Raw genomic sequence first — 57,671 nt, 5'->3', positions numbered from 1 at the left:
GTTAATATCGATGGTGGCGCCAGAGACGAAGCCGTCATATTCCGAGGCGAGGAATTTAATCACCCGAGCGACGTCCTCCGGGCTCCCCGCGCGGCCAAGGGGGATGCCGTGGATGGTTTCATCGGCAGATTCCTTGCTGGTATGCAGGTTATGGAAGCGAGTGCCAAGAATAAGCCCCGGCGCTACTGCATTGACCCTGATGCCATGTTCACCCAGTTCCGCCGCCAGGGAACGGGTCCAGGTTAATACCGCCCCTTTGGCCATGGAGTAAACCAGTGAACCAGAATGCCCGCCGGAACGGCCAGCCAGTGAGGCCAGATTGACAATGCTGGCTCCGTCCTTGGCGCTTTTTAAGTAAGGTAACGCGCTTTGCGTGACGTTCAGCATGGTCGTCATATTGACATCAATCACCGTCTGCCAGAATTGACGGTCGATCTCACCTAGCCATTTACGGGCGATAATGCCGCCCACGTTATTGATCAGTATGTCTATTCCCCCCAAAAACTCGGCGGCAGCAGCGACGCATCGCTGGGTATCTGCAGTATCGGTTAAATCTGCATAACCATAGGCGGCACGTTGACCGCGTAAATGGGCTAACTCAACCAGTTCCTTTGGCCCCTCTTCGCCGCTGAAATAGTGGATGTAGATGTCACACCCGGCATTAATCAACTGCTCTGCGGTAGCTTTGCCAATCCCCTGCTCCGCCCCGGTAATAAACACTTTCTTACCCGTTAGATTTCCCATTTTATTGCCTCTCGATTATTTGTAGATAAAGCCAGTTATGAGCGAATAACGCCTTCACGCTGTTTGGCGCAGTAAAAAATGCAGATCAATCCGGTAACCAATAAACACAGCGACAGGAAAACCAGCCCCGGAGTATTACTGTTAGTGACGTCCTTTAATAATCCAACCACGTAAGGTGCGACAAAACCTCCGATATTGCCGATACAGCTCACCACCGCCAGTCCGGCCGCTGCTGCCGCCCCGGTAGAAATATTGGCGGGCATGGAAAGGAATGAAGGAACCGAGGTATAGATACCTATCGCAGCAACGCTCAGGAACATCAGCGCGACAAATACGTTGTAGTTAAAGAACACTACGGCACCTATCAGGCCAAAGGCGGCGACAATCATGCTGATGCCGGCAAATACGCCGATTTTTTTGCTTTTACTGGCCCACAGGCTCCACGGATAAACCAGCAAGGCGGCCAACCCATAGGGAATAAAAGCAATCAGGCTCACGCGGAAAATATCATCTCCGGAGATAGCTGTAATGATGGAGGGCAGCCACATCCCGAAGCCGTAGATCCCACACACCATGCCAAAATTCAACATGGCGTATAACAGATACTTTTTATTTTTTATGCCCTGTACAAAATCAGACAGCTTTACCTTGGAACCCGATTTGCTGCGGGTGGTGTTGCCCATTAGCCAGGCTTTCTCTTCCACATCGAGATAGCCCACATCCTTCGGTGAGTTCTTGATAATAAAAGGAATAAACAGGCCAATAATCACCGGTGGAATACCTTCGAGGATAAACAGCCACTGCCAGGGTTCCAGGCCAAACCAGCCATGTTCAACGTTAAGGATCAGCCCGGAAATCGGTGAGCCAATAGCGTTCGACAACGGCTGTACGATGATAAACATACCGAGGATTTTGGTACGGTACTTCTCCGGGAAAAATACCGTGAAGTAATAGACGACCGAGGGGAAAAATCCCGCCTCACAAACTCCCAGCATAAACCTACAGATATACAACTCCATCGGCGTGCGGACAAAACCCATCAACACGGCAAATATCCCCCAGGTGATGAGGATCCTGGCAAACCAGATACGTGGGCCAAATTTGATGGTTCCCGCATTACTGGGAATTTCAAACATAAAATAGCCGATAAAGAATATCCCAGAGGCAAAGCCAAAGGCCGAGGCGGTTAACCCCAGGCTATCTTCCAGAGCAATTGCCGCATAGGCCATATTATTACGATCCAAAAAAGCCAGAAAGTATAATAAGAACATTAACGGGACAATATTCAGCGTCATTTTCCTAATGGCACTGCGTTCAATTTCCTGAGGCGTTCTTTTTTGCATAATAGAATACTTCCAATGTTGTTAATCGGAATAATAATTTGCTACAGGCATGCCTGATGGATACAGGTATATTTACCTGATAATAAATAATGCTATTTAATCGTTCTCGTTACGCTATTCGCGTTATGGCGTAATGGTTATTACCGACTGGCGGCTGACTAAGGTCGGCGGGAAAATAAACTCTTCAGGGACTAATGTAGGATCCCCTATACGTTGCAATAAGCGCACCACCATCACCTGGGCCATCTCGGCAAGCGGTGGCATGACGGAAGTCAGCGCTGGCCACACCAGCCCCGAGAGCGGAATATTGTCGATACCCACCACCGATATCTCGCCGGGCACTGCCACGCCAGCCTCCCGCAGCCCCGCCAGTAGGCCGATGCCCAGAGCATCGTTGATAGCCACCACGCCATCTGGGCGCGGAGAAAGAGCAAGTACCTGAGCGGCGAGGGTAAAGCCTAGTTCGGCCATCTCGGTATCGCCATACTCTCCGCTGGCTTTGCCTTCTATTACCCGCTGCTGAGCGGGCAGCCGATGATTACGCACCACGGTGAGAAACCCTTCAATCTTATGGCTGCGGCTCATGGTCAGGCTGGCCTCGGTGGCAAAGACGATATTGCGGCAACCGCGTTCGATCAGGTGTTGAGCCGCCAGCCGCCCGGCCTCTACGTTGTCCATTGAGACGCTGTCGAATAACCGGGCATCAGCGGTGAAGCTCCCCGCCATGCGGTTATCGTAGTTGACGATCATCATTCCCATTTCGGCAGCCTGTGCGAAATGGGTCTTACGGATATCACTCGCCGCAACGATAATGCCGCGCACCCCATGGGCAAACATATCTTCGATAAAGGTGCGCTCTTCATCTTCTTGCCGATAGGTATTGCCCAACAACACCCGGTAGCGGTGTGCTTTAGCCGCCAGGTCAACCTCGCGAGCCAGGGCAGAAAAGCTGGGGTTGACGATCGAGGGAACCAGCAGACCGATCATCTGGGCATGCCCGGTTTTCAACTGCTGCGCCACTCTGTTGGGCTGATAGTTCAATTCGCGCATCACCTGTTCGATACGCAGCCGGGTTTCCGGGCGCATTTGATTGCTGCGCCCATTTAACACGTTGGAAACGCTGCTCACGGAAACACCGGCAAGATGCGCGACATCACGAATATTGGCCATGTTTTCGCTCCTCCTCCGGTGCTGCCGTTAATCGGTTAACTTATGCACGACATGCCATTAATTAGCAGAATAATCAATATATTAAACATACGACCTGGCATTATCTGTATCGTTTTAGTGAAACGATGCAGATCAATTTATAGCGGAGATATGACTCAATCAAGCGACTTTACCGGCCGCGCCGCGGTTGCGTGATGCTTTTGTGAAAGCTATCAAGCCCAGCGCCATGGCATTACTAAACACGAGTAAAATCCCCGGCTGTTTAGTCAGTGTTTAGTGGTGGGGGTTAAAGGCTGGAACGGGATTTGGATGGGTACTGCATGCAGCGCCTCACATATAGTGGTCGATTGAAGTAGGCTACTAACCCATCATATATCGTTTATCAGTTCGTCAAATACCAACTCCCCATCATGTAACCGTCCTAGTTTGGCTTGATTAATAGAATGCTCAAGCTTGGCGCACAGGTTTTGTAGCTTAAACTCTGCAAACGCATTGTAGTCCTCAACAGGCATGACCACTACGGAGGGTTTACCGTTTTGGGTGATACAAACTGGTTCACGCTGGGCTGTAGCCATCATTTGTTTAAACTGGGTTTTGGCCTGACTGGCCGTAAAGTTAATCATTGTTATCTCCTAAGGACGTTTTCCTAGTGGTATTCAACAAAAAAACCACCTCGCCGCGATAAAAAGGCGATGTGGCCAACCGCCGTTGCCACTCGGAGTTCCAGTCGCCCTGCTGCACCAGACCGATTTTGAAGGGGATTCGTAGCTTAAGCAGCGCGGGGAGATAGCGTTCATACTCCGTGACCGTGCGCCGCCCCTGATAGGTTTGGATCACCAACTCATCGATTGGCAACGCATTCAATTGGCTGACGTTGCCGGTCTTTGCCCAATCGAGCAGGCCAGTCACTCCCAAAGCATATTCTTTGGGTAACCGACCGCGCAGCTTGTCGAGAAACTCCGCGTACTTGTCCAGTTGATAGGTTGCCGCGTCAAAGTCGATCTGTAGCCCTACCACCCGATTGCCTGCCGCAGCCCAACGGGCAGGCATGCGCACCGCCGAGGCCAATACTTCCTCGGACATGTCCAGGGTTGCGACACGTACGGTGATCCAAACGGCAGGCGCCTGCAGCTTGCTCAACGGCATTCCCAACTTCAGAAAACGAGCGCCCTGGCGGCCATTCACGATTTCACCCTGATGGAGATAGAGCAGATCGGCCTGCTGCAACGCAGGCTGCGGCCAAACGCCGGACCAAAGCCAGAATGCGCGGTAATCATGCGCGTTCACGGCCGGTGGCGCTGCGGCGGTTGCAGAGCTCGGCAACCACAGCAGCAGCAATAACCGCATCACCAATAGTATTTGAGCTTTTGTTCCCATTGGTTACCTTTATACTGGCTCTTCAACAGGTTAAACCAACGTTGGCGAGTTTTTTGCGAGATCTCCTGCCGGTCGCAGCTGTTGTAGCCGGAAGGTGAGAAACACATCACCGCCCGGTACAGCGCATAGGTTTTATCTTCCGGTTCGGCCTTGGGATCGGCGATCACTTGCTGATAATATTTTAATCTACCGTGCGCTTTATCTTTATTCAGCTCGGCCCCAGCCAGGTCATCCAGCTGTTCATTGCCCCCCATTTCCGCTTCGGTGCTGATATCGGCAAAGGTGGTACGCAAGAACTCTGCCACGCAGTTCATGGCGTGTGGATCGTTCTTGTTGTTCGCCAAGACGGCAACGTTAGCGTCTAAAGAAGCACAGAAATAGCCAGGTTCGGTCCGGCTGCCATCCCAATCGAAAACGCTGAGTGCGACATCACCAAATACCTGCGGATCAGGCGTCTGTTTGATGTGTTTTTTCAGCTGGCTGTCGGCAATAAACCCTTGATAGTCGCCCACCATTAAATCCTTGAACAGCAGCGTATGCAAAGCGATGGTCTTTTCTTCATCATTGGGTGCGCCCGCGGCCTGCTGTTGCAGCAACGCTTTATTGGCCAGGCTTTTGAGCACCACTGAGCGGTAACGCAGGTTATTGATTGGGCTGTCTGGGGCAAAAATAGCCGCGGTTTTATTTTCCTGCACCAAGGCGGTGGCCAGCATCAACTGCAGATACTGTTGCTGATAAGGGGCAAGTTTCATGCCGAGCAGATGACGCCAATGGGCTTCGGCACCCGGCCAATTTTCCTGCATCACCAGGGCATCGCCGTAGAGGATCTGCTGGCTGAACGCGATGAGATCGTTCGCTGCCAATTGTGCCGCAGGCTGGATCGCCTTGGTGACCGCGGCATAATCCTTTTGCTGATAGAACAGCCAGGCATTATGCATATATTCCCAGAGCGGTAACTGATTGGCGGCAACAAACATCGGTTTGTACCCCTGCAGCAGCTCATCGGTCACTTTCGGCATCGATGGGTTATCGAGATTGTAGTTGCGCAGCCACTTCATGGTTTGGGTGAAGGTCAACAACGGGGCATAGGCACTGCTGATAAAAGGTGGCTCTGCGCTGTCGTAAGGAATGTTGCGGCTCAGCAGAATTTGATCCCCTTCATCAATCATCGCGCCAAGCGTATTGATATCGGTGGCGGCGGTTATCTCGCTTTCATACAGCTGCGCCAAACGCGGCCAGTCGGACAGATACCAATTCACCCGGCGCTGCAATCCCTGCACGGAATCCACATATTCGCCTTTGGGATAAGCGGCCAGATAGGCCTGCGCACGTTGCAATGCCAGGGCACCCGCCTCTTTATCAGCCCGCTGCGGATCGAACATGCCGTACTGATCCGTGGCATTTTCAGTGATCTGGTTCAAGGCCACGCGGAACAGCATATAAGCGGCGGTTTCGGCTACCCAGGGTTGATCCGACTCTTTAAGCCGTTGGAACCCGGTATCCGCATCGGCAAACTGCCCCTGATAAAATTGTTCCGCACTGGTGAGGTAATCTCTGAACGCCGCCGCATGGGAACCTGCGGCATAGTTTGCCATCAGCGGTAAAAATTGCTCCGGCTGCGCTTCACCCCGGTAAATTTTGGCCCGGCGCAGCGCCAGTAAATCGCGTTCGGCCTGATCTAGCTGTGGGTCTGCCAGCAGGGTCTGGAAAAATTGGCTGAGTGACAGCGGATTATTAGAGATCCAGCGGCCTTCATATTCGGCTGAAAAACCGGTTAACCCCGACGGTTTAATGCCTAGGCTTAATGCTAGCGCATCAAGAGGATCTTCCTGTGGCACAGCCATTTGGCCTGGTGCGGTGGCCTGATCGGTTGCAGGCGCAGCTTCCCCAGGGAACACGCCAAACGTGTATCCTCTGCTGCGGCTAATATCCTGCGGCAACGACGACAGTGCCACGGGTAGATTGCGCATTCCAGCTGCCAGCATCAGCAGATTGACGCGGGTATCATTATCGGCGGCCAGGTAGGGCACCCCGCTCATTGCGCAATAGTCGCTCCAGCGGCAGCCAGTTTCATCGGAAGAGGCCATGGCTAATGGGCTAGTAACCGCGATGGCAGCAACCACTATGGCTAATATGCTTTTTTTCATCGATGTCCCTACTTATCTCCAGTTATCACTTTCATCCCGAGTGAAATTAGCCTGAGATAGTCTCGTAAGCATGCAGAAAAAACAAGGTGGCACAAACAGACCGCTTGGTTGCTGGGGGAGAATGTCAACGAGTGCTCTTTCCCTACCACAGGCCACCTTGCCGCAGCCAGTAATATAATTCGCTATTACGCCTGAACCCCAGCTTGCGCATCGCCGTGAGTTTATGGGTACTGACGGTCTTGACGCTCAGCGAAAGTTTGCTGGCGATCTTGTCGGGGGTTAACTCCCATGAGATCCCTTGCAGAACCTCGCGCTCACGCGGGGTCAGTTGCAAATGGCGCCATGTACTTTCCGTATTGGCGGTCAAAGACGCCTGACTTGCCTGCTCAAACATCTCCTCAACCAAACGCACCACAGCATCAGGCCGTGCCTTGCGATTTAATAGCGCGGGTTCATTCTGGCGAATGACATTCTCCGCTACCGTATCACTTATGATAATCGTCCCGAGCCGCCGGCTCTCTGGATTTGCCCGGCGAGAATTGAACCGCGACGACCCGCCAAATGGGTTGACACATACCAACAGGTCGATCGCTATCCCGGGCGCAACCGGCACAAAACTCCATGTACAGCCTTTAGTCAGCAAATAGTCCTGCAAAATATGTTGAATGCCCAGAGAAAAATAACGGTTGCTATCCTGAATAGTGATAACAATATGTGGTGTCATTTTAGTTCCTCATGAATCGGCAAGAAAATAGGGCAATAATGTGGGTTACATTCATATGGCAAATCATCCTTGATGCTATCGCCCCAAAAAAGGGATACGGTTACCCTCGCAAGCCCAATATAGGTGTGCCTATAACGAGGTGGCCGATTACTGGTCAGCTAAAGTGAAGCTGGTAACCGCCTTGAAATTTGCCTTTGGTAACGGTGGCAGACGCACCATCCCCGTGCAGATAGGCACAGAAGTTCAGGGTAATATGCCATTTTGCAGCTTTTGGATGGAGGTTGGCTTAGTCAGCTTAATAGGGCCGCTAGCATCTTCAATGACGAGGCTAGCCCCCAATATACAAGGGCCTATGACGGCACCGACGCTACTATTGGAGAACACGGTAACTTTGTTCTTGGCATTTGGCTTGTTACCAATTTCACCGTTACGTACACTCTCTAAACGCTTTCGCCAGCGGTTTTAGCGTTGCGACAAATCTTAATGATCAGACAATAGACAAGCAAAATAACCTATTTAATATGCAAAAATTAGAATTAACAACTTTAAATTATTATTTTTAATATATTTAATGCTGTTTTGAGCATAAAAAAACCAGCAAGCGAGTAGGTAATACTGTCTTAAATTCAACTAGTTATTATTGCTGAAAAAATAGTTCAAATCAGGGTTGACTACGGTAGTCGGTTACAACTAAATTCCTACGCACAGTCAAGCCGTTAAGACTATTCTTATCACTGGACGCAGTTCAACACTAACACCAAGGATGCTCGGTTATCGCCATGAAATATATAATAAACCTTAATATTATTTTTGATCCTGACAATAGAATATTGACGGTTAAAAACGACATTCAGCAGTCTGTAGAATTATCAAAGCCAGCAACCCGGTTACTCAGTGAGTTGATTAACAACAATAGGGTCAACCTTGCTCGCGATGACCTGCTAAAAAACGTCTGGGCGGACTATGGTTTTTCACCGTCTAATGCCAGCCTGAATAACCATATTAGTGAGCTACGTAAAGCCTTCACTAATCTCGGCGTGAGCAAGGATATTATTTCCACCGTTCCCCGCGTCGGCTTTAGAATGGATGCGGAAATCCATCCGATACAAAAATCTGAGCAGGGAATAACAGAAGAGGCACCGGTCTCCAGGATTCCTGCCACTGAAGAAGCTCACACCTCATCAGAAACCCTACCGCCGACAATGACCGAGCAAGGAGAACATCAATCTATCTATTTGTCGTTAAAAAAACACAAAATGATAATCTACATACTGGCTCTTTTACTGTTACTGACCACGGTAACGGGCACGACCATGCTGAGACACAACCAAAAAGAGAGCGTGAACTTCGTGGTGACTCATGGAAAATGCAGTATCTATAACTTAAATGACGACAAGCCAAATAAAGAGTTTACGGCTAAAATCGTCAAGGAGATAGCAGCGGAAGGCATAGACTGTTCGCGGGAAGATCTGGATGTTTTTTATGCAGAGGCACACCCTAATAACGACCGTTTCAGAGTCCGTCTGCTCGCCGCCTGCAGTAAAATTGATGCCACCAGCTATAAAAGTTGCTTAAATTACAAAACGGTAGAGTAATAACATGAAAAAGATCGTCGTCGCCCTGCTGTTGATTGTTAGCTTAGGCTCCCTTCTTTTTTATTGGTATCAGTCACAGTCCCTCAAACCGTTCCATTGTGATGCCCAGGTGTTCGCCCACCTCAAAATCGATGAAACGGAGGCCGTTGAGGTCAACTCCTATGTCGACGTCATATTTAAGTCGGCACATGATGGGGTCCTGAAATTTTCAGGCTCAATCAAGAATAAGGGCCATGACTATATCCTGAGAAGGACCGTCTACTTTACCGTCGCCCCGTCGGAGCTGGAAAACGTCAACAAAATTGTCTTTACCCGTACAGAGAGCCACCCTACGGATAACACGCCAGCAGACCTTTGGCAGAACAGAGTGTTACCGCAAACGCCGGGTATTGAATTTTACTCAAAAATCAGGTGGTTAGAAAGAGACGCTATCATTATTAAAGGGTTTACTAATCCTCTGATCGTCTGTATTCGCCGCTAACGGCACTCGGAGAGCTCACTATCGGCAATGCTGCCTGAACAGGCGTGCCAGGTAGGCCCCCATCGGCGTGAGCGTCGTATCCTTGCGTTGGATCAGGTAGAAGGTGGCTTGTGGTAAGGCTTCGTCCAATTCCAACGCCACCAGATGGCGGCCCAGGATAGGATCGGAAATCACATCAACCGACAGAATGCTGACAAAGTCACTCTGCGCCACCAGGCTGGTACAGGCCATAAAGGTTTCGCAGGTAACGCTGATCGCCGGTGCCATCCCCATATCACCAAACAGTTCATGCAGCAGGCGGTAGTAGCTGCCATTGGGGGTTGGCATAGTCCAATCGCAATGTTGCAGCTCCTTGAGCGTGCGGGCGTTCTCACACGGATGCCCTTTGCGTACCACCACCTTGTATTCTCTTTCCATCAGCCGCTCAAAGCTCAGCTCATTGTCCATACTGCTGGGGTAGTAGGTATTAATGGTGAAATCCAACTCCCCCTGGCGTAGCTCCGGGATCATCGAGACCAGTTGCCCCTCCACGATGCGTACCTTCACATTGGGATATTCGCGATGAAACTGGGTGATCACTTTCGGCATTACCGTGCGGGCAACGCTGCCACCGACGCCGATATTGACCGAGCCGCCCGCTAACCCCAGCCGCTGCTGAATATCTTCCTGCGCTACCCGCAGCTCTTCGAGGATCAGGCTGGCATGCTGAAAAAAGTTATCGCCGCAGTCGGTTAATACCACTCCTTTGCTGCGGCGGACAAACAGCTTGGCGCCGAGCACCTCTTCCAACTCCTGAATCGACTTGGTCAACGCAGGCTGGGAAAGGTTACAGGTCCGGCTGGCGGCGCGGATACTGCCCTGGCGGCTGACTTCCACAAAGGCGCGTAACTGGTGCAATTTTATCGAGGCTGGCATAGGCGATTTGCGATAACCGTTGTTTATCAGTAGCAAGATATTGGCATCTTATTTAACCCGATACCATTGTGTACATTCGAAAAAAACATAATAAATAACCCAATCATCATTTCGCTTAATTAAACGCAGTATCGCGCTCAATAAGCGCCTTTCACGGCTTTTTAGCAACTAATTACATAAATATTCAATTTTAATTTAATTGCCTGATCTTCGTCAGCGCACCACATCTGCCTGAATTTTATTCAAGGCGTGATAACTAATGGAAAACTGCTATGAACACTCCGCTTTCAACGTTGGTGACCGAACTGTATCCGCAGCTGCAAGCCTGGCGCCGTGACTTCCACCACCATGCCGAATCTGGCTGGCTTGAATTTCGTACCGCTTCGCTGGTGGCGGAAGAGTTGGATCGATTAGGTTATCAGTTGCAACTCGGCCGCGAGGTGATCAACGCCGAAGCCCGCATGGGGCTACCTTCTGCACAAATCCTGGCGGCACAAGAACAACGAGCCATCGAACAAGGTGCCCTGGCGAAGTGGCTCCCCTTCTTTTCCGGCGGTTTTACCGGCATTGTCGCCACGCTGGATACCGGCCGCCCTGGCCCCACCATCGCCTTTCGCGTCGATATGGACGCACTCGATCTCAACGAACTACTGCATCCCGACCATCTGCCATTCCGTGAAGGTTTCGCCTCCTGCAATAGCGGCATGATGCACGCCTGCGGGCATGATGGGCATACCACCATCGGCCTGGGGTTGGCGCGAGTATTCAAGAGCCTGGAGCCACAGCTGCATGGCCGCATCAAGCTGATATTCCAACCGGCCGAGGAAGGTACCCGCGGGGCCAAATCGATGGTGGAAGCTGGCGTGGTAGATGACGTCGATTTCTTTACCGCCGTGCATATCGGCACCGGCGTACCGGCCGGGGAACTGGTGTGCGGCAGCGACAGCTTTATGGCTACCACCAAGCTGGACGTCACTTTCCGTGGCGTGGCATCCCATGCCGGTGCCAAACCGGAGGATGGCCGTAATGCCCTGCTGGCGGCGGCTCAAGCCAGCATTGGGTTGTATGCCATCCCTCGTCACAGCGAAGGCAGCTCACGTATAAACGTTGGCGTGTTGCAAGCGGGCACCGGTCGTAACGTGATCGCAGACTGCGCCTTTATGAAGGTAGAGACTCGCGGAGCCACCAATGAGATCAACGAGTTTGTCTACCAACAGGCGCTCAACGTCATCCAAGGAGCCGCCACCATGCAGGGGGTGGAATACGACATCGCCCTGATGGGCGCGGCGCAAAGCAGCCAGCCGACGCAACCTTGGGTGGATTACATCCATCGCCAGGCACTCAGCATCAGCGAGCTTGGTTCAGTTGTCGATCGCCGTGAGCAGGCGGCGGGCTCTGAGGATGCCACCTACATGATGGAACGGGTGAAATCTCACGGTGGGCAAGCATCCTATGTGATTTTCGGTTGCGAACTCAGCGCCGGGCATCACAACGAGAAATTCGACTTTGAAGAGCAGGTACTCACCGTGGCGGTAAAAACGCTGGCTACCCTGGCACTGAACCTACCGACTTTTGGGAGCGCAATATGAAACAACCGGAACTGGTCTCTTTTATCCACCATTACATCGATAGCCACCAGGCCCGTTTCAGTGCCTTAAGCGATGAGATCTGGGATCACCCAGAAACTCGCTTTACCGAAACCCACTCCGCCGAGCTACTGGCAAACGCCTTGGAACAAGAGGGTTTTGAGGTTGAACGCGGCGTTGGCGGTATTGAAACGGCGTTTATCGCCAGCTTTGGTAGCGGCCATCCGGTGATCGCCTTATTGGGTGAATACGATGCATTGGCCGGTCTGAGCCAGCAGGCGGGCTGTGCCACCCCGTCTCCGCTGGTGGAAAACGGCAATGGTCACGGCTGTGGGCATAACCTGCTCGGCACCGCTGCACTGGCCGGAGCCTTTGCGGTTAAAGCCTGGATGGAACAACAACAGTTAACCGGCACGATACGCTTTTACGGCTGCCCAGGGGAAGAAGGCGGCTCTGGTAAAACCTTTATGGTGCGTGAGGGGCTGTTCGCCGATGTGGATGCCGCCCTCACCTGGCATCCGGAAGGCTTTAGCGGCATGTTCAATACCAGCAGCCTGGCCAATATTCAGGCCGCGTTCCGCTTCAAGGGCGTCGCCGCTCACGCGGCCAACTCGCCACATCTCGGCCGCAGCGCGCTGGATGCCGTGACGCTGATGAACACCGGAGCCAACTTCTTGCGTGAACATATCGTGCAGGAAGCCCGGCTGCATTATGCGGTCACCAATACCGGCGGTAGCTCCCCCAATGTGGTGCAGGCTGACGCCGAAGTGCTTTACCTGGTGCGAGCTCCACAACTCGATCAGGTGCAGGATATTTACCAGCGCCTGGTCAACGTTGCCAAAGGTGCAGCGCTGATGACCGACACCCAGATGACCGTGCACTTTGAAAAAGCCTGCTCCAACTACGTCCCCAATCGCCGCCTGGAAAAGGCGATGTATCAGTACGTGTGCGATTTCGGCTTGCCGGATTACAGCGACGAAGAGCGGCGTTTTGCCACGGAGATCCGCCAAACGCTCAGCAAGGACGACCTGCGCAATGCCAAGCTGAACATTTCACGTACCGGTGGAGTCGCTGGGCAGGAATGGGTAAGGCAGTTGGGCGATAAGGTGTTGATGGACGAGGTCGCCCCCTACGTGGAGTCACAAGAAATCCTGTACGGCTCTACCGACGTCGGCGACGTCAGTTGGGTCACGCCAACGGCCCAGTGCTTCAGCCCCTGCTTTGCTCTGGGGACGCCGTTGCATACCTGGCAGTTGGTCGCCCAGGGGCGCACCTCAATAGCCCACAAGGGCATGTGCCTGGCAGGTAAAGTGATGGCCGCTACCGCCGTCGCCCTACTGAGCGATAACGCCTTGCTGAACGCCTGCCGCGAGGAATTCCGCCAGCAACGTGCCGAACAGCCTTATCAATGCCCCATCCCTGCGGGGGTGAAACCTTCCCCACTGAAGTAAATTCCGACCGTTCTGGCTCCCGTTCCGAGCCAGACCACCATAGCGACCCATAAAACTATAAAAATCTGATTACGGACAAGAGGGTAATATCATGAGTGAGATAGCATCATCCGCCAATAAAAGCCCCGGGCGTATTTTTTACTGGGTAGAACGTATCGGTAATAAAATCCCCAACCCCTTCCTGTTATTCGTTTATTTAATCGTGGTGTTAATGCTCGCCACCGCGCTCATTTCCTGGTTGGGCCTGGTGGTGAAAAACCCGGCTACCGGGGAAATGATCCAGGTAAAAAATCTGCTGAGCGTGGAGGGAATACAATGGATCCTCCCCAATATCATCCACAACTTCAGCGGATTTGCGCCATTGGGGGCGATCCTGGCGCTGGTGATCGGTGCCGGTCTGGCGGAAAAGGTCGGCCTGTTGCAGGCGCTGATGTACAAAATGGCCTCACACGTCAGCGCCGGCTACGCCAGCTATATGGTGCTGTTTATCGCCTTCTTCAGCCATATTTCCTCCGATGCCGCACTGGTGGTCATGCCGCCGCTGGGGGCGTTGATCTTCCTGGCCGTCGGGCGTAACCCCATTGCCGGGCTACTGGCGGCGATCGCCGGTGTCGGCTCGGGGTTTACCGCCAACCTGCTGATTGTCACCACCGATGTGCTGCTTTCCGGCATCAGTACCGAAGCGGCCAAAGCGGTTGACGGCGCAATCCACGTCAGCGTGATCGATAACTGGTACTTTATGGCCACCTCGGTGATCGTCCTGACCATTACCGGCGCGTTGCTAACGGATAAATTTATCGAGCCACGGCTACCAAAATGGCAAGGCACCGCCGAAGACAAGCTAGAGGTGCTCACCCCATTACAAAACCGTGGCCTGATGATGAGCGGGATCGCCGCGCTGGTGTTTATCGCCGTGATGGCCGCGCTGGTGGTGCCAGAGGGTGCCCCACTGCGCGATCCGCAAACCGGCTCGGTGATCCCTTCCCCCTTTATCAAAGGCATTGTGCCGATCATCATCCTGTTCTTCTTCACCGTCGCCATCACTTACGGCGTCGTCACCAAGACGATCCGCCGCCCGGACGATATCCCCAACCAGCTGGTCGAGCCGATGAAGAACATGGCGGGCTTTATCGTCATGGTGTTCCCGCTGTCGCAGTTTGTGGCGTTCTTCAACTGGAGCAACATGGGCAAGTTTATGGCCATCGGCCTGACGGATCTGCTGGAGGCGGCCGGAATGAGCGGCGCACCGGCGTTCCTCGGCCTGATGTTCCTGTCCGCCTTCCTGTGCATGTTTATTGCCAGCGGTTCCGCCATCTGGTCGATCCTGGCCCCAATCTTCGTACCGATGTTTATGCTGTTGGGCTTTCACCCGGCCTTCGCCCAGATGATTTTCCGCATCGCGGATTCATCCGTGCTGCCGCTGGCACCGATGTCGCCATTCCTGCCGCTATTCCTTGGCTTTCTGCAGCGCTACCTGAAAGACGCCAAGCTCGGCACCTACTACGTGCTGATCATGCCCTATCCGCTGGTGTTCTTCGCCGTCTGGACCCTTCTGCTGGTAGTGTGGTACATGCTGGGGCTGCCTATCGGGCCTGGGGTCTACCCGAAAATGGGGTAAACCAATGCCGAAAAAATTGTGCTCAATACCCCGTCTTTTGGCGTAAGCTGAACCGATTATCCCCGCCGGATGCTTGCCAGCCGGTGGGGACACTTATGTCAATGCGTTAAGGGCCTGCTATGAGTCGTGAAATCAACAAAGATACGCAGCTGTGTATGTCACTGGCCGGTCGGCCAGGCAATTTCGGTACCCGTTTCCACAACTATCTGTATCAGGAACTGGATCTGAACTTCATCTACAAGGCGTTCACCACCAAAGATATTCAGGCAGCGGTCGGCGGCGTGCGCGCTTTGGGTATTCGCGGCTGTGCGGTTTCCATGCCGTTCAAGGAGAGCTGTATTCCGTTCCTTGATGAGCTGGATGCGTCGGCCACGGCTATTGAGTCAGTCAATACCATCGTCAACGACGACGGCTTCCTGCGGGCGTATAACACCGACTATATCGCCATCGCCAAACTGCTGGCGAAATACCAGATCCCCCCGGCCACCTCGTTTGCCCTGCGTGGCAGCGGCGGTATGGCCAAAGCGGTGACCGCCGCCCTGCGCGATGCAGGGTTCAAGAATGGCCATATCATTGCGCGCAACCCACAGGCGGGCCAGGCACTGGCTGCACAGTATGGTTATCAGTGGCAGCCAGAAGTAGGCGATTTGCAGGTTGAGATGGTGATTAACGTCACGCCAATCGGCATGGCGGGCGGTAGCGAAGCCGAGCAGTTGGCCTTTGAACCGGCCACCATCAAGGCTGCCAAGATCGCTTTCGACGTGGTTGCACTGCCAGCAGAAACCCCGCTGATCCGCTATGCCCGTGAGCAGGGTTTGCAGGTGGTGACCGGTGCCGAAGTGATCGCTTTACAGGCTCTGGAGCAGTTTGTGTTGTACACCGGCGTGCGCCCTTCCGATGAGCAAATCACCCGCGCTGCGGCACATGCGCGTGGCTAATGGTATCCCCTCGCCAGAGGGGATACGTCATACCAGCCGCGATTAGAACGACAGGGTCAGGCCCGCGTAATAGGCCCGGCCCGGTTCGTTGTAGGTCGAAGCCCCTTCGTTTTCACGGTAGATCTGTTTGTCGAACAGGTTGGTGACGCCGGTTTTCAGGCTCAGATCCTTCATCAAATCGTAATTGACGCCAATGCCCACCACCGAATAAGCCCCAACTTCCTGAGTGGAAAGCGTGCCGGCTTCGTTACGGATCTCCGCATATTCACGCGGCTTTTGCCGACCATACATCGTCCAATTCAGGTTGGTGGAGAGCTTATCGGTGACCTGATAATCCAGCAGGGTATTCACCGTATACTTGGGGATCACCGACAGAGGATTACCGGTATCCTTGTTTTCGGAGGTGATCATATAGGTCGCGTTGGTGCGCCAGGTAAGCATGTCCTCAACCAACGGCACCACCAGATTGCCCTCCAACCCTTCGACCAGCGCCTTACCGCCGTTTTCCCAACGCAAGATGTTGTAACCGTTGGAGGCATAGCCAACAATCTCGGTGCCCGCTACGATCTTGTTTTTATAGTCGTTACGGAAATAGGTGATGCCTGCATCGTAACCTGCCCAGGTAAATTCCAGGCCGATCTCTTTGTTAACGCTGGTTTCCGGATCCAGATCGTTATTCCCCAGCAGATAGCAGCTGCCTGAAACTATGTCCTTCGGGCACCCGTTACCACGGGTGGATAACAGATAGCCTTCGCTGGACTGGTACAGGTTTGGCGCTTTAAAGGCTCGGGCGATACCGGCCTTCAGTTTGAAATACTCGCCAAGCTCCTGCGAAATGTTCAGGCTAGGGCTCCAGTTAGCGCCATATTTATTGTGATAGTCGAAGCGCAGGCCGGGGATCACGAAGGTGCCCTCTATCGGCTCAATATTGTCCTCAAAATAGAGTGAGCTGATATCGGCGCTGTTTTTAGCGCTGCGCTCAGAAGGATCGCCAGAGACGCCATTAATGACAACACCGCTTTGATCGGTCATCTGCATGGATGCCGGATCGTTAAGCTTTTCACGGTTCCACTCTGCACCCAGCGTGACGTTCTGCTCAAACAGCAGATCCAGCGGGATATTCAGCTCACCACCGGTACGGTAATTCTCCAGACGGCTAGTGTTATAGGTGTCGTCGTTGATCATGCCTTCGACACGGCCGGTCGTCCCCTCCGCCAGACGGGTATTGTTGGTTTTCTCATAGTTAAAGTTCAGCCGGGATTGGCCCCAGTCCCAGATGCCATTATGGGTAATACCGTAGCTCTGGCGATACAGGCGGTTAGTTTCCTGGCCATACAGCGAAGCCACCAGATCGCCTGGGCTGAGATTGCCATTGCTGTATTGGGTATCGCCAGCGTAGATATTGCCCTGGCGGCTGTAGGCATAGTCAAAATCGAGGATCTGCTGCGGGTCTATTTTCCAGGAGAGTGAGGCATTGATATCTTTGTTTCTGACGCCTTCACGCCCTGCGGCATAGGAACCGTTCTGCTGGGTGTTGATGTCATAGGCATCGGCATCGGTTTTATTGATGTTACCGAACAGGCGCATGGTCAGCACGTCACTGACCAGCGGGCCGCTTAAACTGAAGTTGGCGCGGTTGGTCGCCCCTTCCTTGTTGTTTTCGGGCTGGTTGGTAAACAGCGAAAGCGTGCCATGCCAATCTTTGGTTGGGCGTTTGGTAATAATATTAACCACCCCGCCAGCTGCACCCGAGCCATAGCGGGCTGCCGCCGGGCCACGTAACACCTCAATGCGTTCAACCATTTCTGCGGGCACCCAGTTGGTATCGCCACGGGTATCCCTTTCGCCACGCCAGCTATAACGCACTGAATCACGAGAGGTTGCCGGGACACCGTCGATCAGGATCAGGGTGTTTTCCGGCCCCATTCCCCTTATATCAATCTGCCGATTGTTACCTCGGCTACCGCTAGCGCTGTTGCCGGTAAGGTTGACACCTGGCATTCTGCGAATGATGTCGGACAGGTCGTTGACCGGTGGCGTTTTGCGTATATCCTCGGCGGTGATAATCGAAACCCCAGGCTGTTGTTTCAGTTCTTCCGCCGCGGTGGCACGCACCACCATGGTCTCGCTGTCTTCTACTGGCACCTCCTCTGCCGCCATCCCACCGCTACTGAAAAGCCCCGCCAGCAGGATCGCACCAGGTTGCAGTCTGTTTTTTTTAGGTATAACCATCGAAATAATCCCTTTTATTTAAAGTAGATAATAATATTTGTAACTATTCTTGTAATTGAGAATTGTAATGATAAGCATTCATATTTAAACGCAGGAAAGCGTAAATTCACAATTTCTCCATAGTTCTGGGGAAACCGCAGGCAATAAAGAGAACTGATAATTATTATTAAAATACAATAAGTTATAATTATGATGCTGTGGATCGGGCGCGGCAGATAGCGCCCCACATGTAAGATTTGTGGGATTGGGGAGGAAGATTAAGCTGTGGTGCAGATTTCGTGGTGGTAGCAGGGTAATAGCACCCTCTTCTTCGAGTTAGGCAACCCGAAGAAGAGGAAATGGCTGAGCTTCAGATTACTTGGCCACGCCTTCCATTCCCACCAGCCCCACTTTCAGGTAGCCGGCTTTGCGTAGCGTATCCATCACGCTCATCAGCGTTTCATAATCTACGGTCTTGTCCGCCTGGAAGAAGATGGTGGTTTCTTTATTTGCCTGCGTGCGTTGATCCAGCACCGCCGTCAGCTGTTCCGCCGTCACTGGCTCATCGCCCACGTACAGCTGCTTGTCTGCCTTCACCGACAGGAACACCGGTTTTTCCGGACGCGGCTGCGGTTTAGCGGAAGAAGCAGGCAGATCGACACGAATATCTACCGTTGCCAGCGGCGCAGCCACCATAAAGATGATCAACAGCACCAGCATGACGTCGATAAACGGCGTCACGTTGATTTCATGCAGTTCGCCGCTGTCGTCCAGATCTTCATTTAAGCGCATCGCCATAACTCACCCCACCCGCAGTTGGTGCGCATGCTGCGAACGTTTGGCATCGGCCGAGGCCGCCAGATCCAGATCGCGGCCCAACAGCAGCAGCACCTGCGCCGCCACATCGCCCACCTGAGCACGGTGGCCGCCGATGACGCGAGCAAAGATGTTGTAGATCACTACCGCAGGGATAGCTGCAACCAGACCGAGCGCGGTGGCCAGCAAGGCTTCTGCAATCCCCGGGGCAACGACCGCCAGGTTAGTGGTTTGCGAATGGGCAATGCCGATAAAGCTGTTCATGATGCCCCATACGGTACCGAACAGGCCGACAAACGGTGAAATGGCGCCGATGGTGGCCAGGAAGCCATTGCCGCGCCCCAGCTGACGCCCGTAGGCCGCTACGCGGCGTTCCAGACGGAAACCGGTACGCTCTTTAATACCGTTGTTGTCGTTAGAGGCCGCCGACAGTTCCAGTTCGTTCTGCGCGTCTTGCAGCAGCACCGCACTGATGCTCTCTTGCGAGAAGCTTTGCGCCAGTTCGGAGGCATCGTCCAGCGAACGCACGTCGGCCAGCGCCAACTGCTCACGGCGCAGACGGCGCTTGGAACGAAACAGCTCGCTGCCTTTGGCAAACAGAATGGTCCAGGTGACAATAGACGCCAGCACCAGGCCAATCATCACGATTTTCACCACGATGTCGGCGTGCTGATACATGCCCCAGACGGAAAGGTCCATGCCGCGCGTTTCAGGCGGTTGGATGGTCGGTTCAGGACTAACCGGGGTGATATTTTCCGGGGTACCCGCCACTGGGGTTACCGCTGTTGGTGTGGCCGGTGTCGTTGCCGCGGCAACGCTTTCAGCGACTGCTGGTGCAGTGGCCGGTGCCGCCTGAGCGTTGCCCGCCAACCCCACCACCAACACCAGTGAGGCGATCACACTGCGCCCCAATGCGCCCCATTGCCCACGGCCTGCGCCCTGAGCACTTTGATTTGTCATTTTGCCAGCCGTTTTCACGCTGTGCCTCCACCCATTTCAACATTGAAGGAAGAATTCAGCGTGCGATCATATCAAACCAATCAGGGATTGATAGTAGTTATCATTATTATTTGAAGAATTACGCATCGACGAGCAAAAAATGATACAACCCCAGTCACTATCAGGGTTTGCGCGTCGTTTGGCATAACATTGCCCACCCATAATGCTAACAAAATCATCACTCAAACTGCTGATTTTTACCCCAACAGGCCACAAACGGTGTGAATAGCTCAGCCATCACTGCGGGAAAACGTCTGCGAGCGAGGCATGCATCCCCCTACGTAAGGGCTAGATAAAATCACACAGCAAGGTACAAGGTTTTACGGCGTTTTTACTTGGCCATACCGACGGTCGCCTGTACTTTTTCCGAGTTTTACGGCCTTTGCCACATTTTCTATGCTCTGTTTAATGTCCGCTTAAGCTAATAGCGGTACACTATATGGTGCTCAAGGGCCTCACCGCCGTGTGTGGCCTATATTTACCGGTGAGCATGGCTATAACAGCACGGTAGCCTATAGAAAGTCAGCCCAGGCACCCCAGGATAAAGAATGGATGTATTAAGAGAAATTGTTCACGCACTGTGGACGCAAGACTTTACTGCACTTGCCGATCCCAGCGTGATTTGGGTGGTTTATGCCGTCCTTTTTACCACCTTGTTTTTAGAAAACGGTTTGTTGCCCGCTTCCTTCCTGCCCGGAGATAGCTTACTGCTGTTGGCCGGTGCCTTGATCGCCAAAGGCGTGATGAACTTTATCCCCACGCTGATTATTCTGACGGTCGCCGCCAGCCTTGGCTGTTGGCTCAGCTATCTGCAAGGGCGATGGCTTGGCCATACCTCGGTGGTGAAAGGCTGGTTGCTACAGCTACCAGCGCAATACCACCAGCGCGCGCACATGCTGTTTAACCGCCACGGCCTGGTCGCTTTGCTGATTGGCAGGTTCCTGGCGTTTGTACGCACCCTGTTGCCTACCATGGCCGGTATCTCGGGCCTCAATAGCGCCCGTTTTCAAATCTTTAACTGGCTCAGCGGCTTGCTGTGGGTAGGCTCGGTAGTCACGCTAGGCTATGCCTTTAGCCAAATCCCGCTGGTGAAACGCCACGAAGATCAGGTGATGGCCGGGCTGATGATCCTGCCGATGGTGCTGTTGGTCGTTGGGCTGCTGGGCGTGATGCTGGTCGTTTGGCGTAAAAAACGCGCCTCCTGAATCGGGTGGCGCGGCTATAGCGCCATCCTCGCGGGCAGGTGGCTGACCAGCGCATCCACCGCCAGCCGCACTTTCAAGGGTAAATGCGGCGTAAGCGGCCAGACGGCATGCACCTCAAAGTCTTTCCCCGGTACCTCCCCCAATACCTGCTGCAATCGGCCTTCCAGCAAGGCATCACGGATTAGCCAGCATGGCAGCCAGGCAATACCAAACCCGGCCACCGCCGCGTCGGCAATCGCCTGCAGATCGTCCATCAACAAACGGGGTTTCGGCATCACTTCTCGCATTGTTCCGTCTGCCTGCGGGATCAACCAGCTACGTATCATTGCGGCGTAGCGATAAGCGATGGCATCGTGCCGGGGCAGTTCCTCAATGCTGCCTGGGGCACCACAGCGAGCCAGATAATCCGGCGAGGCGCATAGGGTCATGCGGTTATCCCCTAACCTTCTAGCCACCAGCCCGGCACTGTCTGGCAATGCGCCGTTACGCACCGCCAGATCGAATCCTTCCTCGGCCACATCCACCACCCGATCGCTGAATGACAGATCGAGTTCCAATCCTGGATGCTCACGCGCCAACGCAGTAAGCACCGGCGCGATACACAGGCGGCCAATCAGCACTGGCATCGAGACCCGCAACCGACCACTGACCTGCCGCTTACCGCTTTCCAGCAGGTTCTCTGCGACACGGATCTCCTCCAACGCCCGTAAACAACGCTCATAGAACAGCGCGCCATCGTCAGTCAGATTCAGACTGCGAGTGGTGCGGTGAAACAATCGCACGCCCAGCCGTTGTTCCAGCCGGGCGATAGTTTTACCCACCGCCGAACGGGAAAGATGCAGCCTGTTGGCCGCCAGCGCAAAGCTGCCCGCCTCCACCACGCTGACCAATACCGAGATGCCGCTTAATCGGTCGCTCATTTTTTGTAGCCTTTTAGGAAACAATAATGGGAAAAATTATCGCCACTGGTGATTTTAAATCAACGTTATTATCTGTGAATATCTTCAACCCATCAGGAGCACCACATGGCCGATACCATGCAACGTTGGACGATGAACGCCGTAGGGCGTGAGCATCTGCAATTAACCGAGAGCACCATTCCAGAACCCGGCCCACATCAGGTACGGGTGAAAGTGAACGCTGTAGCGCTGAACTACCGCGATAAGATGGTGATAGAAGGCACCATGCCGTTGGATCTGCCGCTGCCGTTTACCCCTGCCTCGGATATGGCTGGCGTGGTAGACGCGGTGGGAATCGGCAGCACGCGTTTTCGCCCTGGCGATCGGGTGATCTCTACCTTTAGCCCAGACTGGATCGACGGAAAACCTGACGGTGATGCCCGCACTCCGCCTTATCGTGCATCAGGCGGTACTTATCAAGGGATGCTGGCGGAATACGTGGTGGTTGATGAGAGCTGGCTGAGCGCGTCACCTACCACATTAGACGATGCCCAAGCCAGTACCCTGCCCTGCGCCGGGCTGACGGCCTGGTTCGCCTTGGCAGAACGCGGCCATTTGCGTGCCGGTAAATCGGTATTGGTGCAAGGCACCGGCGGTGTTGCCCTGTTCGCGCTACAGATTGCCAAAGCCCACGGAGCGCAGGTCTTTATCACCTCCGGCAGCGAAGAGAAACTGCTACGTGCCAAGGCGTTAGGGGCCGATCACGGCATTCATCGCCTGCAAGAGGATTGGGTGGAGTCTATCTATCAACTGACGCAGGATCGCGGTATCGATCATATTGTCGAAACCGTGGGTGGCAGCAATCTGCTCAACTCACTACGCGCCGTGGCGATACATGGCCGTATCTCGGTCATTGGCGTGCTGGAGGGTTTTGATATTGCCATTCCAGCTAGCCTATTGCTGCTGAAATCGCCGCAGATCCAGGGAATCGGTGTAGGCCATCGCCGCGCATTGGAAGATCTGGTTCGCGCCGTCGACGTCAACGGCATCAAGCCCGTCATCGACCAGCGTTACCGTTTCGATCAGCTACCCGCGGCGCTCGATCACCTCGATCGCGGCCCGTTCGGCAAAATCGTCCTGACGCGCTAACCCTGCATGATGGCGCTGTTGTCCCGCAGCCGGGCGATTTCATCGCTCGGCGTAATGCCAAACAGCCGCTTAAACTCGCGGCTGAACTGCGAAGCACTCTCGTAGCCCACGCGGATCGCCGCCGTGCTGGCCTTAAGACCGTCATGCAGCATCAGCAAACGCGCCTTGTGAAGACGATACGACTTCACATATTGCAGCGGCGAGGTGTTGGTCACCGCCTTAAAGTTATGATGAAACGCCGACACGCTCATGTTCACTTCATATGCCAACTGTTCGACGTTGAGGTTCTCGGCATACTGGTTCTCAATCCGCCGTAACGCCTTGGCGATCTGGCTGAAATGGGTATGCCGGTTAACCAGTTCCTGCAACGAAGCACCACAGCTGCCACGCAGCACGTAATAAAGCAGCTCACGCACGATCTGTGGCCCCAGCACCCGCGCATCCAACGGTTTCTCCATCACGTCCAACAGACGTTCGGTGGCGCACAGCATTTCATCGCTAAGCACTGAGAGGTTAACGCCGCAGCTTTCACCCCTAGGCTGCATCAGGTAATCGTCATCACCGATATCGATCAGCAGATCCTGAAGCATCTGGGTGTCGATATTGACCGCCAGCCCCACCAGCGGCTGTTCCGGGCTGGCAAAGGTTTCACACTCAAACGGCAGCGATACCGTCATCAGCAGGTAATTGCGCGGATCGTACTGAAACACCTTGCTGCCACAGTAGCCCACCTTGTGGCCCTGAAAGATGATGACAATACCAGGCTCATACATCACCGGCTGACGCGGATAATACTCATCGCTATACAACACCTTCACCATAGGCACTGGCGTTGAGCTATAGCCTTTGGCGGTGGCAAAGCGCATCGCCTGGCGCGCCATACGGCTACGTAGTTCAACGTTCTCCATCAGCAAGCCCCTCTAGTCGCCTGAATAATTCGACACGGATAATAACCATAAACATGCATTTTCTACAGTGTAGTGTAGGAATAGGCAAGACACCGACAGGAATGTGCATTGTGCGATCGCGCCAGGTTGCCGACAATAGACTCCAGTTATTTTGCGCCGCTGGCGCTTCCCTGACGCGAAAAGAGAATACGATAATGCAAAATTTCATCCTCCACACCCCAACCAAAATCCTGTTCGGTAAAAACCAGATTGCCGAATTAGGCAAACAAATCCCGGCAGATGCCCGCATCCTGATCACCTACGGCGGTGGCAGCGTGAAGAACAACGGCGTGCTGGATCAGGTCTATGCCGCGCTGGCTGGCCGCAACGTGCAGGAGTTCTCCGGTATCGAGCCTAACCCAACCTATGAAACCCTGATGAAAGCGGTGGAAGTCGTGCGGGCAGAAAAGATCGACTTCCTGCTGGCGGTCGGCGGCGGTTCAGTGGTTGATGGCACCAAATTCATCGCGGCAGCGGCCGACTACCAGGCTGATCGCGATCCTTGGCATATCCTGAAAACCGTGGGCAGCGAGATCGTCAGCGCAGTACCGATGGGTTGCGTGCTGACCTTGCCAGCGACCGGCTCCGAGTCCAACAGCGGTGCGGTGATCACCCGTAAGAGCAGCGGCGACAAACAGCACTTCTTCTCCCCGCTGGTGCAGCCTCTGTTCGCCGTGCTCGATCCGGTGGTGACTTATTCACTGCCACCGCGCCAGATCGCCAACGGCGTAGTGGATGCCTTTGTCCACACCATTGAGCAATACCTGACTTACCCGGTCGATGCCAAAGTGCAGGATCGCTTTGCCGAAAGCCTGCTGTTAACGCTGCTGGAAGATGGCCCACGTGCGCTGGCCGAACCAGAAAACTATGCGGTACGTGCCAACGTGATGTGGAGTGCCACCATGGCGCTGAACGGCCTGATCGGTGCCGGTGTGCCGCAAGACTGGGCAACGCATATGCTCGGCCATGAGCTGACCGCCATGCACGGTCTGGATCATGCGCAAACCCTGGCCGTCGTCCTGCCTGCCTTGCTGGTAGAGAAAAAAGCCCAGAAGCGCGAAAAACTGCTGCAGTACGCCGATCGCGTCTGGGGTCTGCGTGAGGGTTCCGAAGAAAGCCGTATCGACGGCGCGATTGCCGCCACCCGTGCCTTCTTTGAGCAAATGGGCGTGCCAACCCGCCTGTCTGATTATCAACTCGACGGTAGCTCCATCCCTGCGCTGCTCGACAAATTGCATCAACACGATATGACCGCTCTGGGCGAGCATGGGGACATTACGCTGGAAGTCAGCCAACGCATTTATCAAGCGGCACGCTAATTGCTGGCGCACGATTTCATCGCAACATCACAGTTTCCTGCTAGGCTTTAGTTTCTACTTACCGTGCCCGACCGATCATCGGGCACGGTTGTGCGCCTTGTCCGCGCTTTCGATCGCGTCGCATAACATCGTCTCGTTAACTCATGGGAGAATTTTATGGCGAACCAATCCAGCTCCGTATCTGACAATAGCATTCGTGCCTGGGCCGCGCCCGGCCAGGGACAGCCGCTTGAACCCTTTACCTTCGACGCCGGTGCATTAGGCGACGATGAAATTGAAGTTGCTATCGATTACTGTGGCGTCTGCCACTCCGACCTCTCCATGCTCAATAATGAATGGGGCATGACCCACTATCCGTTCGTGCCCGGCCATGAGGTGGTGGGCAAAGTCACCAAGCTGGGTGCCCATGCGCAGAACAAAGGGCTGAAGATTGGCCAGGTGGTGGGCGTTGGCTGGAACCGCGGCAGCTGTATGCACTGCCACCCCTGTATGTCTGGCGATCAGCATCTGTGCAACGAGGTACAACCTACCATCATTGGTCGCCACGGCGGTTTTGCCGATCGCATCCGCAGTCACTGGGCCTGGGCGATCCCACTGCCAGAAGGCGTTGACGTGACCAGCGCCGGGCCGCTGTTCTGCGGCGGGATCACGGTGTTCAACCCACTATTGCAGTACGATGTCCGCCCGACACAGCGCGTTGGCGTGGTCGGTATCGGCGGCCTGGGCCACATGGCGATCCGCTTTATGCATGCCTGGGGCTGTGAAGTCACCGCCTTCACCTCGTCCAACAGCAAACGTGACGAAGCGCTTTCGTTGGGTGCACACCGCGTGGTGGCCAGCAATGACAGCGCCGCATTACAGGCCATCGCCAATCAGCTCGACTTTATTCTGGTCACCGCCAGTGCCTCTTTAGATTGGGACGCCTTTATCGGCACCTTGGCCCCGAAAGGCCGCCTGCACTTCGTTGGGGCGATACCCGACCCAGTGCCGGTTCAGGTATTCTCGTTTATCAGCAAACAGGCTGAACTTTCCGCTTCACCTACCGGTGCTCCTTCACGCCTTGCTGACATGTTGGCGTTCTGCGCCCGGCATGGCATTGAGCCGCAGGTGGAGCATTTCCCGCTGAGCAAGGTAAACGATGCCATCGCGCATCTGGAGGCGGGCAAAGCCCGTTACCGTATCGTACTGGATATGCACGCTTGAGGTCGCAAACTCGGCAAGCGCTGAGGTGGCGAACTAAAATTCATGTAAGCAGGCTTTGGCCTGAAAGCAGTCATAAGGAGATAGCGCATGCAACCCATCATCAAACTCCACGATGGTAATCTGATGCCGCAGTTGGGACTCGGCGTATGGCAAGCCAGCATTGAAGAAACTACGCAGGCCGTCACCAAGGCGCTGGAAGTCGGCTATCGCTCCATCGATACCGCCGCGATTTACAAAAACGAGGAAGGGGTAGGTGCCGCGCTGCAAGCCACCGCGATCCCACGTGAAGAGCTGTTTATCACCACCAAGCTGTGGAACGACGATCAGGGCGATCCGCAGGCAGCGCTGGAAACCAGCCTGAAAAAGCTGAAGCTGGATTACGTCGATCTCTACCTGATCCACTGGCCGAAACCGGCACAGGATCAGTATGTCGAAGCCTGGCGCGGCTTGATCAAACTGCGTGAGCAAGGGCTGGTGAAAAGCATCGGCGTCTGTAACTTCCACACGCCACATCTGCAACGCCTGCTGGATGAAACCAGCGTCGCACCAGTGATCAACCAGATCGAACTGCATCCGCTGCTGCAACAGCGCCAGCTGCGCGCCTGGAACGCGACTCATCACATCGCCACCGAGTCCTGGAGCCCATTGGCGCAAGGGGGTGAAGGCGTCTTTGATCAACCTCTCATCAAGAAGCTGGCGGAGAAGTACAACAAGACGCCAGCACAGATCGTCGTGCGCTGGCATCTGGACAGCGGCCTGATCGTGATCCCGAAATCGGTTACGCCCGCGCGTATTCGTGAAAACTTTGAGGTGTTTGATTTCAAACTGGATAAGGACGAACTGGGCGAAATCACCAAGCTGGATATAGGCAACCGCCTGGGGCCGGATCCAGACTCTCTGTAAACATAACGGGGTCGCACTGTCGGCCCCGTTGCTTTATTGTTGGCAACCTCTCGCGTTAATTGGCTTTTAACCCAAGATCTTATCGGTCACTGGCGCTATGATATGGCGCAGCAATCCGATCACAGCAGCTTGGAGTTTCATGACCTTCTCTTTCTCATCTTTGCCGCGCCTGACCATGGTGTTAATACTGTTGGTGCTGGCGGGCTGTTCCAGTAAGCACCAGCGTACCAGCCACGATCCTCACGCCTATGACGATGAAATCGAAGACGCGGCCGACGAGTATGATGTCGATGAAAAGCTGATCGCCGCCATTATTCAGGTAGAGTCCGGCTTTAACCCCAAGGCTGTCAGCCCTTCCAACGCCATCGGCCTGATGCAGCTCAAGGCGAATACCGCCGGTTGCGATGCCTACCGTTTTAAAGGTAAACGCGGCTGCCCGGATGATGACGATCTGTTGGATCCAGAAACTAATATCGATCTGGGGGCAGCCTATATAGGTGCGTTGCAACAGCAGCAACTGAAGTGGATTGACGATCCGGTGACCCGCCGCTATGCCACTGAAGTGGCCTATGCCAACGGCGCAGGAGCCTTGCTACGTACCTTCTCCAGCGATCGCAAAAAAGCCATCAGAATGATCAACAACCTGTCACCCGAGGCCTTTCACTGGCATGTGCGCCAGTACCATCCCTCACCGCAGGCACCGCGTTATATGCTGAAGGTCGAGGCGGCGTATAACAGTTTGTAGTGGCCCCTCACCCCAACCCTCTCCCACAGGGAGAGGGAGCTGTCTGGAGCCCGTGGTTAGCCCGTGCGCCTTCGGAAAGTGATGTAAGAAGAAGAAAGGCTGGGTATTACGCAAAGTAATCAACGAACTCGATCGGTTCCCTCTCCCTGTGGGTCTTAGCCCGTACTGCTTCGGAAAGTGATGTAAGAAGAAGAAAGGCTGGGTATTACGCAAAGTAATCAACGAACTCGATCGGTTCCCTCTCCCTGTGGGAGAGGGTTAGGGTGAGGGGCCAAATGGCGGAAAAACAGCCCCTTTCCTATCAGGCCTTACCGTTGCGGATAGGCTTGCGCGGTGGCTTGTTGGACGGAGTTCGCTGGCGGGTAATGTCCGTGTGCTTGGTCAACGCCGGGCGGGTATGCCGCTGTAGGCGCTTAGCCTCGCGCTGCTCGTCAATGCTCGGTGCTGGCACCAGGCATTCGCGACGGCCACCAATCAGGTGCTTCATCCCCATCTCTTCCAACGCCGTACGGATCAGCGGCCAGTTGAGCGGATCGTGATAGCGCAACAATGCCTTATGCAGGCGGCGCTGGCGATCGCCCTTCGGAATAAACACGTCTTCGCTCTTATACCCCACCTTACCCAACGGGTTCTTGCCGCTGTAATACATGGTGGTGGAGTTCGCCATCGGCGACGGGTAGAAGTTCTGTACCTGATCGAGACGGAAACGGTTTTTCTTCAGCCACAGGGCCAGATTCACCATGTCCTCATCGCGGGTGCCCGGATGCGAGGAGATGAAATAAGGGATCAGATACTGCTCTTTACCTGCCTGTTTGGAATACTGATCGAACAGCTGCTTGAAGCGATCGTAGCTGCCCATCCCCGGCTTCATCATCTTGGACAATGGCCCGGTTTCGGTATGCTCCGGTGCGATCTTCAGATAGCCGCCCACGTGATGGGTCGCCAGTTCCTTGATATAGCGCGGATCTTCAACCGCCAGATCGTAACGCACCCCGGAGGCGATCAGGATCTTCTTGATCCCTTCCAGCTCACGGGCACGGCGGTAAAGTTTGATGGTCGGCTCATGGTTGGTATCCATATAGGTACAGATTTCCGGATACACACAGGAGGCGCGGCGGCAGGTTTGCTCGGCACGCGGGTTGGTACAGCGCAACATATACATGTTGGCCGTTGGACCACCCAGATCGGAGATCACCCCGGTAAAGCCCGGTACCTTGTCGCGGATCTCTTCGATTTCACGCACGATCGAGTCTTCCGAACGGCTCTGGATAATGCGCCCTTCATGCTCGGTGATTGAACAGAACGAACAGCCACCGTAGCAGCCACGCATAATGTTCACCGAGAAGCGGATCATATCGTAGGCCGGGATACGCTCTTCGCCATAGGATGGGTGCGGCACACGCTGGTACGGCAGGGCAAACACGCTGTCCATTTCCGGCGTGGTGAGCGGGATCGCCGGTGGGTTGATCCACACGTAGCGGTCACCATGTTTTTGCATCAACGCACGGGCGCAGCCAGGGTTGGTTTCATGGTGCAGGATGCGCGAAGTATGGGCATACAGCACCTTGTCCGCCTTTACCTTCTCGAAGGAAGGCAGCAGCACGTAGGTTTTTTCCCACGGCTTGGGCTTGGCGGCACGTACGGTAACGGGCTTGGCCTCTGGCTCTGGCGTGCTGCCATCGGCACAGGGCAAATCTTCACCGTAAGGATTAGGGATTGGCTCGATGCGGCCCGGCTTGTCCAGGCGAGTGGAATCCACCCCGCTCCAGCCCGGCATGGCCCCTTTACGCATCACTGCGGTGTTACGGATATCGTGGATATCCTGAATTTTTTCACCCGCCGCCAGGCGATGCGCCAACTCCACCAGCGGGCGTTCGCCGTTGCCGTAGATCAGCATATCGGCCTTGGAATCCACCAGCACCGAACGGCGCACGGTATCCGACCAGTAATCATAATGGGCAATGCGGCGCAGGCTGGCTTCGATACCGCCCAGGATGACGGGCACATCTTTATAGGCTTCTCTACAGCGTTGGCTATAGACCAGGGTGGCGCGATCCGGGCGTTTGCCGCCCACGTTACCGGCGGTGTAGGCATCGTCATGACGCAGCTTACGATCGGCGGTATAGCGGTTGATCATCGAGTCCATATTGCCGGCGGTCACGCCGAAGAACAGGTTCGGTTTACCCAAACGCATAAAGTCTTCTTTGTTACTCCAGTCCGGCTGGGCAATGATCCCCACGCGGAAGCCCTGAGCCTCCAGCATGCGGCCCACAATCGCCATGCCAAAGCTTGGGTGATCGACGTAAGCGTCCCCGCTGATGACAATCACATCGCAGCTATCCCAGCCTAATTGGTCCATCTCCTCACGCGACATCGGTAAAAACGGCGCGGGGCCAAAACATTCGGCCCAATAAGGCTCGTAGGAGAACAATTCACGTTCGGGTTGGATCAGGCTGGTAGTGCTCATTCGGGTGCTCTTGTGCAGGTTAATTTATCGCCGGGCGGCGATTATACGCACTCACCGCCAAAAGAGCATGGTTATTTCTCAGATTACTCAGCTTTTGACCTCAAACTCGTACACATCGCTGCGGCACAGCGTTTCGCTGAACTCCAGCACTTCGCCCTGGGCATTGCGGCTGGTCTGGACAATGCGTAACAGCGGCGTGCCGCTTTGCACATTGAGCAAGCTGGCATTTTCGTCACTGCTGGCAACCGCCTTCAATAAAAAATGCCTGCCCTCTGGCACAATCCCTCGCGACTTCCATAGGGCATACAGCGAATGTTCCAGCTCTTCGGGATCGGGCAGAAAACGGGTCGGGATATAGGTGGTTTCCAACGACACCGGATTGCCATCCATCAACCGCAGGCGGCGTAGCTTGACCACGATACTGTCGCTTGCCAACTCCAGCGCCTTGGCTACCTCGCTGGGTGCCTTTATGCAAGAACGCAACAGCCATTGGTTGCTGACGCTGCTGCCACTGCGCAAAACCTGCGCGGTAAAGCCGTTATCCTGATTGAGGGAATAACCGATGTGCATGGCCACTCGAGTACCAATGCCCTGTTGGCGTGAGACCAGCGCTTGCTCTTCCAGCAATCTCATCGCCTTACTGACCGTCACGCGTGACAAATCCAATGCTTCAGCCAACACGCGTTCCGGCGGTAAAAAGTCGCCAACGCCCAGCACACGCTGCTTGATGGCAATTTCCAGGGAATTCGCCAGTTGGATGTAACGTGGTGCCGCCGCTGCCTGTGAAAACTGCTGACGCAGCCAGGCAATAAAATCATTCATCGGACCCACCTCTGATTTGTTCGCATTCCTCAACCGCCTCGTTTTTACCATATTTGTCACATTCAGGGTAATTACACCATGCGCACTTGCATTGGACTTAGATTGGAGTCACATTTTTCGACTATTGGACTTTAATTGGATCCATTTTACGACTAACATTAGCAACACTGATGTTTTACATCGGTTAGCACCAACACCAGGGAACACCCATATAAATGAAAAATATAAAAAATCCTCACCACGCCATACTCGGGGCGCTCTATGGGCAAGCCGTAGGCGATGCGATGGGGATGCCGTCAGAACTGTGGCCATTACAACAGGTTAGTGATTATTTTGGTTGGATCACCCACTTCCTGCCTGGCCCGGCAGAAAATATCGCAGCAAACGGCTTTATCGCCGGGGAATACACGGATGACACCCAGCAGGCAGTGGCCTTGATGGATGCGCTGTTGGCCGCCGAGGGCCGGGTCGAGCCGGAACGTATTGCTCACCACATCATGCTGTGGGCTGAACGGATCGGAGCCTTTGAGAAAAATATCCTCGGCCCCAGCTCCAAAGCCGCGCTGTTGGCGTTCCGCGCCGGTACACCGGTGGCAGAGATTGCCGCTAACGGCGTGACCAATGGAGCGGCCATGCGTGTCGCTCCGTTAGGTTGCCTGCTGCCAAGTAGCGATTTGCCAGCCTTTATCACGGCGGTAAGGCTGTCTTGCAGCCCGACCCACAAGTCGGATATCGCCGTAGCTGGCGCTTTTGCCATTGCCTGGGCCGTTAGCCGGGCTGTCGAAGGCGCGGATTGGGCCACCATCAAGCAAGAACTGCCCGCACATGTGGAGCAGGTGCAACAGCAACATATCACCACCTTCAGCCCTTCGCTCAGTCGCCGTCTGGTTTGGGCGCTGGAGTTCACCGCTAACCTGGGCCATCTGCCGGATAGCGAAGCATTGGCGGAGCTTTACCATACCGTCGGTGCCGGGATGGACACTATCGAGTCGATCCCAATGGCATTGGCGCTGGTTGAACTGGCAGACACCGATCCGCAACGTTGTGCGATCCTGGCCGCCAATCTAGGTGGAGATACCGATACCATTGGCGCCATGGCAACGGCGATCTGCGGAGCCTTACGCGGCATAGCCGCCTTCCCGGCGGAGTGGATTGCCACGATCAATAGCGCCAATCAAATAGATTTTGAGCCCTACGCGGCCGCTCTCCTCAGGCTGCGCACACAGGAATAAATCGCACCATGAGTGAAATCAACCGCAGTGAGACATGGAAAGTAGAAAGCACGGGGATCGATCGCGTACCGGATGCCGAGCAGACCGGTAAACCGCTCGAGCTGTTCTGGATATGGTCTGCCGCCAACATCGGCATTCTCGGCGTGGTGTACGGGGCAATTATTGTCGCGTTCGGCCTGTCCTTTATCCAGTCAATCCTGGCCGCATTGGTCGGGGTAGCCAGTTTTGCTTTGGTAGGCTACACCAGCTTCGCCGGAAAACGTGGCCGTACCTCTACTTTGACCTTATCGCGGGTGATTTTTGGCCTGAAGGGCAACATCGCCCCCACCACCTTCAGTTGGATCAACCTGATGGGCTGGGAAGCGGTGAACGTCATCACCGGCACGCTCACCCTGGCGGCACTGTTCCAAGCCCTGGGCCTGGGTGAAAGCCACTCCCTTACCGCTTTCAGCCTGTTGCTGTTTGGCGGCTTGACCATCGTAGTCAGCCTGCTGGGCCAGAACACGGTAGTCTGGATGCAGAGCTGGTTCAGCCGGATATTCGGCACCATGACGCTGATTGTGGTGCTGTATATCGTCTTCACCACCGAGTGGGGCAAAGTGCTGTCACTGCCTTCCGGCAGTTGGTTGACCGGCTTCCTGCCCGCCGTTTCGGTGATCGCCGCCGGTACCGGGATCAGTTGGGCAATCGCCGGGGCCGATTACAGCCGTTATCAAAGCCCTGAGTCTTCAGACAAAAGCATCTTTGCTGCCGTGGTGGGCGGTGCCTGCCTGCCCCTGATCCTGCTGATGTTCACCGGCATTCTGCTTTCGGTGCAGCTGCCGGATCTGGCCAGCGCCGCCAACCCGATTGCGTTAATCGGTTCGGTGCTGCCAAAGTGGATGGCTATCCCCTATCTGCTGGCAGCGACCGCCGGTATCGTTACTATTGCCGTGCTCAGCCTCTACTCCGCCAGCCTTAACTTGCTAACGCTAGGCGTGAAGGTGAAACAGTCGCTGGCCGTCTCCATTGACGCCGTGGTCATCCTTGGCATCGCCATCTATGTGCTGTTTATCTCTGGCGACTTTATGGGGCCATTTATCTCCTTCCTGGTGTTCTGCGGGGTATTCCTTGCCGCCTGGGAAGCCATTTTCATTCTCGATTATGCTAAAGTGCGCCGTCATCATGGTTACGACGGTAATGCCCTGTACGGCCTGAACGGCCAGAACCGCGGCGTACGTAAGGTACCGTTATTCTGCTGGTTCCTCGGTGCCTTGTGCGGGCTGCTGGTGACCAAAACCGGCTTTATCGATGGCCCATTGGCTAAAGGCCTGTTCGCCGATTCCAGCCTGGGGCTGTTCGTTTCCTTCCTGGTCAGCCTGATTGCCTATGGCCTCTATCTGGCAAGTAACAAAGGACATCAATGAGTGAATTTGTCGCAGTAAAACCCATTCTGGTGGTAGGCGGAGCCGTGGGTGACGTGGTCCTCACGCTGCCAAAGCTGCCGGTCAGCGGTGAAGATATCGAAGCGCAGCCGCAAGAGCGACAGATTGGCGGTTGTGCCTTCAACGTAGCACGGGCGTTACGCCGCCTGGATGTCCCCGTGATTAACGGTATGCCGGTGGGCAACGGAGACTGGGGAGCGGCCATCGAAGCCGCCATGCAGGAGCTGGATCTGCCGGTGCTGCTACGCCATGGCCAGTTGGATAATGGTTGGTGTCTGGCGTTGGTGGAACCCAACGGTGAACGTACTTTTGTTACCGTGACCGGTTGTGAAGCCCATTGGAATAAGGCGCAACTGGCTACCCTGCCGCTAACGCCGGAAACGGTGGTCTATGCCAACGGCTATGAACTGGTGGGAGAACCCGGCGAAGCACTGCGTGACTGGCTTACCCGCCTGCCGTTCGATCAGTGGCGGCTGCTGGATCCCGGCCCGCGCGTCGGTCAGTTAGGTGAAGAGTTTTTCGCCATGCTTAGCGACAGCCACACCTTGCTCACCCTCAACCGCGACGAAGTCGCGATCTTGTGTGGAGAAGGTGATGCTGTCAGCGCTGCGCAACGTTATGCCACAGCGCATAACATTACCCTGATCTGCCGGTTGGATCGTGACGGTGCCTGGGTCTGTGATGGCCGCAATGAACCGCAGCATGTGCCCGTTTACCCGGTTGACGTCGTCGACACCATAGGTGCGGGGGATGCCCACTGCGCGGGTGTGCTAGCCGGGCTTTCCGCTGGCCTGCCGCTGGTACAAGCCGTCGATCTTGCCAACCGCGTGGCCGCCTGCGTGGTGGCCAGCCGTGGTGCATCCGGAGCACCAGACTGGCAACAGCTGCAACAGCGTTTTCCTGCCTGATATCAAAGGGGCTGAACTCAGCCCCTTTGTTTTACCTTTAATGCGCCTTCTGCAGCTCGCCGCTCATCTCTTCCGGCCGATGCTGGTAGTTGAAAGACAGGGCAAAAATCACCCCCAACACCAGCGTATAGGCGGCAAACACCAGCCAGATACTCTGCCAATCTTTCACCCCGTTATGGGTGAAGAAGTCCACGACCTCGCCGCTGGCGATGGCTCCAACGTAAGCCCCTGCACCGTTAACCATGGTCATAAACAGCCCCTGAGCGCTGGCACGAATGCGGTGGTCGGTCTCTTTCTCCACAAAGATGGCACCGGAAATATTGAAGAAATCAAACGCGCAGCCGTAAACGATCATTGAAAGCAGGAGCAGCAGGAAGCCGAACCCGGCAGGCGTACCGTAGGCCAGGAACAGGAAACGCAGCGTCCAGGCCGCCATGCTGATCAGCATCACCTGCTTGATGCCGTATCTACGCAGGAAGAACGGGATGGTGAGGATGAAAAACACCTCAGAGATTTGCGACAGGGAGAGCAGCACCGAAGGATAGCGCACGCTCAGGCTGTCCTGATACAGCGGGTTAAGAGAGAAATCGTGCAGGAACGGGTTGCCGAAGGTATTGGTGATTTGCAGCGCCGCCCCCAGCAACATGGCAAACAGGAAGAACACCGCCATGCGCTTTTGCTTGAACAACACGAACGCATCCAGCCCCAACATGCTGACCCAGCTTTGCGAGCGTTTCACCTTGCTGGTCGGGCAATTTGGCAACGTCAGGGAGTAGACCGCCAGCAGCAGCGACACCGCGGAAGCCAGATACAGCTGCATATTGCTCAATTCAATGCGGCTAAAGCTGATTAGCCACATCGCCAGAATAAAGCCCACGGTGCCATAAACCCGCACCGGCGGGAAATCCTTGACCGTATCAAAACCGTGCTTTTCCAGACAGAAGTAAGAAATGGCGTTGGAAAGCGCCATGGTGGGCATATAGACCATCGCGTTGAACAGCATGACCCAGAACATTACCATCGGCTGATCGACCTGTGCGGCATAGTACAACGCCACCGCCCCCAGCAGATGACAAAGGCCATACAGACGGTTGGCCTTGATCCAGCGATCGGCAATGATCCCTGCCAGGCTTGGCATGATCAGCGCGGCGATCCCTTTCGAACTGTACACCATGCCTACCTGCGCCCCGCTGAAGTGCAGGGTGTTGATCATGTAGGATCCCAACGTCACCAACCAGGCGCCCCAGATAAAGAACTGGAGAAAAATCATCACCTTCAATCGTGTTTTTATTGCCATTACCATCACCTATTGTTGTGATTTACGCGGCAAGGTAGGGCTTGCCGCGGGGTAGTCGGATGGAAATAAGAATTACAGCGTTTTGAAGAACTCACGGATCAGGCGCATAAAGTCGTCTGCCGCCAGCGCAGCGCAGCTCAGCGTCTGCTCATGGGAAAGCGGCGTATCGGATAACCCTTCGGCATAGTTGGTCATCGCTGAAACTACCAACACTTTCAGGCCGCAGTGCCGGGCCGAAAGCACTTCTGGCACGATCGACATGCCCACCACGTCGCAGCCCAGCGTCTGCATCATGCGGATCTCGGCCGGGGTTTCAAAGTTCGGGCCGGTGTAGGCGGCAAACACCCCCTCTGCCAGTGGGATACCGGCCTTGGCCGCTACCGCCGCCAACTGCGCACGCAGGTCACGATCGTAGGCGTTAGCCAGGCTAAAGAAGCGTGGGCCAAAACGCTCATCGTTGGCCCCCACCAGCGGGGATTCCGGCATAAAGTTGATGTGGTCGGTCAGCGCCACCAGGCTACCCGGAGCCACCGATTTACGCAGTGAGCCAGCGGCATTGGTCGCCAGCAGGAATTCACAGCCCAGCAGTTTGAAGGTGCGCACAGCAGTGGCCATCACCTGCATGCCACGGCCCTCATAGAAATGCCCGCGCCCTTTCATGCACAGCACCGGCACGCCTTCCAGCCAGCCCGCCACCAATTGCCCTGCGTGGCCCACTACGCCGCTCACCGGGAAACCCGGTAGTTCGGTATAGTCGATGGTCACGGCATCGGTCATCACGTCTGCCAGCGCCCCCAGTCCCGATCCCAGAATCAGTGCTGCACGAGGTTGAAAGCCGGGTAGTCTGGTACGCAGCACGTCGGCACAAGAAAAAGCATCGTCTTGATTAAACATAGTATTCTCTTCTGTAGGGGGATAATTTAATCCCCATAGTAGAGAGCGACGGCGGGTGGCGACCAATACATTGTTGCCCGCTGATTTATTCTGTTTACCTATAAATACCCTGCATCGGGAGGCCCGAACAACCATGAAAAAGCCACTACCCGACCCTAGCCGGATCAACTTTCGCCTGCTGCACTACTTCCGCGTGGTGGCAGAGGAGATGAACTTTACCCAGGCCGCACAACGGCTGAACATGTCCCAACCGCCGCTCAGCAAACATATCAAAGAGCTGGAAAACCAGTTGGGGGTGGAATTGTTCAAACGCACCACTCGCTCCATGGCGCTGACGCAGGCTGGCCGTACGCTGTTCCATAACGTCGAAACGTTGCTCGATCAGGCGGGCAATGCGCTCAATCAGGTGCAGCAACTGGGCCGTGGCGAGGCCGGCCATATGGTGATTGGCATGGTAGGCACTTCGGTCTGGGGCGGTTTGATCCCAGCACTGAAACGCTTTACCGGGCAGGAAGAGAAGGTCACCTGGACGTTGAATGAGCAAACGCCTAGCCAGCAGATCGTCTCATTGCAGAAGCGACATATCGATATCGGGGTCTGGCGTGAGGCAAAACAACAGGCCCTGCCGGGGCTGGCCTGTCAATTATTGGCGCGGGAGAAGATCTCGGTGGTGCTGCCGGAGGGGCATCCACTGGCAACGGGGGAGGAAATCCAACTACCCGCCCTGGAGCATGACAAATTTATCGTGCTGCCGCCCAACGAGGCCAGCCTGGGGCTGTATCTGCACAACCTGTGTCTGCAACATGGCTTTGCGCCAGACATCGTCCATCAGGTCAATGAACCGCAAACCTTGATGGCGCTGGTGGCGGAAGGCTTTGGCATTACGTTACTGCCGGACAGCTACGGGCGCATACCGTGGCCCGGCGTGCGTTTCTGCCCGTTGCAGGCGGCCCCTTCGGCGGATCTGTATGCGATCTACCACGCCGAAAGTGCCACACCGGTGGTGAAGGCGTTCCTGAAAATGCTGCGAACGCCCGGGGCTGTTTAAGCGGAAGCCTGGACCACAAACTGGCCGGTCGAACCGCGATCGGCCATTTCCAACGTCTGGCTGTAGAACAGGAACGGGAAGTGCTCCGAGGAAACCTGGTTGAAGTACACCAGCAGTTCCACGTCACCGTCGACCCAGACGGTATCCTTCCAGCCGCGATCTTCCACCATCGGCTGCGCGCCATTGACGCGTTTCACCAGGAACTGCACGCCCTGAATGTGGAACGCCTGCGGCGTATCGGCATGAATGGTCCAACGTTCCCAGGTGCCCTGCATCGTTTGTACGTCGATGCGGTTCATATCCCAGATGGCCCCGTTGATGCCGGCCATCTTGTCTCCCAGACGGAATTCACGCGAGCGGCTGACGTTACCATCCAGCAGTTGATCCGCCAGCAGGCGCATCGGCAGATTGTCGGTGACCAACGGCAACAGGCCCGTCGGTTTCAACGTCAGTACCTGGGTGGAAACCAGCATGCTGGAAGGTTCAAACAGACCGCGCAAACGATCCATGATCCCTGCTGCTTCACCGGCGGTGAGGGTCACTTCGGCCCCCTGCGACATGTCGATCAGCACTTCGCGGCGCTCACCTGGAGCCAGAGAAAGTTGTTGTACCGCAACCGGTGCAGGCAAGAATCCCTGATCGCTGGCGATCACGTTGATCGGCCGCCCGTCGCTCAACTGCAACGAATAGCGCCGTGAGTTCGAAGCGTTCAGCAGGCGCAGGCGAACCCAGCCACGTGAGACTTCGATAAACGGGTTCTGCACGCCGTTGACCAACAGCGTATCGCCAATAAAGCCCCCCTGCGCCGGAGGATCGTATTCCGGCGTACCGAAGTTATCCAGGCGCTTGTCCTGAATGATCAGCGGGAAATCATCGACGCCGTAATGGTTCGGCAGCGGCAGGTTTTTACTGATTTCATCCTCGACCAGCCATAGGCCAGCCAAGCCGTTGTACACATGTGGTGCCATACGGTTCGGCGTGTTGGCGTGATACCAGCAGGTAGCCGCCGCCTGCCTAATAGGGATAACCGGCGACCAGTCAACGTTAGGCGACATCATGCGCGGCGCACCGCCCATCAGGGTACCTGGCACCTGCAACCCGCTGATGGTCATCGATACCGGTTCGGGCAGGCGGTTGCTGTAGATCAGTTTGACGTCGTCACCGTTGTAGACCCGCACCGTCGGCCCCAGATACATGCCGTTGACGCCCCAGACGGACGCTTTGCGGTTGTCCATAAAGGCCCAATGGGCACGTTGCAGGGTTAAAAACAGCGGCTGGCCACGGCGGGACTCCAGCAGTGGCGGGATCGGTAACGGAGTTGGCATCCCGCTCGCTTCGGCCCTCAGCGGCACGGTTCCCGCGCATAGCGCCAAGCCCGATGCCTGAATAAACTGACGTCGACTGAGTGACATATCTTCTCCATGAAAACAAAGCTGAACCGTGTGCAAAGCCCCGCTAAAGCGGGGCATAAACGGCATGAGGCCGTATGAAAATAGCTAACTGCGTTCTATTATTTTTTTGCGGCGTCTAGCTTGGCGACTTCCGCATCCAACTGGTCAATCTTCGCCTTCATCAGCTCGCGGCAATGGGCCGCCAGCTCACGCACCTGTTCTTTACTGTAATTACTGGTATCGACAGGTTCCAGCATCTCCACAATCACATGGCCGTTGTTCCAACGGTTCAGCTTGATCTTGTCGGTAGAAGAAACACAGATCGGCACAATCGGCACACCGGCCGCGATCGCCGCGTGGAACGCACCGGTTTTAAACGGCAGTAAACCACGGCCACGGCTGCGGGTTCCTTCCGGGAACATCCAGATCGAGATGTCCTGTTTCTTGAAGGCATCCACCACCTGAGCAATGGTGCCATGGGCTTTTGCGCGGTTATCCCGGTCAATCAGCAGGTTACCGGTCAACCAGTAAAGCTGGCCGAAAAACGGGATCCACACCAGGCTTTTTTTGCCCACGGTCACGGTGCGTGGCTGTACCGCATTAGAAACCGTTACCATGTCGTAGTTGTTCTGATGGTTGGCAATGTAAATACATTTGCCGTTGTTGTCCGCGCCAGCAGGCTTACGGAGTTCAACCTTGATGCCGAACACTGTCGACAGGCGACCGAACAGATGGCCAAAGGTCGCTACATGGCGGGGGTTACGCGGGCTGAACAAGCAGTAAAGCGAACCGAAAAAACTCACCAACAGGCAATAGACCGTGACAATGATCGCACGTAATATCAATAACATAACAACCTCATTAGCACACTGCCAACCCGGCCGCTGAACGGCAGGGAAGATTTCTTTTTGTATGAGGAGCGCAGGCGGAAGAACGCGCGGCGCTTCTAAGTTCTCTATTTTCCCGCCAGCCAGCGATCGGCACAATAAATTTATAGCCGGAAAAATTAACTCACTTAAAAAAAAGATCAGGATAAAAAAGCCCTGAACGGGTACGGGCGCAGCATGCAGCGCCCCTACGTAAGAATACCTGCGATCGCTTGGGCGCAGTTTATTGCGCCCAAGCAGGGTATATCACCGCTTTACTCTTCGCTATCACCCAACGATTCGCGCTCTGGCATATCCACCTCAACCCGATCGATACGCTGCAGGCCACGTGGCAACAACGTGCCCTTACGGCCACGCTCGGCGCGGAATTTCTGCAGATCTTCCGGGCGCAGTTTCAGCTTGCGCTTGCCTACGTGCAGGGTGATCGAGGTCTGCGGCGGCAGTACGAACAGCCAGGCCAGTTTATCTTCCCCGCTGGCAGCCTGCGCCGACGGTATCGAGATAATCTTGTTGCCCTTGCCCTTCGACAGCTGTGGCAGATCGGCGACCGGGAACATCAACATACGGCCAGCGGTGCTGATAGACAGCAGCATATCGTCGCTGCCGTGGATTTCCATCGGCGGCAGTGCCTTGGCGTTGTCCGGCAGGGTGATCATCACCTTACCGGCGCGGTTACGTGCAACCAGATCGTTAAAGGTACACACGAAGCCGTAGCCAGCATCGGAAGCCATCAGCAGTTTCTGATCGTCCGCAGCCATCAGCACCTGCTCGATGGTGGCACCTGGCGGTGGCGTCAGCTTACCGGTTAACGGTTCACCCTGGCCACGTGCCGAAGGCAACGTCAGCGGATCGAGCGCATAGCTGCGGCCAGTTGAGTCGATGAACACCACCGGCTGGTTAGTCTTACCGCGCGCGGCGGCAAGGAAGCTATCTCCGGCCTTGTAGCTCAGGCCGCTCGGATCGATATCGTGGCCCTTGGCGCTACGCACCCAGCCCATTTGTGACAGCACAATCGTCACCGGCTCTGAAGGCACAAAATCGTGCTCGCTCATGGCCTTGGCTTCTTCACGTTCGGTCAGCGGTGAACGACGATCGTCGCCATAAGCCTGCGCATCGGCCTGGATCTCTTTCTTGATCAGGTTGTTCAGCTTGCGCTCGGAAGCCAGCAGCGCCTGCAGATGATCGCGCTCTTTTGCCAGCTCATCCTGCTCGCCACGGATCTTCACTTCTTCCAGCTTGGCCAAATGGCGCAGCTTCAGCTCGAGGATCGCTTCGGCCTGAGTATCAGAGATGCCAAACCGCTGCATCAACACCGGCTTCGGCTCATCTTCGCTGCGAATGATGTGGATCACTTCGTCGATATTGAGGAACGCAACCAGCAAACCTTCCAGGATGTGCAGCCGTTTGAGCACTTTTTCCAGGCGGTAATTCAGGCGGCGGCGCACCGTATCACGGCGGAAGACCAGCCATTCGGCAAGGATCTCCACCAGCCCTTTGACCTGCGGGCGGTTGTCCAGACCGATCATGTTCATGTTGATGCGGTAGCTGCGCTCCAGATCGGTGGTGGCAAACAGGTGGTTCATCACCTGATCCAGATCGATACGGTTCGAGCGCGGCACAATCACCAGACGGGTCGGGTTCTCGTGGTCAGACTCATCGCGCAGGTCTTCCACCATCGGCAGCTTTTTAGCACGCATCTGGCTGGCGATTTGCTCCAGCACTTTGGCACCGGAAACCTGGTGCGGCAAGGCGGTGATCACCGCGCTGCCGTCTTCTTTCTTCCAGACGGCACGCATGCGTACCGAGCCACGGCCATTCTGGTAAATTTTGCGGATCTCTTCGCGCGGGGTAATAATTTCCGCTTCCGTCGGGAAGTCCGGTCCCTGCACAAACTCCAGCAAATCGTCGAGCGATGAGCCTGGTTTGTCGATCAGGGCTACCGCCGCGGCGGCAATTTCACGCACGTTATGCGGTGGGATATCCGTTGCCATCCCTACCGCGATACCGGTCGTCCCGTTGAGCAGGATGTTCGGCAAACGTGCAGGCAGCATCTTCGGTTCTTGCATGGTGCCGTCGAAGTTGGGCACCCAGTCCGTGGTGCCCTGGCCCAGCTCGCCCAGCAGCACTTCGGCGTATTTCGACAGGCGCGATTCGGTATAACGCATCGCGGCGAAAGATTTAGGGTCATCCGGTGCCCCCCAGTTCCCTTGGCCATCTACCAGCGGGTAGCGGTAAGAGAAGGGTTGCGCCATCAGCACCATAGCTTCATAACAGGCGCTATCGCCATGCGGATGATACTTACCCAATACATCACCGACGGTACGGGCAGATTTTTTGAATTTGGCGTTGTTGCTAAGCCCCAGCTCCGACATGGCATAGATAATGCGGCGCTGTACCGGCTTTAAACCATCGCCGATATACGGCAGCGCCCGATCCATGATGACGTACATGGAATAGTTCAGATAGGCGTTTTCAGTGAATGTGTGCAGCGGTAGACGCTCAACACCGTCATGAGTCAGTTCGCTCATTACTCAGATATCCTCAGACGACAAAGGGTCGATTCTGCCCGCGATAGTAACTCATCTGCGGGGTGGCTGTCACAGATGCTGCGTGGATCGGCCATTGATGCTGGCGATCGCCCCGGTTTATGCGAAATTTTGCCATCATTGGCCGTCTTTCTTGACTCACAGTCAACACTGTTGTGCGCTAGATCGCATTTTTCCCTGCTTCAGGAAGGATTACACTCCGTTTCAGCGATATGCCTTACGGCCATCACCTTCTACATTCTGACAGGAACCCAGCACCCATGAGCAATATCCTGATTATTAACGCCAAGAAGCAATTCGGCCACTCCAACGGTGAGCTGAACCAGACCCTGAGCGACGTAGCAGAAAGTTTCCTGCGCGATGCCAAGCACGATGTGCAGGTCACCGTAGTCGATGACGGCTATGATATCGAAGCCGAAGTGCAGAAATACCTGTGGGCCGATACGGTGATTTACCAGATGCCAGGCTGGTGGATGGGTGAGCCCTGGATCCTGAAAAAATACCTCGACGAAGTGTTCACCGCTGGCCACGGCAGCCTGTATGCCAGCGATGGCCGCACCCGTTCCGATGCCAGCAAAAAATACGGTTCCGGCGGGCTGATCCAAGGCAAGACCTACATGCTGAGCCTGACCTGGAATGCCCCGCTGGAAGCCTTTACCGACCCCGACCAGTTCTTCCACGGCGTGGGCGTAGACGGCGTTTATCTGCACTTCCACAAGGCCAACCAGTTCCTCGGAATGGAAGCACTGCCGACCTTTATCTGTAACGATGTGATTAAACAACCGGATATCGCCAGCGATATCGCACGTTTGCGCGCACATCTGGGCGAAGTGTTTGCTTAACTGTGATGGGTTTTATCAATCATACCGTTAACCAGTGAGGCCGTCATGATCACCGTAATTGCAGAAATCAGAACCAGACCGGGTCATCGTGAAAGCGTATTACAAGCGATTGAGAAGCTGTTGCCAGCGGTGTTGGCGGAAGAAGGCTGCGGCGGCTATCAGCCAATGATCGACGCCGACACCCAGGCGCCATGGCAGAAGCGTTCGCCGGATTCCATCTTTATGTTGGAGAAGTGGCAGAGCCAGGCGCATCTGGAACAGCACCTACAGATGGATCACATGCTCAAGCATCGTGAAATCATCAAGGACAGCGTGCTGGATACCACCATTTACGTGCTGGATAACCCCTCACCCTAACCCTCTCCCACAGGGAGAGGGGACAGTCCGTGCCACAACTTGATTACAGCACACTTCCTCTGCTTCAACCCTACTTCTGCCCCTGAAGACGACGCTGTAATAGCCCCCTCTCCCTGTGGGAGAGGGCTGGGGTGAGGGCAACAGACATCTCCGCTCTACAGGCTCTGTGCATCGGTGATATTCGCGCTGACATAGTCCAGAAAACAGGTGATCCGTGCAGCCAACTGGGCATTGCGATAATACACCGCGTTAATCGGCTGGCGGACCTCCAACGTTTCGGCCGCCAGCAACTGAACCAGACGCCCTTCCCGCAGATCTTCCCGCGTCATAAAATCGGCCAATTGAGCAATCCCTTCCCCCCGTAGCGCCAGTTGACGCAGCGTTTCCCCGCTGGAGGCCGATAGCGTTGGGGTAATGGCAAAGCGCTCCGCCTGCCGATGGCGCAACGGCCACAGATTGAGCGACTCGGGCTGCGTAAAGCCCAGCAGACTATGGTGGTTAAGCTCTTCGACACTCTGCGGTGCTCCAAAGCGGGCAATATAGTCCGGGCTGGCAAGAATGCGTAACCGGCTGGCCCCCAGCAGGCGCGCGTGAATAGTGGAGTCTCGCAATGCACCAATACGAATGGCGATATCGGTGCGCTTCTCCAACAGATCGATAATCAGGTTATCAGTGTTCAGCTCCAGCTCAATCTGTGGGAAACGTTGGCGGAAACCGGCAACCAGCGGCACGATCACATGTTCCATAAAGGGCGCGGCAGCATTGACCCGCAGCCTGCCCGCCGGGTTCAGACGGCGCAGCGCCATCTGCTCTTCGGCATGTTCCACCGAGTTGATAATTTCCCGCGCATGGGCCAGAAAGCTCTGCCCCTCTTCGGTCAATTCCAGACGACGTGTGGTGCGGCGCAGTAAGGTAGTATCGAGTTTTTTTTCCAGACGGCTCAGCGCCCGGCTGATGCCAGAGGTGGTTTGGCCAAGCTGCTCGGCGGCGGCGGTAATCGAACCGCTGTCGATCACGGAGGTATAAGCCAAGAGTTCTTCGAGGGTGATTTTCATGCATTCCGCCCTGGGTTATCGGGCGCAGCACGCAGTGCGCCAGGGATGGCACAATGTAAAAACGTGGGGCCGCAGTTGCGGCCCCACAGGCATCAGACGGAAAGCTCGGCGGTATCGCCCTTGTCTTGCAGCCAGTTGCGGCGGTCTTCTGAACGCTTCTTCGCCAACAGCATGTCCATAATGGCCATGGTCTGATCGGTATTCTCGTCATCGATGGTCAACTGCACCAGACGGCGAGTGTTGGGATCGAGCGTCGTTTCACGCAGTTGCAGCGGGTTCATCTCACCCAGCCCTTTAAAGCGCTGTACGTTCGGCTTGCCCTTCTTACGCTTCAACTGCTCCAGCACGCCGGCTTTCTCTTCCTCGTCGAGGGCGTAATAGACTTCTTTACCCAGGTCGATACGGTATAGCGGTGGCATCGCAACGTGCACATGGCCACCCTTTACCAGCGAACGGAAGTGGCGAACAAACAGCGCACACAGCAGCGTGGCGATGTGCAGGCCGTCGGAGTCCGCATCCGCCAGGATACAGATTTTGCCGTAGCGCAGTTGGCTGAGATCTTCGCTGTCGGGATCGATGCCGATCGCTACCGAGATATCATGCACTTCCTGCGAAGCCAGCACTTCGTCTGAGGAAACTTCCCAGGTGTTGAGGATCTTGCCCTTCAGCGGCATGATCGCCTGATATTCGCGATCGCGCGCCTGCTTGGCCGAGCCGCCCGCCGAGTCCCCTTCCACCAGGAACAGTTCGGTCATGCTCAGGTCCTGCGAGGTGCAGTCCGCCAGCTTGCCCGGTAACGCAGGCCCGCTGGTCAGCTTCTTACGCACCACCTTCTTCGCCGCACGCAGGCGGCGTTGAGCGCTGGAGATCGCCAGTTCGGCCAGTTGCTCGGCCGCCTGAACGTTCTGATTCAGCCACAGGCTAAAGGCATCTTTCACCACGCCGGAAACAAACGCCGCGCACTGACGGGAAGAGAGCCGCTCTTTGGTCTGGCCCGCGAATTGCGGATCCTGCATTTTCACCGACAACACGTAGGCACAGCGATCCCAGATATCTTCCGCAGACAGCTTCACGCCGCGCGGCAGGATATTGCGGAATTCACAGAACTCGCGCATCGCATCCAGCAGCCCTTGGCGCAGGCCGTTGACGTGCGTGCCGCCCTGCATGGTGGGGATCAGGTTGACGTAGCTTTCCGTCAGCAGTTCCCCGCCTTCCGGCAGCCACAGCAACGCCCAGTCCACCGCTTCGGTATCACCGGCAAAATTGCCGACAAACGCCTTTTCCGGCAGGGTGATCAGGCCGTTCACCGCTTCCATCAGGTAGTCGGTCAGGCCGTCCTGGTAGCACCAACGCTGCTCGGTATTGTTCAGCTTGTCGATAAAATAGATTTCTACGCCGGGACACAGCACCGCTTTGGCTTTCAGCAAGTGTGACAGGCGGGAAACCGAGAAGCGCGGGCTGTCGAAGAACTGCTCGTCAGGCCAGAAGTGAATGCTGGTGCCGGTGTTGCGTTTGCCGCAGCTACCGGTCACCGCCAAATCCTGCACCTTGTCGCCGTTCTCAAAAGCGATGCTATAGACGTTACCGTCGCGCTTGACGTTGACTTCCACCCGTTTGGACAGGGCGTTAACCACCGAAATCCCCACGCCGTGCAGGCCGCCGGAGAACTGGTAGTTCTTGTTGGAGAATTTACCGCCCGCGTGCAGACGACACATGATCAACTCAACCGCCGGTACGCCTTCTTCAGGGTGGATATCCACCGGCATGCCGCGGCCGTCGTCGATCACTTCCAGTGACTGATCGGCGTGCAGGATCACGTCGATACGCTTGGCATGGCCCGCCAACGCTTCATCGACGCTGTTATCTATCACCTCTTGACCGAGGTGGTTCGGACGCGTCGTGTCGGTATACATACCGGGACGACGGCGCACTGGTTCTAGACCGCTGAGTACTTCAATGGCATCAGCGTTATAGCTGGATTGAGTCATCGTTGATTATTTTTTCGTGGTTGAGGGAAGGTGCCGAAATCGCCCGCTGCCTGTTCAGTATATCTGTGATAGCTGAAGTTGCCGCGGCGTCATAGCCCTAAAAAATCCACAATCTGGGGGAAGTAGTGCTCGAAACCGACGAAAGCGTGGTTTCCGCCCGACTCCACCGTTTGCCGGCAGGCGGTGTAATAAGCCACTGCCTGACCGTAATCGAGAATTTCATCGCCCGTTTGCTGTAGCAACCAGATTAAATCCGGCGACTCCAAGGGATCGACCTGCATCACTTTCAGATCATAAACGTGGCGTGACTCTAACACATATTGCTGCCCGGTGTAGGGGTTCTCGTTGCTTCCCAGATAGTCGATCAGCAGCTCATACGGCTTCACCGCAGGGTTTACCACTACCGCTGGCAACGCAAAACACTGCGATAACCAGGTGGCATAATAACCACCCAACGAGGAGCCTACCACGCCCATCGTCTGGCCTGCCCGCGCCATCACCAAATCTTCCAGCATTTCTGCCGCCTCCGCCGGGTAAGGCGGCAACTGCGGTACCAGCATGTCGATATGGGGATGATGTTCCGCCAGCCAGGCTTTGAAAGCCGTGGCCTTGGCCGAAAGCGGCGAGCTGTTGAAACCGTGCAGGTAAAGTAAGGTTGAAGGCATCAGTAGCCGTCCGAATCCATGTCGGGGCGGAAGTCATCGTTTTCCAGCCGGAATACCTGGGTTTCCACCCGGCCATCCGGTAACAGGTCGAGATAGCGCCAACCAGGGGAAACGTCGTCGATGGTAAAATTGGTGCAGTGCGGCTTGAATTGCACGCAGGTGGACGGCGTAGCCAACAGCCGACGCCCATGCCAGCCCAGATCCAATTCCTGGTGGATATGCCCGCACAGCAGGGTATTCACTTTCGGATAGCGCCACAGCACGGCCGCCAGCGTATGCGGGTTACGCAAACTGTGTTGATCAAGCCAGGTGCAGCCGGAAGGCAACGGATGATGATGCAGTAACAGCAGCGTGTAGCGCTCTGGATGAGCCTCCAGGCAACGCTCCATCCACTCCAGCTGGTATTCACTCAGCTCGCCGTGCGGCACGCCAAACACCTGGCTATCCAGCAATAACACCTGCCAGTTGTCCCCAAGCAGCACCTGCTTTGACGGTGAGATACCGGCTGCGGCCAGCGCATCTACCATCGCAGGCTGAAAATCGTGGTTCCCCGGCAGCCAGACACAGGGCGCGGGCAAACGGGTGATGCCATCGGCAAAGTGCCGGTATGCCGCCTGGGAGTGATCCTGCGCCAGATCGCCGGTTGCCACGATCAGGTCGCACTCACGCTGCTGCGCGATCACCGCATCCAGCACCGCGTGATAGCTGGCATAGGTATTGATGCCGAGCAAGGTCTCACTCTTGCCAGCAAACAGGTGGGTATCTGTTATTTGTAAGATCCTGACCTTGGCCCCACTCGCCACGGGCAGTCTAAACAGGCTTTCCAAATGGTGTCCTTTGTTATCGCAGTCTGTCTAACAAACCGGAACCGCCATTGCTCCATGCGCTAAACAGTAGCGCAACCAATCAGCAAGAAACTGGTTAATTTGATGCTTTTCGTCGCGTTGATGCAACTTTTTGTTCGGATAATCATAACGCGCTTTAAACCGATAGATCTGCTGACTGGAACACACTTCCGCAACCATCGCGTCATGGTACAGCCGCACCGTCATCGCAGGCAGGCTCCAGTAGCTGACCGCAGGCGCAGTCTGCTCAATCTGCACCAGCGTAGTGTAACGGGTAGATTCAACAATAGTCAGACGATAATGGGCGCCATTCACCTGATAAGTGACGGTTTCATCGACTTCGTCGTTACGCGGCATCAAACGCCGCAATTGCGCGAAGTTGGTTTCACACAATCTCATCATTTCGGGGAAGTCAGGGGTATAGCGCTTTTGCATTTAGTTGGCCCATTCTGCTTTAAGCGATTCATGGTGCAACGCCAGCCACTGCAATGCAATCACTGATGCGGCATTATCAATCGCGCCTTCTTCAACCCAGCGGTAAGCCTGTTCGCGGCTGACCACGTGGACACGGATATCTTCATGCTCTTCGGGCAATCCGTGGATCCCTTCGGCCGTCAGGGCGTCAACCTCGCCGACCATAATAGACAGGCGTTCGCTGGTGCCACCAGGGCTGGCCAGATAGCTCAGCACCGGCTTGCAGCGCCCGACCACCACGCCAGCCTCTTCCAACGCTTCGCGGCGGCACACATCCTCAACGCTTTCTCCCGTTTCGATCATACCCGCAACCATTTCCAGCAGCCAGGGGGAAGCTGAGCTATCGATGGCCGGGATCCGCAGTTGTTCAACCAGCACCACTTCGTCCCTGATTGGATCATAGGGTAGCAACACCGCCGCATGGCCGCGCTCAAAAACTTCGCGCGTGACCTCACCGCTCATCTCACCATTGAACAAACGATGGCGAAAGCGATATAAATCGAGTGAAAAAAAACCACGGTATAGCGTCTCTCGTGCAATAATTTCTACATCATTTTTGTCGAAAGTAACGGGTGAAGGTTGCGAGCGTTTCATCTACGAATTCTCCTGTGTGATTATGCCGGCAAAATAAAGGGATTTGATGACAGAAACGGCGGGATTATCTTCACCCGCTTTGTGTTAGATTGTGAACCATGATATCAGGTAGCGCCGATGCAAATAGCCCAGTGTCAGTAAACGTAGCGTACACCAAGGTAAAAGTTCTGTGAGATGGCACATTAAGCCACCCTCAGCGCTCGGCAGACTCTGCTAGAATTGGCAACTATTCGTCTATCGTCAGCGCTAACATAGCAATATTGCTGCACAACAAGGAATGCAAATGAAGAAACTGCTCCCCCTTCTTATTGGTCTGAGCCTCGCAGGCTTCAGCACCATGAGCCAGGCAGAGAACCTGTTGCAGGTTTACAAACAGGCCAGGGAAAGTAACCCGGATCTGCGTAAAACCGCTGCCGACCGTGATGCGGCGTTTGAAAAAATCAACGAAGCGCGCAGCCCATTGCTGCCACAGCTTGGCTTATCTGCCGGTTATACCTACGGCAATGGCTTCCGTGATGCCAACGGTCTTAACAGCAATACCACCAACGGTTCATTGGCGCTGACCCAGACTATCTTTGATATGTCTAAATGGCGTGCGCTGACGTTGCAGGAAAAAGCCGCCGGTATTACCGATGTCACTTTCCAGACTTCATCCCAGAAATTGATCCTGGATACGGCCACCGCCTATTTCAACGTACTGCAGGCGATCGACGCCCTGTCCTACACCCAGGCGAATAAACAAGCGGTCTACCGTACCCTGGATCAGACCACCCAGCGCTTTAACGTGGGCCTGGTTGCCATTACCGACGTGCAGAACGCCCGTGCCAACTACGATACCGTGCTGGCCAACGAAGTAACCGCCCGTAACAACCTGGATAACGCGGTGGAAGTGTTACGCCAGATCACTGGCACCTTCTACCCGGAACTGGCCTCGCTGGATACCAACAAGTTCAGCACCAAGCGCCCGGATGCCGTCAACAGCCTGTTGAAGGAAGCGGAAAGCCGCAACCTGAGCCTGCTGTCTGCCCGCCTGAGCCAGGATCTGGCCCGTGAGCAGATCAAATCGGCGCAAACCGGCTATATGCCAACCGTTGATTTAAATGCTTCTACCGGGATCACCAATTCCAAATACAGCGGCTCCAGAGCTAATACCGGTACTGGTAGTGGAAGCGATTCAATTACTGGCCAGAACCAGGTCGGCATCAGCGTTAGCGTGCCACTGTACAACGGCGGCGTAACCAACTCGCGGGTAGAACAGGCGCAGTACAACTTCGTCGGTGCCAGCGAGCAGTTGGAAAGCGCCCACCGCAGCGTGGTGCAAACCGTGCGTTCCTCCTTCAACAACGTTTCTGCGTCCATCAGCAGCATCAGCGCTTATAAACAAGCGGTGGTTTCTGCCCAGAGCTCTCTGGATGCGACCGAAGCCGGTTACGAAGTGGGTACCCGTACCATCGTTGACGTGCTGGATGCGACAACCACGCTGTATAACGCCAAGCAACAGCTTTCCAATGCGCGTTATTCTTACCTGATCAACCAGTTGAACATCAAATCGGCGCTCGGCACGCTGAACGAAAACGATCTGATGATGCTGAACGGAGCACTAGGCAAGCCAATCTCCACCGCACCAGATGTGGTAGCACCACCAACAGCGGCGCAAGATGCCTATGTTGACGGTTCCAGCACCACTCGGCCAACGGCTAGCAGATAACCTGCTACAGCTTTGAGCTACCGAATAACGGGGCCCGGCATTTGCCGCGCTCCGTTTTTTTATCCAATAATCCCGCATCTGCCCCTCACCTCACAGCCTCTCTAAACAGGTTAATGTTATGATCCGCTCCCTATTGGGGTTTATCTGCTGAACGGGATCTGATGGACAACGCTTCACTCTGGCAACGGTTGATCACCGAAGGCGCGTTACCGCCACGGTTGCGCCCCTCCCCGGCCATTTATGCCTCCTGGTTACGCTGCAGCCACCTGATGCAACCCGCCGTATGGAAAGCCCCACATCGTGCCCTGGGCACCACCTTCGACTCGATCTGTCGGCGTAAGGATGATTTCATAACGCTCGGCCAGGCGGCGTTGGAAGATGCCTGGGAATATATGGAGCAGCGCCACTGCGTGTTGCTGATCCTCGACGAAAGCGGCTGCACGCTGTGGCAATGTGGCGACAAGACGACCGGCGAACAGCTGCTCGAACTGGGTTTTGCGCCTGGTGCTTATTGGGCGGAAGGCGATATCGGCACCAATGCCCCTTCCCTGGCCGCATCCGAGGGCCATCCGGTACAGATCCATAGCGATGAACACGTGCGCCAGGCACTGCATGGCTGGTCATTCTGTGCCGCGCCGGTGCATGACAATAGCGGCCGCCAGCGCGGTATGTTGGCTTTGGGTTGCCAGTTGGCCGATTGCAATGCGGGCGATCTTTCCCTGATCCTGGCGATCGCCCGGGAGATCGGCAATGCCCTGAACGCCGACGGCCTACTGGCCGAATCCAACCGCCATCTCAATCAGCTCAACGGGCTACTGGACAGCGTAGACGATGGCGTCATGGCCTGGGATCACCGGGGTTATCTGCAATATATCAACCCGCGCGCCGCCGCTATGCTCAAGCTGCATGAACAGCAGAGCCAGGGCAAACCGCTGGCACAGTTGCTGACGTTACCGGCCTTGCTTAACCGCGCCATCAGCCAACGCCAGCCGTTACAGCATGTGGAAGTCACCTTTGAAAGCCAGGGCCAGTTTATCGCCGCGCTGCTCACCCTCAAACCGATCCTGGACGGTGAGCACTGTAGCTTTATCGCCTTGCTGCATCCCTTGGAAAGGCTGCATCAATACGTCAGCAGCCAGATCGGCCGGGTCAGCCACACCTTCGAACAGATGCCCTCAGGTACTCAGGAAATGCGCCGCCTGATCCGCTACGGCCAGCAGGCGGCGAAGGGCCATCACCCGATTTTGCTGTGCGGTGAAGAAGGGGTGGGGAAAGAGCTGCTCAGCCAGGCCATCCACAATGCCAGCGAACGTGCCGCCGGGCCTTATATCGCCTTGAATTGCCAGTTGCTGCCTGAAGCCCAGGGGTTGAAGGAGCTATTGGGCAGTGATGCCAACGAAGAACAGGCGGGCCAACTCAGCAAGTTCGAACTGGCCAATGGCGGCACGCTGCATCTTGAACAGGTCGAATATCTGCCGCTGGCCATGCAGTCCGCCCTGTTACAGGTGCTAAAAACCGGCGTAGTGATGCGTATGAATTCCAGCCGCGTGATCCCGGTGAACGTGCGGGTGATCGCCACCAGCGCCGCCAACCTGGCACTGTTAGTGCAACAGAATCGCTTCCGCCGCCAGCTGTTTTATAGTCTGCAGGCCTTCGAGATCCAAATTCCGCCGCTACGCCAGCGCCTCAGTGACATCCCTTTGCTGGTTGAGCACCATCTGCGCGCTCTGGAGCAACACTTCCAGTGCCGCTTCCGGGTAGACGACGAGGTAATGACCCAGCTTGGCCTGTACCTGTGGCCGGGTAACGATCTGGAACTGAAAGGGGTGATAGAGCGCGCCGCGATGATTTGCCACGGCCATCATATTCAGCTGGCCGACCTCCCCGCTCACTTGCTCAGCCATCAGCCGCTAGTGGAAAGCGACTCTCAACCGGCCATGCCGCTGCTGACGCTGGCGGAAATGGAGTTGCAGGCGATTATCCGCGTGGCCAACGTCAGCCACGGGCAGCTTAACGAGATGGCGCAGCTGCTGGGCATCAGCCGCACCACTCTGTGGCGTAAAGTCAAACAGATGAATATCGATATCAGCCAGTTCAAGCTGCGGGGTTAATGGCTGAGTTGTAAGGTGCCGCGCGCCGCATCCAGCATCGCTTTCTGACCGCTGCGGGTCTTGCTCATACATTCGCTCATGCCGACCACCATCGGGATCCCCATCGCCTTGGCCAGGATCGCGGTGTGTGACAAGGCGTTGCCGCCGCTCAGGCAAATACCGAGTACCATGCGCCGATCGAGCATCACGACGTCGGAAGGCATCAGCTCATCCATCACCAGGATCGCTGGCTCATTGAGCACGATCGCCGGGATAGGCTGTCGTGCCAGATGGCTCAGCGTACGGCGCAGCATGTCACGCACGTCCAGTTCCCGCGCCTGCAAATACTCATCATCCAGCGCCCGATAATCGGAGGCAATCTGCTCCAGTTCCTGCCGCCACGCCTGTTCCGCGCTGCATTGCTGTTGGGCGATACGGGTAAAGGCGGCCTGTTGCAGGTCGGGATCGTCTAACAGCATGCTGTGCGCACCGAAGATCGCCGCCTGCGGTTTGCCGATCAGATTGCCAGTGCGATCCGCCAGCTTATTCAGATCGTCTAACGTCTGCTGCAATGCGATACGCAGACGCTGCTGCTCATTGAGCACGTCATCGGCCCCTAGCTGGCGTTCTTCCGTTTGCGGCCAGAAGCTCGACACCTGGAATATCGGACCACTGCTGACGCTTTCCTCCACGGGGATACCGTGCAGCGAAGGCAGTTGCTGCTCAGATACGGTTTCACCAAAATGCTGCTCAGCCAACGCCTTGAAAGCCGCCAGCGCTTCATCGGCCTGGGCACCATCTGCAATCAGACGGATTGTGTCGCCGTGGCGAACCTGCAACAAAGCCAGTTGATTCAGGCTGCGCGGGTTGGCGCATTGGCCATGCTTTTCCAGCACCAGTTCCGCTGCAAAAGGAGCCAGAGCCTCTGCCAGACGCGCCGCCGGGCGAGCGTGCAACCCGTGTGGATTCTGTACCGTCCAACTCAGGCTTTTCCCCTGGCTCAGCGGTAAATTCAGTGGCTTGCTGGCGGGTATCTCCTCACCAAGCTGTGCCTGCTTGGCCTGCAAGGCTACTTGCGCCTCTGCCAATACCTGCTCCAGGCTACCGCCCGCGTTAGCCGCTACAACCGCGGCCAGCGTGCCTTCCACCAGCGGTGCCGCACACAGCACCACCTTGGCCGCTACCTCTGGATCGAGCAGCTCAAGCGCGGTTTCCGCACTCAATAATGCGCTGCCGAGATCCATCAGCACCACGATCCCCGCTCCGTCCGCCACGGATTCGATCGCTTCCATCACTTTCACCGCATCGGTGCCGATCGGGTGTAGCTCATCATCGACCCCCGCCGCCAGCACCAGTTTGCATCCCTCGCCGCGCATCATCTGGCGGGCGAGTTGCTCAACACCCTGCGCCAGTTGTGCACTGTGCGAAACCACGACGATGTTGATCATCCTGCCTCCTCGACCACCTGGGCCAGCGTTTGTATCATCAACATGACGGAGGTTGCGCCCGGATCCTGATGGCCGATGCTGCGTTCGCCCAAATAGCTGGCGCGCCCTTTACGGGCCTGCATCACAATGGTGGCCTGTGCGGCCTGCTCCGCCCGAACGGCGGCCTGTTGTAGCGCCTGGGTCACGCTGAGCTGCTGCTGTAGCGACTCGCCCAGGCTTGCAACGACCGGCCCCCAGACATCACACATGGTTTTATCGCCCGGCTCTGCCTTGCCGCGCATCGCTACGCCTTCCGCGCCTTCCTGGATCACCTGCTTCAACTCAGCCAGATCCAGGCTCTGCTTGGCGTTGGCCGCCTGAGCCGCACGGATGAAGAAGGTGCCGAACAGCGGACCACTGGCACCGCCAACGCTGGAAAGCAGCGTCATACCGGTGTTCTTGAGAATAAATCCGATATCCTTGTCCGCCACCGAGGGCAGCTTTTCCACTACCTTGCTAAAGCCACGGTTCATATTCAGACCGTGGTCGCCATCACCGATATCGCTATCCAACTGAGTCAAGAAATCGCGTTCGCGGGTAAAGACCTCACCACAACGCATCAACCACTCAACGACCTGCTGTTTGCTTAATGTCATGATCCCTCCTCAGCCCCAACGCAGCGCTGGCGTGTTCACCGGCGCATCCCACAACGATAACAACTCGTCATCCACTTGCAGCAAGGTGATGGAAACCCCCTGCATATCCAATGCGGTGCAGTATGATCCCACCAGGTTACGCTCGATCACGATCCCGGCTGCGGCGCAACGCTGCGCCAAACGGTGGTAAACCCCGTACAGTTCAGAAAGCGGCGTCGCCCCAAGGTTATTGACCAGCGCAATCACCCGATCGCCCTGCGTCAAAGCTCGTTTGCTCTGGCTCTCTTCACGCCACTCCCCCTGCTGACGATCCCAAACGCGGATCGAGCGCTGGTAATCACCGTGATCGATCAGGGTATGGAACATGTCATCTACCGTTTGATCGAGGGTGGTGAACGTCCGCCGTTCGATCCCCGGTTCGCCGTGGATACCAACGCCAAACTCCATCTCGTTATCCGCCAAAGTAAACGACGGTTTACCTGCCGCGGGCACGGTGCAAGCGCCCAGAGCGATCCCTAGCGAGTGGCCCTGGTTGTTGATTTTGTGCCCCAGCGTGACCAGTGCGTCCAGATCAAAGCCCCGTACCGCTGCCGCGCCGAGCAATTTTTCCATCAGCACCGTGTTGGCAACCCCACGTCGGCCAGCGGTAAATAGGCTGTCTTTCACCGCCACGTCATCATCCACCAGCACCGTTGCCACTGCCACGCCGCTGTCATGCAGCAACTCGGTCGCCGTTTCAAAGTTGAGGATGTCACCGGTGTAGTTCTTGATAATCAGCAATACTCCGGCACCGCCGTCGATGGCCTGGCCGCAGTCGTACATTTTATCCGGAGTCGGCGAGGTGAAAATCTCCCCTGGGCAGGCACCATCCAGCATTCCCTCGCCCACGAAGCCGCAGTGCATCGGCTCATGGCCGCTACCACCACCAGACAGGATCGCCACTTTGTCTGGGATCGGCCCCGCCGTACGGGTCACAAACACCGGATCCTGATGCACCCGCAGCTCCGGGTGAGCGGCGGCCATACCGAGTAACTGTTCATTAAGTACCGAATCGACCTGATTGATTAGCTTTTTCACGGTTAATTCCTCTGTAGGAAGCAGCGGGCGCGCTAACCGCGCCCGATGATTTATGCGCGTTGCAACCAGGCGCTGCCCAGTTTGTCTGCCGTCAGGATGGCCGCCAGTACGCTTTCCGGCGTCACGCTAAACGGCATGTTGTGAATGGTTTCACCTGGGGCGCAGCTGGCCTCTGCCACCTTGCTGATTTTTTCCGTCAGTTCACCGGTGATGCCCATTTGCGCCAGAGTGATCGGCAGCCCAACCTGCTGGCAGAAGTTCAACACCGTTTCTATCTGCGCCATTGGGCTGTTTTGCAGCACCAGCTGCGACAGGGTGCCGAACGCCACTTTTTCCCCGTGATACAGATGATGGCACTCTTCCAGCACGGTAAAACCGTTGTGAATGGCGTGCGCCGCCGCCAGGCCGCTGCTTTCAAAACCAATACCGCTCAGATAGGTGTTGGCTTCAATAATGCGCTCCACCGCTTCGGTGACCACACCAGACTCCGCA

General features: G+C 55.7%; 50 protein-coding genes (2 of these 50 running past the window's edge). 20 read left to right on the top strand and 30 right to left on the bottom strand.

Going from position 1 to position 57,671, the window contains the following annotated elements; all coding sequences use genetic code 11:
* The 7 genes from ACX9GU_RS03935 to ACX9GU_RS03905 all read right to left on the bottom strand — a co-directional run.
* Positions 1–744: the 5' portion of an SDR family NAD(P)-dependent oxidoreductase gene (locus tag ACX9GU_RS03935; protein ID WP_473193901.1), read on the bottom strand. It extends 21 nt beyond the left edge of the window; 744 of the gene's 765 nt are visible here — the first part of the coding sequence; it begins with the start codon at positions 742–744; the stop codon falls past the left edge of the window.
* Positions 745–779: 35 nt separating this feature from the next.
* Positions 780–2,087, bottom strand: coding sequence for an MFS transporter (locus ACX9GU_RS03930; protein WP_473193900.1), 1,308 nt, complete (start codon positions 2,085–2,087; stop codon positions 780–782).
* Between the two features lie 123 nt (positions 2,088–2,210).
* Complete coding sequence (locus tag ACX9GU_RS03925; protein WP_473193899.1) at positions 2,211–3,257, bottom strand: LacI family DNA-binding transcriptional regulator; 1,047 nt, start codon at positions 3,255–3,257, stop codon at positions 2,211–2,213.
* A gap of 368 nt (positions 3,258–3,625) precedes the next feature.
* A complete protein-coding gene (locus tag ACX9GU_RS03920; RefSeq protein WP_071682075.1) occupies positions 3,626–3,880 on the bottom strand; it encodes a type II toxin-antitoxin system Phd/YefM family antitoxin in 255 nt (84 codons plus the stop codon).
* On the bottom strand, positions 3,873–4,634 hold the full coding sequence (locus ACX9GU_RS03915) for a DUF3142 domain-containing protein (RefSeq protein ID WP_473193898.1): 762 nt from the start codon (positions 4,632–4,634) through the stop codon (positions 3,873–3,875). Before ACX9GU_RS03915 ends, ACX9GU_RS03920 begins: the two co-directional genes overlap by 8 nt.
* Positions 4,604–6,781 carry a PA5441 family protein gene (locus tag ACX9GU_RS03910; RefSeq protein ID WP_473193897.1) on the bottom strand — a complete coding sequence of 726 codons (2,178 nt, stop codon included), beginning with the start codon at positions 6,779–6,781 and terminating at the stop codon, positions 4,604–4,606. The genes ACX9GU_RS03915 and ACX9GU_RS03910 overlap by 31 nt, the downstream gene beginning before the upstream one ends.
* A gap of 142 nt (positions 6,782–6,923) precedes the next feature.
* The gene (locus ACX9GU_RS03905) at positions 6,924–7,505 is read right to left on the bottom strand and encodes a helix-turn-helix transcriptional regulator (protein WP_473193896.1); all 582 of its coding nucleotides are present in this window, start codon (positions 7,503–7,505) and stop codon (positions 6,924–6,926) included.
* 779 nt (positions 7,506–8,284) lie between these two features.
* Between ACX9GU_RS03905 and ACX9GU_RS03900 the strand changes: the two genes are divergently transcribed.
* Both ACX9GU_RS03900 and ACX9GU_RS03895 read left to right on the top strand, forming a co-directional pair.
* Positions 8,285–9,100, top strand: a complete 816-nt coding sequence (locus ACX9GU_RS03900; protein WP_473193895.1) for a winged helix-turn-helix domain-containing protein — start codon at positions 8,285–8,287, stop codon at positions 9,098–9,100.
* A gap of 4 nt (positions 9,101–9,104) precedes the next feature.
* A complete protein-coding gene (locus tag ACX9GU_RS03895; RefSeq protein WP_473193894.1) occupies positions 9,105–9,581 on the top strand; it encodes a hypothetical protein in 477 nt (158 codons plus the stop codon).
* 18 nt (positions 9,582–9,599) lie between these two features.
* Here ACX9GU_RS03895 and ACX9GU_RS03890 read toward each other — a convergent pair whose 3' ends face one another.
* Complete coding sequence (locus ACX9GU_RS03890) at positions 9,600–10,496, bottom strand: LysR family transcriptional regulator (protein ID WP_024482999.1); 897 nt, start codon at positions 10,494–10,496, stop codon at positions 9,600–9,602.
* Positions 10,497–10,768: 272 nt separating this feature from the next.
* Between ACX9GU_RS03890 and ACX9GU_RS03885 the strand changes: the two genes are divergently transcribed.
* From ACX9GU_RS03885 to ACX9GU_RS03870, 4 genes are all read left to right on the top strand, one after another.
* Complete coding sequence (locus ACX9GU_RS03885) at positions 10,769–12,085, top strand: M20 family metallo-hydrolase (protein ID WP_473193893.1); 1,317 nt, start codon at positions 10,769–10,771, stop codon at positions 12,083–12,085.
* Positions 12,082–13,533: a M20 family metallopeptidase gene (locus ACX9GU_RS03880; RefSeq protein ID WP_473193892.1), complete on the top strand. Its 1,452-nt coding sequence runs from the start codon at positions 12,082–12,084 to the stop codon at positions 13,531–13,533. Before ACX9GU_RS03885 ends, ACX9GU_RS03880 begins: the two co-directional genes overlap by 4 nt.
* A 91-nt stretch (positions 13,534–13,624) precedes the next feature.
* The gene (gene abgT / locus ACX9GU_RS03875; RefSeq protein ID WP_021806831.1) at positions 13,625–15,151 is read left to right on the top strand and encodes a p-aminobenzoyl-glutamate transporter; all 1,527 of its coding nucleotides are present in this window, start codon (positions 13,625–13,627) and stop codon (positions 15,149–15,151) included.
* Positions 15,152–15,270: 119 nt separating this feature from the next.
* Entirely contained in the window at positions 15,271–16,089 is an 819-nt protein-coding gene (locus tag ACX9GU_RS03870) for a shikimate 5-dehydrogenase (protein ID WP_059201810.1), read from the top strand.
* A 42-nt stretch (positions 16,090–16,131) separates the two neighbouring features.
* Here the strand turns inward: ACX9GU_RS03870 and ACX9GU_RS03865 are convergent, their stop codons facing one another.
* From ACX9GU_RS03865 to exbB, 3 genes are all read right to left on the bottom strand, one after another.
* Positions 16,132–18,321, bottom strand: a complete 2,190-nt coding sequence (locus tag ACX9GU_RS03865; protein ID WP_473193891.1) for a TonB-dependent siderophore receptor — start codon at positions 18,319–18,321, stop codon at positions 16,132–16,134.
* 354 nt (positions 18,322–18,675) lie between these two features.
* On the bottom strand, positions 18,676–19,098 hold the full coding sequence (exbD, locus tag ACX9GU_RS03860; protein WP_021179543.1) for a TonB system transport protein ExbD: 423 nt from the start codon (positions 19,096–19,098) through the stop codon (positions 18,676–18,678).
* A 3-nt stretch (positions 19,099–19,101) separates the two neighbouring features.
* Positions 19,102–20,094 carry a tol-pal system-associated acyl-CoA thioesterase gene (exbB, locus tag ACX9GU_RS03855; protein WP_473193890.1) on the bottom strand — a complete coding sequence of 331 codons (993 nt, stop codon included), beginning with the start codon at positions 20,092–20,094 and terminating at the stop codon, positions 19,102–19,104.
* A gap of 569 nt (positions 20,095–20,663) precedes the next feature.
* On the opposite strand from exbB, the gene ACX9GU_RS03850 reads away from it, so the two are divergent.
* Complete coding sequence (locus ACX9GU_RS03850) at positions 20,664–21,320, top strand: DedA family protein (RefSeq protein WP_021806837.1); 657 nt, start codon at positions 20,664–20,666, stop codon at positions 21,318–21,320.
* Between the two features lie 14 nt (positions 21,321–21,334).
* Here ACX9GU_RS03850 and ACX9GU_RS03845 read toward each other — a convergent pair whose 3' ends face one another.
* Positions 21,335–22,240, bottom strand: coding sequence for a LysR substrate-binding domain-containing protein (locus ACX9GU_RS03845; RefSeq protein WP_473193889.1), 906 nt, complete (start codon positions 22,238–22,240; stop codon positions 21,335–21,337).
* Between the two features lie 105 nt (positions 22,241–22,345).
* On the opposite strand from ACX9GU_RS03845, the gene ACX9GU_RS03840 reads away from it, so the two are divergent.
* Positions 22,346–23,368 carry a zinc-dependent alcohol dehydrogenase family protein gene (locus ACX9GU_RS03840; protein WP_473193888.1) on the top strand — a complete coding sequence of 341 codons (1,023 nt, stop codon included), beginning with the start codon at positions 22,346–22,348 and terminating at the stop codon, positions 23,366–23,368.
* Here ACX9GU_RS03840 and ACX9GU_RS03835 read toward each other — a convergent pair.
* Positions 23,365–24,249 (bottom strand): AraC family transcriptional regulator, encoded by an 885-nt coding sequence (locus ACX9GU_RS03835; RefSeq protein WP_473195104.1) that lies wholly within the window; start codon positions 24,247–24,249, stop codon positions 23,365–23,367. The genes ACX9GU_RS03840 and ACX9GU_RS03835 overlap by 4 nt on opposite strands.
* A 221-nt stretch (positions 24,250–24,470) precedes the next feature.
* Between ACX9GU_RS03835 and yqhD the strand changes: the two genes are divergently transcribed.
* The 4 genes from yqhD to ACX9GU_RS03815 all read left to right on the top strand — a co-directional run bounded on the left by yqhD (position 24,471) and on the right by ACX9GU_RS03815 (position 28,485).
* Positions 24,471–25,634 carry an alcohol dehydrogenase gene (gene yqhD, locus ACX9GU_RS03830; protein WP_473193887.1) on the top strand — a complete coding sequence of 388 codons (1,164 nt, stop codon included), beginning with the start codon at positions 24,471–24,473 and terminating at the stop codon, positions 25,632–25,634.
* Between the two features lie 156 nt (positions 25,635–25,790).
* On the top strand, positions 25,791–26,837 hold the full coding sequence (gene ahr / locus ACX9GU_RS03825; protein ID WP_179251951.1) for an NADPH-dependent aldehyde reductase Ahr: 1,047 nt from the start codon (positions 25,791–25,793) through the stop codon (positions 26,835–26,837).
* 87 nt (positions 26,838–26,924) lie between these two features.
* Entirely contained in the window at positions 26,925–27,740 is an 816-nt protein-coding gene (gene dkgA, locus ACX9GU_RS03820) for a 2,5-didehydrogluconate reductase DkgA (protein ID WP_021179533.1), read from the top strand.
* A gap of 139 nt (positions 27,741–27,879) precedes the next feature.
* Entirely contained in the window at positions 27,880–28,485 is a 606-nt protein-coding gene (locus ACX9GU_RS03815) for a transglycosylase SLT domain-containing protein (protein WP_021179532.1), read from the top strand.
* 301 nt (positions 28,486–28,786) lie between these two features.
* Here ACX9GU_RS03815 and ACX9GU_RS03810 read toward each other — a convergent pair whose 3' ends face one another.
* Complete coding sequence (locus ACX9GU_RS03810; protein WP_021179531.1) at positions 28,787–30,952, bottom strand: YgiQ family radical SAM protein; 2,166 nt, start codon at positions 30,950–30,952, stop codon at positions 28,787–28,789.
* 87 nt (positions 30,953–31,039) lie between these two features.
* Complete coding sequence (locus ACX9GU_RS03805) at positions 31,040–31,774, bottom strand: GntR family transcriptional regulator (RefSeq protein ID WP_368438875.1); 735 nt, start codon at positions 31,772–31,774, stop codon at positions 31,040–31,042.
* A gap of 215 nt (positions 31,775–31,989) precedes the next feature.
* Between ACX9GU_RS03805 and ACX9GU_RS03800 the strand changes: the two genes are divergently transcribed.
* Genes ACX9GU_RS03800 through ACX9GU_RS03790 form a run of 3 tightly spaced genes read left to right on the top strand, consistent with a single transcriptional unit; the run spans position 31,990 to position 35,338 of the window.
* Positions 31,990–33,006 (top strand): ADP-ribosylglycohydrolase family protein, encoded by a 1,017-nt coding sequence (locus ACX9GU_RS03800; protein WP_473193886.1) that lies wholly within the window; start codon positions 31,990–31,992, stop codon positions 33,004–33,006.
* An 8-nt stretch (positions 33,007–33,014) separates the two neighbouring features.
* On the top strand, positions 33,015–34,412 hold the full coding sequence (locus ACX9GU_RS03795; RefSeq protein ID WP_473193885.1) for a purine-cytosine permease family protein: 1,398 nt from the start codon (positions 33,015–33,017) through the stop codon (positions 34,410–34,412).
* Positions 34,409–35,338 (top strand): PfkB family carbohydrate kinase, encoded by a 930-nt coding sequence (locus tag ACX9GU_RS03790; RefSeq protein ID WP_179251953.1) that lies wholly within the window; start codon positions 34,409–34,411, stop codon positions 35,336–35,338. The genes ACX9GU_RS03795 and ACX9GU_RS03790 overlap by 4 nt, the downstream gene beginning before the upstream one ends.
* Positions 35,339–35,375: 37 nt before the next feature.
* Here the strand turns inward: ACX9GU_RS03790 and ACX9GU_RS03785 are convergent, their stop codons facing one another.
* Complete coding sequence (locus tag ACX9GU_RS03785) at positions 35,376–36,635, bottom strand: nucleoside permease (protein WP_473193884.1); 1,260 nt, start codon at positions 36,633–36,635, stop codon at positions 35,376–35,378.
* A 72-nt stretch (positions 36,636–36,707) separates the two neighbouring features.
* Positions 36,708–37,529, bottom strand: a complete 822-nt coding sequence (gene xapA / locus ACX9GU_RS03780) for a xanthosine phosphorylase (RefSeq protein ID WP_473193883.1) — start codon at positions 37,527–37,529, stop codon at positions 36,708–36,710.
* A gap of 133 nt (positions 37,530–37,662) precedes the next feature.
* On the opposite strand from xapA, the gene ACX9GU_RS03775 reads away from it, so the two are divergent.
* Positions 37,663–38,577: a LysR family transcriptional regulator gene (locus ACX9GU_RS03775; protein ID WP_473193882.1), complete on the top strand. Its 915-nt coding sequence runs from the start codon at positions 37,663–37,665 to the stop codon at positions 38,575–38,577.
* On the opposite strand, the gene ftsP is transcribed toward ACX9GU_RS03775, so the two are convergent.
* From ftsP to parC, 3 genes are all read right to left on the bottom strand, one after another.
* Positions 38,574–39,989, bottom strand: a complete 1,416-nt coding sequence (ftsP, locus tag ACX9GU_RS03770) for a cell division protein FtsP (RefSeq protein ID WP_473193881.1) — start codon at positions 39,987–39,989, stop codon at positions 38,574–38,576. The two genes, ACX9GU_RS03775 and ftsP, sit on opposite strands and share 4 nt — an antisense overlap.
* Before the next feature lie 98 nt (positions 39,990–40,087).
* Complete coding sequence (locus ACX9GU_RS03765; RefSeq protein ID WP_473193880.1) at positions 40,088–40,819, bottom strand: 1-acylglycerol-3-phosphate O-acyltransferase; 732 nt, start codon at positions 40,817–40,819, stop codon at positions 40,088–40,090.
* A 290-nt stretch (positions 40,820–41,109) separates the two neighbouring features.
* Positions 41,110–43,383: a DNA topoisomerase IV subunit A gene (parC, locus tag ACX9GU_RS03760; protein WP_473193879.1), complete on the bottom strand. Its 2,274-nt coding sequence runs from the start codon at positions 43,381–43,383 to the stop codon at positions 41,110–41,112.
* A gap of 278 nt (positions 43,384–43,661) precedes the next feature.
* On the opposite strand from parC, the gene ACX9GU_RS03755 reads away from it, so the two are divergent.
* Together ACX9GU_RS03755 and ACX9GU_RS03750 are read left to right on the top strand one after the other, a co-directional pair.
* Positions 43,662–44,243 carry an NAD(P)H-dependent oxidoreductase gene (locus tag ACX9GU_RS03755; RefSeq protein ID WP_021179520.1) on the top strand — a complete coding sequence of 194 codons (582 nt, stop codon included), beginning with the start codon at positions 43,662–43,664 and terminating at the stop codon, positions 44,241–44,243.
* A gap of 45 nt (positions 44,244–44,288) precedes the next feature.
* Positions 44,289–44,600 carry a putative quinol monooxygenase gene (locus tag ACX9GU_RS03750; RefSeq protein WP_473193878.1) on the top strand — a complete coding sequence of 104 codons (312 nt, stop codon included), beginning with the start codon at positions 44,289–44,291 and terminating at the stop codon, positions 44,598–44,600.
* A gap of 155 nt (positions 44,601–44,755) precedes the next feature.
* On the opposite strand, the gene ACX9GU_RS03745 is transcribed toward ACX9GU_RS03750, so the two are convergent.
* The 6 genes from ACX9GU_RS03745 to nudF all read right to left on the bottom strand — a co-directional run bounded on the left by ACX9GU_RS03745 (position 44,756) and on the right by nudF (position 50,221).
* Complete coding sequence (locus ACX9GU_RS03745) at positions 44,756–45,655, bottom strand: LysR substrate-binding domain-containing protein (RefSeq protein WP_473193877.1); 900 nt, start codon at positions 45,653–45,655, stop codon at positions 44,756–44,758.
* Positions 45,656–45,747: 92 nt separating this feature from the next.
* Positions 45,748–47,643, bottom strand: a complete 1,896-nt coding sequence (gene parE / locus ACX9GU_RS03740) for a DNA topoisomerase IV subunit B (protein WP_021179517.1) — start codon at positions 47,641–47,643, stop codon at positions 45,748–45,750.
* Between the two features lie 89 nt (positions 47,644–47,732).
* The gene (gene yqiA / locus ACX9GU_RS03735) at positions 47,733–48,308 is read right to left on the bottom strand and encodes an esterase YqiA (RefSeq protein WP_021806858.1); all 576 of its coding nucleotides are present in this window, start codon (positions 48,306–48,308) and stop codon (positions 47,733–47,735) included.
* Positions 48,308–49,135, bottom strand: coding sequence for a 3',5'-cyclic-AMP phosphodiesterase (gene cpdA, locus ACX9GU_RS03730; RefSeq protein WP_021806859.1), 828 nt, complete (start codon positions 49,133–49,135; stop codon positions 48,308–48,310). Before cpdA ends, yqiA begins: the two co-directional genes overlap by 1 nt.
* Before the next feature lie 27 nt (positions 49,136–49,162).
* Positions 49,163–49,588 (bottom strand): DUF1249 family protein, encoded by a 426-nt coding sequence (locus tag ACX9GU_RS03725; protein ID WP_248945598.1) that lies wholly within the window; start codon positions 49,586–49,588, stop codon positions 49,163–49,165.
* Positions 49,589–50,221 carry an ADP-ribose diphosphatase gene (gene nudF / locus ACX9GU_RS03720; RefSeq protein ID WP_074031225.1) on the bottom strand — a complete coding sequence of 211 codons (633 nt, stop codon included), beginning with the start codon at positions 50,219–50,221 and terminating at the stop codon, positions 49,589–49,591.
* Between the two features lie 283 nt (positions 50,222–50,504).
* Here nudF and tolC point away from each other — a divergent pair, with 283 nt between their 5' ends.
* Entirely contained in the window at positions 50,505–51,929 is a 1,425-nt protein-coding gene (gene tolC / locus ACX9GU_RS03715; protein ID WP_473193876.1) for an outer membrane channel protein TolC, read from the top strand.
* Positions 51,930–52,090: 161 nt separating this feature from the next.
* Complete coding sequence (dhaR, locus tag ACX9GU_RS03710) at positions 52,091–54,040, top strand: dihydroxyacetone kinase operon transcriptional regulator DhaR (protein WP_473193875.1); 1,950 nt, start codon at positions 52,091–52,093, stop codon at positions 54,038–54,040.
* Here the strand turns inward: dhaR and dhaM are convergent.
* The 4 genes in view from dhaM to ACX9GU_RS03690 are tightly spaced (at most 50 nt apart) and all read right to left on the bottom strand, a layout consistent with a single transcriptional unit that may run on beyond the window.
* On the bottom strand, positions 54,037–55,467 hold the full coding sequence (gene dhaM, locus ACX9GU_RS03705) for a dihydroxyacetone kinase phosphoryl donor subunit DhaM (protein WP_473193874.1): 1,431 nt from the start codon (positions 55,465–55,467) through the stop codon (positions 54,037–54,039). The two genes, dhaR and dhaM, sit on opposite strands and share 4 nt — an antisense overlap.
* On the bottom strand, positions 55,464–56,102 hold the full coding sequence (dhaL, locus tag ACX9GU_RS03700; RefSeq protein ID WP_021179509.1) for a dihydroxyacetone kinase subunit DhaL: 639 nt from the start codon (positions 56,100–56,102) through the stop codon (positions 55,464–55,466). Before dhaL ends, dhaM begins: the two co-directional genes overlap by 4 nt.
* A 9-nt stretch (positions 56,103–56,111) precedes the next feature.
* Entirely contained in the window at positions 56,112–57,179 is a 1,068-nt protein-coding gene (dhaK, locus tag ACX9GU_RS03695; RefSeq protein ID WP_473193873.1) for a dihydroxyacetone kinase subunit DhaK, read from the bottom strand.
* Positions 57,180–57,229: 50 nt separating this feature from the next.
* Positions 57,230–57,671: the end of a glycerol dehydrogenase gene (locus ACX9GU_RS03690; protein ID WP_473193872.1), read on the bottom strand. It continues 659 nt past the right edge of the window; the window shows 442 of its 1,101 coding nt (coding positions 660–1,101); the start codon falls outside the window, past its right edge; its stop codon occupies positions 57,230–57,232.

This window comes from Serratia sp. K1WW1 (genome assembly GCF_055790865.1).
Note: the sequence above shows the minus strand (reverse complement) of the source record. Positions and strands in the feature narration are given on the sequence as shown.

Bases quoted from the DNA above. Each gene is read 5' to 3' on its own strand.
- ACX9GU_RS03930 (WP_473193900.1), bottom strand. From the start codon at position 2,087: ATGCAAAAAAGAACGCCTCAGGAAATTGAACGCAGTGCCATTAGGAAA.
- ACX9GU_RS03925 (WP_473193899.1), bottom strand. From the start codon at position 3,257: ATGGCCAATATTCGTGATGTCGCGCATCTTGCCGGTGTTTCCGTGAGC.
- ACX9GU_RS03920 (WP_071682075.1), bottom strand. From the start codon at position 3,880: ATGATTAACTTTACGGCCAGTCAGGCCAAAACCCAGTTTAAACAAATG.
- ACX9GU_RS03915 (WP_473193898.1), bottom strand. From the start codon at position 4,634: ATGGGAACAAAAGCTCAAATACTATTGGTGATGCGGTTATTGCTGCTG.
- ACX9GU_RS03910 (WP_473193897.1), bottom strand. From the start codon at position 6,781: ATGAAAAAAAGCATATTAGCCATAGTGGTTGCTGCCATCGCGGTTACT.
- ACX9GU_RS03905 (WP_473193896.1), bottom strand. From the start codon at position 7,505: ATGACACCACATATTGTTATCACTATTCAGGATAGCAACCGTTATTTT.
- ACX9GU_RS03900 (WP_473193895.1), top strand. From the start codon at position 8,285: ATGAAATATATAATAAACCTTAATATTATTTTTGATCCTGACAATAGA.
- ACX9GU_RS03895 (WP_473193894.1), top strand. From the start codon at position 9,105: ATGAAAAAGATCGTCGTCGCCCTGCTGTTGATTGTTAGCTTAGGCTCC.
- ACX9GU_RS03890 (WP_024482999.1), bottom strand. From the start codon at position 10,496: ATGCCAGCCTCGATAAAATTGCACCAGTTACGCGCCTTTGTGGAAGTC.
- ACX9GU_RS03885 (WP_473193893.1), top strand. From the start codon at position 10,769: ATGAACACTCCGCTTTCAACGTTGGTGACCGAACTGTATCCGCAGCTG.
- ACX9GU_RS03880 (WP_473193892.1), top strand. From the start codon at position 12,082: ATGAAACAACCGGAACTGGTCTCTTTTATCCACCATTACATCGATAGC.
- abgT (WP_021806831.1), top strand. From the start codon at position 13,625: ATGAGTGAGATAGCATCATCCGCCAATAAAAGCCCCGGGCGTATTTTT.
- ACX9GU_RS03870 (WP_059201810.1), top strand. From the start codon at position 15,271: ATGAGTCGTGAAATCAACAAAGATACGCAGCTGTGTATGTCACTGGCC.
- ACX9GU_RS03865 (WP_473193891.1), bottom strand. From the start codon at position 18,321: ATGGTTATACCTAAAAAAAACAGACTGCAACCTGGTGCGATCCTGCTG.
- exbD (WP_021179543.1), bottom strand. From the start codon at position 19,098: ATGGCGATGCGCTTAAATGAAGATCTGGACGACAGCGGCGAACTGCAT.
- ACX9GU_RS03850 (WP_021806837.1), top strand. From the start codon at position 20,664: ATGGATGTATTAAGAGAAATTGTTCACGCACTGTGGACGCAAGACTTT.
- ACX9GU_RS03845 (WP_473193889.1), bottom strand. From the start codon at position 22,240: ATGAGCGACCGATTAAGCGGCATCTCGGTATTGGTCAGCGTGGTGGAG.
- ACX9GU_RS03840 (WP_473193888.1), top strand. From the start codon at position 22,346: ATGGCCGATACCATGCAACGTTGGACGATGAACGCCGTAGGGCGTGAG.
- ACX9GU_RS03835 (WP_473195104.1), bottom strand. From the start codon at position 24,249: ATGGCGCGCCAGGCGATGCGCTTTGCCACCGCCAAAGGCTATAGCTCA.
- yqhD (WP_473193887.1), top strand. From the start codon at position 24,471: ATGCAAAATTTCATCCTCCACACCCCAACCAAAATCCTGTTCGGTAAA.
- ahr (WP_179251951.1), top strand. From the start codon at position 25,791: ATGGCGAACCAATCCAGCTCCGTATCTGACAATAGCATTCGTGCCTGG.
- dkgA (WP_021179533.1), top strand. From the start codon at position 26,925: ATGCAACCCATCATCAAACTCCACGATGGTAATCTGATGCCGCAGTTG.
- ACX9GU_RS03815 (WP_021179532.1), top strand. From the start codon at position 27,880: ATGACCTTCTCTTTCTCATCTTTGCCGCGCCTGACCATGGTGTTAATA.
- ACX9GU_RS03810 (WP_021179531.1), bottom strand. From the start codon at position 30,952: ATGAGCACTACCAGCCTGATCCAACCCGAACGTGAATTGTTCTCCTAC.
- ACX9GU_RS03805 (WP_368438875.1), bottom strand. From the start codon at position 31,774: ATGAATGATTTTATTGCCTGGCTGCGTCAGCAGTTTTCACAGGCAGCG.
- ACX9GU_RS03800 (WP_473193886.1), top strand. From the start codon at position 31,990: ATGAAAAATATAAAAAATCCTCACCACGCCATACTCGGGGCGCTCTAT.
- ACX9GU_RS03795 (WP_473193885.1), top strand. From the start codon at position 33,015: ATGAGTGAAATCAACCGCAGTGAGACATGGAAAGTAGAAAGCACGGGG.
- ACX9GU_RS03790 (WP_179251953.1), top strand. From the start codon at position 34,409: ATGAGTGAATTTGTCGCAGTAAAACCCATTCTGGTGGTAGGCGGAGCC.
- ACX9GU_RS03785 (WP_473193884.1), bottom strand. From the start codon at position 36,635: ATGGCAATAAAAACACGATTGAAGGTGATGATTTTTCTCCAGTTCTTT.
- xapA (WP_473193883.1), bottom strand. From the start codon at position 37,529: ATGTTTAATCAAGACGATGCTTTTTCTTGTGCCGACGTGCTGCGTACC.
- ACX9GU_RS03775 (WP_473193882.1), top strand. From the start codon at position 37,663: ATGAAAAAGCCACTACCCGACCCTAGCCGGATCAACTTTCGCCTGCTG.
- ftsP (WP_473193881.1), bottom strand. From the start codon at position 39,989: ATGTCACTCAGTCGACGTCAGTTTATTCAGGCATCGGGCTTGGCGCTA.
- ACX9GU_RS03765 (WP_473193880.1), bottom strand. From the start codon at position 40,819: ATGTTATTGATATTACGTGCGATCATTGTCACGGTCTATTGCCTGTTG.
- parC (WP_473193879.1), bottom strand. From the start codon at position 43,383: ATGAGCGAACTGACTCATGACGGTGTTGAGCGTCTACCGCTGCACACA.
- ACX9GU_RS03755 (WP_021179520.1), top strand. From the start codon at position 43,662: ATGAGCAATATCCTGATTATTAACGCCAAGAAGCAATTCGGCCACTCC.
- ACX9GU_RS03750 (WP_473193878.1), top strand. From the start codon at position 44,289: ATGATCACCGTAATTGCAGAAATCAGAACCAGACCGGGTCATCGTGAA.
- ACX9GU_RS03745 (WP_473193877.1), bottom strand. From the start codon at position 45,655: ATGAAAATCACCCTCGAAGAACTCTTGGCTTATACCTCCGTGATCGAC.
- parE (WP_021179517.1), bottom strand. From the start codon at position 47,643: ATGACTCAATCCAGCTATAACGCTGATGCCATTGAAGTACTCAGCGGT.
- yqiA (WP_021806858.1), bottom strand. From the start codon at position 48,308: ATGCCTTCAACCTTACTTTACCTGCACGGTTTCAACAGCTCGCCGCTT.
- ACX9GU_RS03725 (WP_248945598.1), bottom strand. From the start codon at position 49,588: ATGCAAAAGCGCTATACCCCTGACTTCCCCGAAATGATGAGATTGTGT.
- nudF (WP_074031225.1), bottom strand. From the start codon at position 50,221: ATGAAACGCTCGCAACCTTCACCCGTTACTTTCGACAAAAATGATGTA.
- tolC (WP_473193876.1), top strand. From the start codon at position 50,505: ATGAAGAAACTGCTCCCCCTTCTTATTGGTCTGAGCCTCGCAGGCTTC.
- dhaR (WP_473193875.1), top strand. From the start codon at position 52,091: ATGGACAACGCTTCACTCTGGCAACGGTTGATCACCGAAGGCGCGTTA.
- dhaM (WP_473193874.1), bottom strand. From the start codon at position 55,467: ATGATCAACATCGTCGTGGTTTCGCACAGTGCACAACTGGCGCAGGGT.
- dhaL (WP_021179509.1), bottom strand. From the start codon at position 56,102: ATGACATTAAGCAAACAGCAGGTCGTTGAGTGGTTGATGCGTTGTGGT.